At 59.8% G+C, this 55,815-nt stretch carries 55 protein-coding genes, 2 tRNA genes and 1 pseudogene (1 of these 58 only partly in view); 36 read left to right on the top strand and 22 right to left on the bottom strand.

The features are described from left to right. Window positions 1-999, top strand: the 3' portion of a protein-coding gene (locus HU765_RS21775) for a uracil-xanthine permease family protein (RefSeq protein WP_186551183.1). The gene continues 276 nt to the left of window position 1, outside the view; only the last 999 of its 1,275 coding nucleotides appear in the window; the start codon falls outside the window, past its left edge; the stop codon is at window positions 997-999. Window positions 1,000-1,102: 103 nt separating this feature from the next. On the opposite strand, the gene hemH is transcribed toward HU765_RS21775, so the two are convergent. Both hemH and HU765_RS21765 read right to left on the bottom strand, forming a co-directional pair. Next, window positions 1,103-2,128, bottom strand: a complete 1,026-nt coding sequence (gene hemH, locus HU765_RS21770; RefSeq protein WP_186622871.1) for a ferrochelatase — start codon at window positions 2,126-2,128, stop codon at window positions 1,103-1,105. Between the two features lie 13 nt (window positions 2,129-2,141). Continuing rightward, on the bottom strand, window positions 2,142-3,044 hold the full coding sequence (locus HU765_RS21765; protein WP_186622870.1) for a TIGR01777 family oxidoreductase: 903 nt from the start codon (window positions 3,042-3,044) through the stop codon (window positions 2,142-2,144). A gap of 197 nt (window positions 3,045-3,241) precedes the next feature. Here HU765_RS21765 and HU765_RS21760 point away from each other — a divergent pair, with 197 nt between their 5' ends. From HU765_RS21760 to HU765_RS21705, 12 genes are all read left to right on the top strand, one after another. Beyond that, complete coding sequence (locus HU765_RS21760; RefSeq protein ID WP_186551180.1) at window positions 3,242-4,228, top strand: FAD-dependent oxidoreductase; 987 nt, start codon at window positions 3,242-3,244, stop codon at window positions 4,226-4,228. Then, on the top strand, window positions 4,225-4,440 hold the full coding sequence (locus HU765_RS21755) for a TIGR02450 family Trp-rich protein (RefSeq protein ID WP_186622868.1): 216 nt from the start codon (window positions 4,225-4,227) through the stop codon (window positions 4,438-4,440). The genes HU765_RS21760 and HU765_RS21755 overlap by 4 nt, the downstream gene beginning before the upstream one ends. 198 nt (window positions 4,441-4,638) lie before the next feature. Next, window positions 4,639-5,601 carry a DUF523 and DUF1722 domain-containing protein gene (locus HU765_RS21750; protein ID WP_186551178.1) on the top strand — a complete coding sequence of 321 codons (963 nt, stop codon included), beginning with the start codon at window positions 4,639-4,641 and terminating at the stop codon, window positions 5,599-5,601. Beyond that, window positions 5,601-6,542 (top strand): MerR family transcriptional regulator, encoded by a 942-nt coding sequence (locus tag HU765_RS21745; protein WP_186551177.1) that lies wholly within the window; start codon window positions 5,601-5,603, stop codon window positions 6,540-6,542. Before HU765_RS21750 ends, HU765_RS21745 begins: the two co-directional genes overlap by 1 nt. A 16-nt stretch (window positions 6,543-6,558) precedes the next feature. Then, window positions 6,559-8,004: a deoxyribodipyrimidine photo-lyase gene (gene phrB, locus HU765_RS21740; RefSeq protein ID WP_186622866.1), complete on the top strand. Its 1,446-nt coding sequence runs from the start codon at window positions 6,559-6,561 to the stop codon at window positions 8,002-8,004. Beyond that, entirely contained in the window at window positions 7,997-8,419 is a 423-nt protein-coding gene (locus tag HU765_RS21735; protein WP_186622864.1) for a nuclear transport factor 2 family protein, read from the top strand. Before phrB ends, HU765_RS21735 begins: the two co-directional genes overlap by 8 nt. Then, window positions 8,416-9,198: an SDR family NAD(P)-dependent oxidoreductase gene (locus HU765_RS21730; protein ID WP_186551174.1), complete on the top strand. Its 783-nt coding sequence runs from the start codon at window positions 8,416-8,418 to the stop codon at window positions 9,196-9,198. Before HU765_RS21735 ends, HU765_RS21730 begins: the two co-directional genes overlap by 4 nt. Continuing rightward, on the top strand, window positions 9,195-10,442 hold the full coding sequence (locus HU765_RS21725; protein ID WP_186622863.1) for an FAD-dependent oxidoreductase: 1,248 nt from the start codon (window positions 9,195-9,197) through the stop codon (window positions 10,440-10,442). The genes HU765_RS21730 and HU765_RS21725 overlap by 4 nt, the downstream gene beginning before the upstream one ends. Continuing rightward, window positions 10,439-11,254, top strand: coding sequence for a DUF1365 domain-containing protein (locus HU765_RS21720; RefSeq protein WP_186622862.1), 816 nt, complete (start codon window positions 10,439-10,441; stop codon window positions 11,252-11,254). Before HU765_RS21725 ends, HU765_RS21720 begins: the two co-directional genes overlap by 4 nt. After that, a complete protein-coding gene (locus HU765_RS21715) occupies window positions 11,241-12,506 on the top strand; it encodes a cyclopropane-fatty-acyl-phospholipid synthase family protein (protein ID WP_186622861.1) in 1,266 nt (421 codons plus the stop codon). Before HU765_RS21720 ends, HU765_RS21715 begins: the two co-directional genes overlap by 14 nt. Beyond that, window positions 12,499-12,990, top strand: coding sequence for a DUF2878 domain-containing protein (locus HU765_RS21710; protein ID WP_186622860.1), 492 nt, complete (start codon window positions 12,499-12,501; stop codon window positions 12,988-12,990). The genes HU765_RS21715 and HU765_RS21710 overlap by 8 nt, the downstream gene beginning before the upstream one ends. A gap of 52 nt (window positions 12,991-13,042) precedes the next feature. Further along, on the top strand, window positions 13,043-13,348 hold the full coding sequence (locus tag HU765_RS21705) for a YkgJ family cysteine cluster protein (RefSeq protein WP_186622859.1): 306 nt from the start codon (window positions 13,043-13,045) through the stop codon (window positions 13,346-13,348). A gap of 135 nt (window positions 13,349-13,483) precedes the next feature. On the opposite strand, the gene HU765_RS21700 is transcribed toward HU765_RS21705, so the two are convergent. The 6 genes from HU765_RS21700 to hemA form a co-directional block, all read right to left on the bottom strand. After that, window positions 13,484-14,002, bottom strand: a complete 519-nt coding sequence (locus HU765_RS21700) for an acyloxyacyl hydrolase (protein ID WP_186622858.1) — start codon at window positions 14,000-14,002, stop codon at window positions 13,484-13,486. Window positions 14,003-14,111: 109 nt separating this feature from the next. Next, entirely contained in the window at window positions 14,112-14,903 is a 792-nt protein-coding gene (gene murI / locus HU765_RS21695) for a glutamate racemase (RefSeq protein WP_186622856.1), read from the bottom strand. Beyond that, complete coding sequence (locus HU765_RS21690) at window positions 14,896-15,651, bottom strand: molybdopterin-synthase adenylyltransferase MoeB (protein ID WP_186622854.1); 756 nt, start codon at window positions 15,649-15,651, stop codon at window positions 14,896-14,898. Before HU765_RS21690 ends, murI begins: the two co-directional genes overlap by 8 nt. After that, on the bottom strand, window positions 15,645-16,475 hold the full coding sequence (gene prmC / locus HU765_RS21685) for a peptide chain release factor N(5)-glutamine methyltransferase (RefSeq protein ID WP_186622852.1): 831 nt from the start codon (window positions 16,473-16,475) through the stop codon (window positions 15,645-15,647). The genes HU765_RS21690 and prmC overlap by 7 nt, the downstream gene beginning before the upstream one ends. Further along, window positions 16,476-17,558, bottom strand: a complete 1,083-nt coding sequence (gene prfA / locus HU765_RS21680; protein WP_186551164.1) for a peptide chain release factor 1 — start codon at window positions 17,556-17,558, stop codon at window positions 16,476-16,478. It lies immediately after the preceding gene. Beyond that, window positions 17,555-18,841 (bottom strand): glutamyl-tRNA reductase, encoded by a 1,287-nt coding sequence (gene hemA / locus HU765_RS21675; protein ID WP_186622849.1) that lies wholly within the window; start codon window positions 18,839-18,841, stop codon window positions 17,555-17,557. The genes prfA and hemA overlap by 4 nt, the downstream gene beginning before the upstream one ends. Before the next feature lie 182 nt (window positions 18,842-19,023). On the opposite strand from hemA, the gene HU765_RS21670 reads away from it, so the two are divergent. The 8 genes from HU765_RS21670 to ychF all read left to right on the top strand — a co-directional run bounded on the left by HU765_RS21670 (window position 19,024) and on the right by ychF (window position 25,945). Further along, on the top strand, window positions 19,024-20,748 hold the full coding sequence (locus HU765_RS21670; RefSeq protein ID WP_186551162.1) for a tetratricopeptide repeat protein: 1,725 nt from the start codon (window positions 19,024-19,026) through the stop codon (window positions 20,746-20,748). 3 nt (window positions 20,749-20,751) lie between these two features. Next, the gene (gene lolB, locus HU765_RS21665; protein WP_186551161.1) at window positions 20,752-21,369 is read left to right on the top strand and encodes a lipoprotein insertase outer membrane protein LolB; all 618 of its coding nucleotides are present in this window, start codon (window positions 20,752-20,754) and stop codon (window positions 21,367-21,369) included. A gap of 3 nt (window positions 21,370-21,372) precedes the next feature. After that, window positions 21,373-22,224, top strand: coding sequence for a 4-(cytidine 5'-diphospho)-2-C-methyl-D-erythritol kinase (gene ispE, locus HU765_RS21660; RefSeq protein ID WP_186622847.1), 852 nt, complete (start codon window positions 21,373-21,375; stop codon window positions 22,222-22,224). A gap of 36 nt (window positions 22,225-22,260) precedes the next feature. After that, window positions 22,261-22,335: transfer RNA gene (locus HU765_RS21655), tRNA-Gln, on the top strand. 45 nt (window positions 22,336-22,380) lie between these two features. Further along, entirely contained in the window at window positions 22,381-23,322 is a 942-nt protein-coding gene (locus HU765_RS21650) for a ribose-phosphate pyrophosphokinase (protein ID WP_003171603.1), read from the top strand. 141 nt (window positions 23,323-23,463) lie between these two features. Then, a complete protein-coding gene (locus HU765_RS21645; protein WP_186551159.1) occupies window positions 23,464-24,066 on the top strand; it encodes a 50S ribosomal protein L25/general stress protein Ctc in 603 nt (200 codons plus the stop codon). 171 nt (window positions 24,067-24,237) lie between these two features. After that, the gene (gene pth, locus HU765_RS21640) at window positions 24,238-24,822 is read left to right on the top strand and encodes an aminoacyl-tRNA hydrolase (RefSeq protein ID WP_186530541.1); all 585 of its coding nucleotides are present in this window, start codon (window positions 24,238-24,240) and stop codon (window positions 24,820-24,822) included. Window positions 24,823-24,844: 22 nt separating this feature from the next. Then, window positions 24,845-25,945 (top strand): redox-regulated ATPase YchF, encoded by a 1,101-nt coding sequence (ychF, locus tag HU765_RS21635; RefSeq protein WP_186551158.1) that lies wholly within the window; start codon window positions 24,845-24,847, stop codon window positions 25,943-25,945. A 187-nt stretch (window positions 25,946-26,132) separates the two neighbouring features. Here ychF and HU765_RS21630 read toward each other — a convergent pair whose 3' ends face one another. Continuing rightward, entirely contained in the window at window positions 26,133-27,350 is a 1,218-nt protein-coding gene (locus tag HU765_RS21630; protein ID WP_186551157.1) for an MFS transporter, read from the bottom strand. A gap of 330 nt (window positions 27,351-27,680) precedes the next feature. Between HU765_RS21630 and HU765_RS21625 the strand changes: the two genes are divergently transcribed. The 5 genes from HU765_RS21625 to HU765_RS21610 all read left to right on the top strand — a co-directional run bounded on the left by HU765_RS21625 (window position 27,681) and on the right by HU765_RS21610 (window position 31,903). Further along, window positions 27,681-29,738 carry a methyl-accepting chemotaxis protein gene (locus HU765_RS21625; RefSeq protein WP_186622846.1) on the top strand — a complete coding sequence of 686 codons (2,058 nt, stop codon included), beginning with the start codon at window positions 27,681-27,683 and terminating at the stop codon, window positions 29,736-29,738. A gap of 115 nt (window positions 29,739-29,853) precedes the next feature. Further along, window positions 29,854-29,930 (top strand) — tRNA-Met (locus HU765_RS21620). A 484-nt stretch (window positions 29,931-30,414) separates the two neighbouring features. Beyond that, window positions 30,415-30,936: a hypothetical protein gene (locus tag HU765_RS26925; RefSeq protein WP_238344749.1), complete on the top strand. Its 522-nt coding sequence runs from the start codon at window positions 30,415-30,417 to the stop codon at window positions 30,934-30,936. A gap of 38 nt (window positions 30,937-30,974) precedes the next feature. After that, a complete protein-coding gene (locus tag HU765_RS26920) occupies window positions 30,975-31,535 on the top strand; it encodes a hypothetical protein (protein WP_238344748.1) in 561 nt (186 codons plus the stop codon). Next, the gene (locus HU765_RS21610) at window positions 31,535-31,903 is read left to right on the top strand and encodes a hypothetical protein (RefSeq protein WP_126366361.1); all 369 of its coding nucleotides are present in this window, start codon (window positions 31,535-31,537) and stop codon (window positions 31,901-31,903) included. Before HU765_RS26920 ends, HU765_RS21610 begins: the two co-directional genes overlap by 1 nt. A gap of 467 nt (window positions 31,904-32,370) precedes the next feature. Here the strand turns inward: HU765_RS21610 and HU765_RS21605 are convergent, their stop codons facing one another. Both HU765_RS21605 and HU765_RS21600 read right to left on the bottom strand, forming a co-directional pair. Next, window positions 32,371-32,595, bottom strand: coding sequence for a SymE family type I addiction module toxin (locus HU765_RS21605; protein WP_186622844.1), 225 nt, complete (start codon window positions 32,593-32,595; stop codon window positions 32,371-32,373). A 79-nt stretch (window positions 32,596-32,674) separates the two neighbouring features. After that, window positions 32,675-33,067, bottom strand: a complete 393-nt coding sequence (locus tag HU765_RS21600; protein WP_238344747.1) for a helix-turn-helix transcriptional regulator — start codon at window positions 33,065-33,067, stop codon at window positions 32,675-32,677. 336 nt (window positions 33,068-33,403) lie between these two features. Here HU765_RS21600 and ggt point away from each other — a divergent pair, with 336 nt between their 5' ends. The 3 genes and pseudogenes from ggt (at window position 33,404) to HU765_RS21585 (ending at window position 35,897) form a co-directional block, all read left to right on the top strand. Continuing rightward, window positions 33,404-35,233 carry a gamma-glutamyltransferase gene (gene ggt, locus HU765_RS21595; RefSeq protein ID WP_186622840.1) on the top strand — a complete coding sequence of 610 codons (1,830 nt, stop codon included), beginning with the start codon at window positions 33,404-33,406 and terminating at the stop codon, window positions 35,231-35,233. Between the two features lie 136 nt (window positions 35,234-35,369). After that, window positions 35,370-35,522, top strand: a pseudogene (locus HU765_RS21590) (type II toxin-antitoxin system HigB family toxin); the annotation flags it as partial. Between the two features lie 3 nt (window positions 35,523-35,525). Continuing rightward, on the top strand, window positions 35,526-35,897 hold the full coding sequence (locus HU765_RS21585; protein WP_186622836.1) for a helix-turn-helix domain-containing protein: 372 nt from the start codon (window positions 35,526-35,528) through the stop codon (window positions 35,895-35,897). A gap of 10 nt (window positions 35,898-35,907) precedes the next feature. On the opposite strand, the gene HU765_RS21580 is transcribed toward HU765_RS21585, so the two are convergent. The 4 genes from HU765_RS21580 to HU765_RS21565 all read right to left on the bottom strand — a co-directional run bounded on the left by HU765_RS21580 (window position 35,908) and on the right by HU765_RS21565 (window position 40,130). Further along, the gene (locus tag HU765_RS21580) at window positions 35,908-36,540 is read right to left on the bottom strand and encodes a LysE family transporter (RefSeq protein WP_186622834.1); all 633 of its coding nucleotides are present in this window, start codon (window positions 36,538-36,540) and stop codon (window positions 35,908-35,910) included. Window positions 36,541-36,613: 73 nt separating this feature from the next. Further along, on the bottom strand, window positions 36,614-37,213 hold the full coding sequence (locus HU765_RS21575) for a flavin reductase family protein (RefSeq protein WP_186622832.1): 600 nt from the start codon (window positions 37,211-37,213) through the stop codon (window positions 36,614-36,616). A 171-nt stretch (window positions 37,214-37,384) separates the two neighbouring features. Next, window positions 37,385-38,701, bottom strand: a complete 1,317-nt coding sequence (locus HU765_RS21570) for a PAS domain-containing methyl-accepting chemotaxis protein (RefSeq protein WP_186622830.1) — start codon at window positions 38,699-38,701, stop codon at window positions 37,385-37,387. A 115-nt stretch (window positions 38,702-38,816) separates the two neighbouring features. Continuing rightward, a complete protein-coding gene (locus HU765_RS21565) occupies window positions 38,817-40,130 on the bottom strand; it encodes an MFS transporter (protein WP_186622828.1) in 1,314 nt (437 codons plus the stop codon). Between the two features lie 340 nt (window positions 40,131-40,470). Between HU765_RS21565 and HU765_RS21560 the strand changes: the two genes are divergently transcribed. Then, window positions 40,471-41,889: a TIGR00366 family protein gene (locus HU765_RS21560; protein WP_159245687.1), complete on the top strand. Its 1,419-nt coding sequence runs from the start codon at window positions 40,471-40,473 to the stop codon at window positions 41,887-41,889. 67 nt (window positions 41,890-41,956) lie between these two features. On the opposite strand, the gene HU765_RS21555 is transcribed toward HU765_RS21560, so the two are convergent. Further along, on the bottom strand, window positions 41,957-42,247 hold the full coding sequence (locus HU765_RS21555; protein ID WP_186551147.1) for a nucleotidyltransferase domain-containing protein: 291 nt from the start codon (window positions 42,245-42,247) through the stop codon (window positions 41,957-41,959). Window positions 42,248-42,466: 219 nt separating this feature from the next. Here HU765_RS21555 and HU765_RS21550 point away from each other — a divergent pair, with 219 nt between their 5' ends. Next, complete coding sequence (locus tag HU765_RS21550) at window positions 42,467-43,654, top strand: hypothetical protein (RefSeq protein WP_186622826.1); 1,188 nt, start codon at window positions 42,467-42,469, stop codon at window positions 43,652-43,654. Between the two features lie 176 nt (window positions 43,655-43,830). Next, window positions 43,831-44,346 carry an SET domain-containing protein-lysine N-methyltransferase gene (locus HU765_RS21545; RefSeq protein WP_186622824.1) on the top strand — a complete coding sequence of 172 codons (516 nt, stop codon included), beginning with the start codon at window positions 43,831-43,833 and terminating at the stop codon, window positions 44,344-44,346. Between the two features lie 18 nt (window positions 44,347-44,364). Here the strand turns inward: HU765_RS21545 and can are convergent, their stop codons facing one another. After that, complete coding sequence (can, locus tag HU765_RS21540; RefSeq protein WP_053123831.1) at window positions 44,365-45,009, bottom strand: carbonate dehydratase; 645 nt, start codon at window positions 45,007-45,009, stop codon at window positions 44,365-44,367. A gap of 141 nt (window positions 45,010-45,150) precedes the next feature. Between can and HU765_RS21535 the strand changes: the two genes are divergently transcribed. Beyond that, window positions 45,151-45,552 (top strand): serine kinase/phosphatase, encoded by a 402-nt coding sequence (locus tag HU765_RS21535; RefSeq protein ID WP_186622822.1) that lies wholly within the window; start codon window positions 45,151-45,153, stop codon window positions 45,550-45,552. 100 nt (window positions 45,553-45,652) lie between these two features. Here the strand turns inward: HU765_RS21535 and rimI are convergent, their stop codons facing one another. After that, window positions 45,653-46,105, bottom strand: a complete 453-nt coding sequence (gene rimI, locus HU765_RS21530; protein WP_186622820.1) for a ribosomal protein S18-alanine N-acetyltransferase — start codon at window positions 46,103-46,105, stop codon at window positions 45,653-45,655. Next, window positions 46,098-46,844 carry an energy transducer TonB gene (locus tag HU765_RS21525; protein WP_186622872.1) on the bottom strand — a complete coding sequence of 249 codons (747 nt, stop codon included), beginning with the start codon at window positions 46,842-46,844 and terminating at the stop codon, window positions 46,098-46,100. Before HU765_RS21525 ends, rimI begins: the two co-directional genes overlap by 8 nt. A gap of 232 nt (window positions 46,845-47,076) precedes the next feature. Between HU765_RS21525 and mksB the strand changes: the two genes are divergently transcribed. From mksB to mksF, 3 genes are read left to right on the top strand one after another with little or no spacing between them, the layout of a single operon-like run. Beyond that, window positions 47,077-48,357 (top strand): Mks condensin complex protein MksB, encoded by a 1,281-nt coding sequence (mksB, locus tag HU765_RS21520; protein WP_161806067.1) that lies wholly within the window; start codon window positions 47,077-47,079, stop codon window positions 48,355-48,357. Beyond that, window positions 48,347-49,048, top strand: coding sequence for an Mks condensin complex protein MksE (mksE, locus tag HU765_RS21515; RefSeq protein ID WP_186622818.1), 702 nt, complete (start codon window positions 48,347-48,349; stop codon window positions 49,046-49,048). Before mksB ends, mksE begins: the two co-directional genes overlap by 11 nt. Next, entirely contained in the window at window positions 49,045-51,885 is a 2,841-nt protein-coding gene (gene mksF / locus HU765_RS21510; protein ID WP_186622817.1) for an Mks condensin complex protein MksF, read from the top strand. Before mksE ends, mksF begins: the two co-directional genes overlap by 4 nt. A 191-nt stretch (window positions 51,886-52,076) precedes the next feature. On the opposite strand, the gene HU765_RS21505 is transcribed toward mksF, so the two are convergent. Genes HU765_RS21505 through HU765_RS21495 form a run of 3 tightly spaced genes read right to left on the bottom strand, consistent with a single transcriptional unit; the run spans window position 52,077 to window position 55,642 of the window. Beyond that, complete coding sequence (locus HU765_RS21505) at window positions 52,077-54,380, bottom strand: MlaD family protein (protein ID WP_186622815.1); 2,304 nt, start codon at window positions 54,378-54,380, stop codon at window positions 52,077-52,079. Beyond that, entirely contained in the window at window positions 54,373-54,996 is a 624-nt protein-coding gene (locus HU765_RS21500) for a paraquat-inducible protein A (protein ID WP_186551139.1), read from the bottom strand. Before HU765_RS21500 ends, HU765_RS21505 begins: the two co-directional genes overlap by 8 nt. Continuing rightward, window positions 54,983-55,642: a paraquat-inducible protein A gene (locus HU765_RS21495; protein ID WP_186551138.1), complete on the bottom strand. Its 660-nt coding sequence runs from the start codon at window positions 55,640-55,642 to the stop codon at window positions 54,983-54,985. The genes HU765_RS21500 and HU765_RS21495 overlap by 14 nt, the downstream gene beginning before the upstream one ends. Between the last annotated feature and the right edge of the window lie 173 nt (window positions 55,643-55,815).

Here is a 55,815-nt window from a genome sequence, read left to right as displayed (position 1 = left end):
GCCGGTTTCGTCTACACCTTCCTCGGCCTTGCCGTGAAGATCAAAGGCACCGGTTTTATCGACCGTTTACTGCCTCCGGTGGTGATTGGCCCGGTGATCATTTCCATCGGCCTGGCCATGGCGCCGATCGCCGCGAACATGGCGATGGGCAAGGCTGGCGACGGCACCGAGCTGATCCACTACCAGACCGCCATGTTGATCTCGATGCCGGCACTGCTGACCACGCTGATCGTGGCGGTGTTCGGCAAAGGCATCTTTCGTCTGGTGCCGATCATCTCCGGTGTGCTCGTCGGTTTCGCCATGTCGTTTTATTTCGGCGTGGTCGATACCGCGAAGATTGCCGCGGCGCCCTGGTTCGCCCTGCCGCACTTCACCGCGCCGGAGTTCAACTGGCAGGCGATTCTGTTCATCGTTCCGGTAGCGCTGGCCCCGGCGATCGAGCACATCGGCGGCGTGATTGCCGTTGGCAGTGTGACGGGTCGCGATTACCTGAAGAAGCCGGGCCTGCATCGCACCCTGCTCGGTGACGGCATCGCCACCACCGCGGCCGGGCTGTTCGGCGGCCCGCCCAACACCACCTACGCTGAGGTAACCGGCGCGGTGATGCTGACCAAAAACTACAACCCGAAAATCATGACCTGGGCGGCAATCTTCGCCATCACCCTGGCGTTCATCGGCAAGTTCGGCGCGCTCCTGCAAAGCATTCCGGTGCCGGTGATGGGCGGGATTCTGTGCCTGTTGTTCGGTTCGATCGCGGCGGTGGGCATGAATACCCTGATCCGCCACAAGATCGACCTGGGCGAAGCGCGCAATCTGGTGATCGTCTCGGTGACGCTGGTGTTCGGCATTGGTGGTGTGCTGGTCGGCACCGGCACTGGCCCGGATGACTTCGGCCTCAAAGGCATCGCACTGTGCGCAGTGGTGGCGATTGCGCTGAACCTGATCCTGCCGGGCAATGACGGCTGGAAGCAGAAGAAGGCGGATGAGCCGCTGATTTAAGTCTTTAGATCTTCATCGTCTGAGACATCGCTATCGCGAGCAGGCTCACTCCTACAGGGGTACGCATTCCAAATTGTAGGAGTGAGCCTGCTCGCGATTTGCTTTAGAGGGCCAGCGGCGCTCTTTCGCAGAGAGTCGCCAACGCCCTGGCCCATTGCGGGTCGTCGTTCAGGCAGGGCACCAGCACCAACTCCTCGCCCCCCGCTTCGCGGAATTGTTCCTTGCCGCGATCACCAATTTCTTCCAGCGTCTCGATGCAGTCAGCGACGAACGCCGGGCACATCACCAGAATCTTTTTCACCCCGCTTTTGGCCAGCTCATCCAGCCGCGCTTCGGTGTAAGGCTCGATCCACTTCGCTCGCCCCAGGCGCGACTGAAACGATACCGACCATTTGCCGTCCGCCAGGCCCATGGTTTTGGCGAAGGCGGCGGCGGTGCGGAAACATTGCGCGCGGTAGCAGGTCGCCAATACCGCCGGCGAGGCGGTCTGGCAGCAATCTGCGCCCTTGAGGCAATGTTTGCCGGTCGGATCGAGTTTGGTCAGATGCCGCTCCGGCAAGCCATGAAAGCTCAGCAGCAAATGATCGTAATCCTGCTGCAGATGTGGGCGAGCGCTGGCGGCCAGTGCTTCGATATATTCCGGCTGATCGTAGAACGGTTGCAGGATCGATAACTTCACGTCGAGCTTGTTCTCGCGCAGCACGCGCCGCGCTTCTTCGATCACGGTCGTCGTGGTGCTGTCGGCGAACTGCGGATACAGCGGCGCCAAGGTGATTTTCCTGTGCCCTGCTTTCACCAGCCGCAACAGACAGGTTTTGATCGACGGCTCGCCGTAACGCATCGCCAGATCGACCGGGCCGTGTTTCCACGTCTCGGTCATTTGCGCTTGCAAGCGGCGGCTGAGCACCACCAACGGTGAGCCCTCCTCCCACCAGATCGACGCGTAGGCATGCGCCGATTGCTCTGGGCGCTTGATCAGGATCAGCGACACCAGCAGCCGCCGCAGCGGCCATGGCAGGTCGATCACGTACGGGTCCATCAGAAATTGATTGAGGTAGCTGCGCACATCGGCCACCGAGGTGGAGGCCGGAGAGCCCAGGTTGACCAGAAGCAAAGCGTGATCGGTCATGCAACGTCCTATTTCAGAGGCGGCTGGAGAGATCATCCAGGGCCGCGCGTAAATCCGTAAAGCGGAAGGTAAAGCCCGCTTCGAGCAAACGTGCCGGCGTGGCGCGCTGGCCGCCGAGCAATAACAGTGACAGCTCGCCGAGCATGACCTTCAGCGCCAGGGTCGGCATCGGCATGAACGCCGGGCGGTGCAAGACACTGCCCAGAGTCTTGGCAAATTCGCGGTTGCGCACAGGTTTCGGCGCGCAGGCATTATAAGGACCGCTCGCCTGATGATGGTGCAGAAGAAAATCAATCAGGGCGATTTGATCGTCGATGTGAATCCACGGCATCCACTGCCGACCATTGCCCAAAGGCCCGCCCAGCCCGAGCTTGAACGGCAGCAACAGCCGCGACAAAAAGCCGCCCTCGGCCGACAGCACCAGACCGGTTCGCAGCAGCACCACGCGGATGCCGAGGTTCTCGGCGCGCAGGGCGGTCTCTTCCCAGGCGATGCACAGCTGGCTGGCGAAATCGTCGATGCCGGGCGGCGATTCTTCTGTCAGCTCGCGTTCGCCACCGTCGCCGTACCAGCCGATCGCCGAGCCGGATATCAGCAACGCCGGTTTCTGTACGCGAGTTTCCAGCCACGCCAGCAAGGTCTCGGTCAGGGTGATACGGCTGCTCCACAACAACGCCTTGCGTCGATGGGTCCATGGCCGGTCGGCAATCGGCGCGCCGGCGAGATTGACGATTGCGTCCAGCGACTCCTCGCCGAGGTCCTCCAGACGTGCAATTGCGCGAACGTCTGGCCCGCAAATCTGCGCGACCTTGTGCGCGCGTCGACTCCACACGGTCAGGCGATGCCCCTGCTCCAGCCAGTGCCGGCAGAGCTGACGTCCTATCAAACCAGTACCGCCGGTCAGCAATATGTGCATGACATCTTCCTCGCGTGGCGTTTAACCCGGATCACTAGTCTATTTTTATAGGCAGGGATCTTTTCGATCGAGCAGGCTCTATGGTTTAACAATAGGCCAAGCTGTCAGAACGAGAATGCTAGAAGTTATACCAAAAAACATAATTGTACAGGTTTCATCGACGGCGTAGTCTGTACAGAAAGGTAAACGAGGCCCCTATGACTGTACCTATCGCAATCATCGGCACCGGCATCGCCGGACTCTCCGCCGCCCAGGCTCTGACAGAGACCGGGCATACCGTTCAACTGTTCGATAAAAGCCGCGGCAGCGGCGGGCGCATGTCCAGCAAGCGCAGCGATGCAGGTTCGCTGGATCTGGGTGCGCAATATTTCACCGCGCGCGACCGGCGTTTTGTCACGGAAGTGCAACGCTGGCAAAGCAAGGGCTGGGCCGCCGAATGGGCGCCGCAGCTGTACACCTTTCAGGGCGGGCAGTTGAACCTGTCCCCGGACGAGCAGACCCGCTGGGTCGGCACGCCGCGCATGAGCGCCATTACCCGTGGCCTGCTCGACGGTCTGGACGTGCAGTTTGCCTGCCGGATCACCGAGGTTTATCGCGGTGAAGAGCACTGGCACCTGCAAGACGCCGAAGGCTTCACCCACGGGCCGTTCAGCCATGTGGTCATCGCCACGCCAGCACCACAAGCGACAGCGCTGCTGGCGGCCGCACCGAAACTCGCCGGGGCCGCCGCCGGGGTAAAAATGGACCCGACCTGGGCCGTCGCCCTCGCCTTCGAGACACCGCTGGATACACCGATCGAAGGCTGCTTCGTGCAGGACAGCCCCCTCGACTGGCTGGCGCGCAATCGCAGTAAACCCGGACGCGACACCACCCTCGACACCTGGGTGCTGCACGCCACCAGCGCATGGAGCCGACAGCATATCGACTTGCCCAAGGAAGCCGTGATCGAGCAACTGCACGGTGCGTTCGCCGAATTACTGCACAGCGCCATGCCCGCGCCAACCTTCAGCCTCGCCCATCGCTGGCTCTACGCGCGCCCCGCCACCGGCCATGAATGGACGACGCTGGCCGACGCCGATCTGGGCCTGTACGCCTGCGGTGACTGGTGCCTGTCCGGACGGGTCGAAGGGGCTTGGCTCAGCGGCCAGGAGGCTGCACGTCGCTTGCACGAACACCTGCAATGAATCGCATCAACCCGCGCAAATTGCTGCTGTCGAAATGGACAGCAGCCCACCCGCAGAATCGCGAGAAACATTTTCTGGTCACCGAACTGATCCGTGATGAAGACGGCACGGTGCTGGAGGTTGAATTGCAGGCGGTGCTGACCCAGCGCAGCGAGCGCCTGGATTGGCGAACGCTGCAGAACAATGAACACTGGCTACCAGGCTGGAAATAAATTCCCCCCTGTAGGAGTGAGCCTGCTCGCGATGGCGGTGTCTCAGTCAAAACAATCCGTCTGACACACCGCCATCGCGAGCAGGCTCACTCCTACAAAAAAACTTATACAAACCATTTGACTTGTACATCCACGGATCTATGCTGAGCAAAGTTGTACAGAGACAACCCTCTGTACAGGTATAGATTCGAGGTGCTCATGTCTACTGCTTCCCTGTCCAAGCCGAAGATCGCCATCAGCGCCTGCCTGTTGGGCGAAGAAGTGCGCTTCAACGGTGGGCACAAGGAATCACGGCTGTGCAGCCGAACCCTGGCGGAATACTTCGACTTCGTGCCGCTGTGCCCGGAAGTCGCCATCGGCATGGGCATTCCTCGCGAGCCGATTCGGCTGGTCGGCGACCCGCAACAGCCCGAGGCGGTCGGCACCGTAAATCCGAGCATTAACGTCACCCGGCCACTGGCCGAATACGGCGAAAAAATGGCCGGTGAGCTGCAAGATCTCTGCGGCTATATCTTCATGCAGCAATCGCCGTCCTGCGGGCTGGAGCGGGTCAAGGTCTATCACGCCAACGGCGCTCCGGTGAATGGCGGCGGCCGTGGTATTTACGCTCAGGCGTTCTGTGCACAGCATCCGGATTTGCCGGTGGAAGAAGCCGGACGCCTCAACGATCCGGTGCTGCGGGAAAACTTCATCACCCGCGTGCTTGCCTACAGCGCCTGGCAGCAAGTGCTCGCCCAGGGCCTGAGCCGCCGCGCCCTCACTGAATTCCACTCGCGCTACAAATACCTGCTGATGGCGCACAACCCGCTGCAATACAAAGCCTTGGGTAAATTGCTCGGCAACATGGCCGACAGCGACCCAGCGGAGCTCGGCCCGCGCTATTTCAGCGAACTGATGGCCGCACTGAAAAAATGCGCGACCCGCGGTACCCATTGCAACGTGCTGCTGCACATCAGCGGATATTTGAAACAATCGCTGAGCGCCGAAGACAAACAGGAAATGCAGCAGGTCATCGGCCAGTACCGTCAGGGCATCGTGCCGCTGGTGGTGCCGTTGACCCTGCTCAAGCATCATTTTCGCCTCCATCCGGATCCCTACATTGCGCAGCAGGTGTACCTGCAGCCGCATCCGGAAAACCTCAGTCTGCGAAACGCTATCTAATGAACGAAAAAACCGACAGCAGCGCCCAGGAAGACCTCGGCGCCGACTTCAAGAAAGCCCTCGACGAGGGCTGGCTGCCAATCCGCGAAGTCGCGCGGCAGACCGGGGTCAACGCCATTACCTTGCGTGCGTGGGAACGCCGCTACGGGCTGGTCGTGCCACAGCGCACGCCCAAGGGCCACCGTTTGTATTCAGCCGAACATGTGCAGCGGATTCTGGCCATTCTCACCTGGCTCAACCGTGGCGTTGCCGTCAGCCAGGTCAAGCCTCTGCTCGACACGCCGCAAGCGTTCAGCGAAACCGTGGAAAACGACTGGCAACGCTTGCAGCAGACGCTGCTCGCCGCGGTTACCGCACTCAATGAACGCACGCTGGATGACAGCGTCAACCAAGCCATGGCGCTGTACCCGCCGCGCACGCTGTGCGAACAACTGCTGATGCCGTTGCTGAGCGAACTCGAACAGCGCTGGCAGGGCCAGTTCGGCGCGCAGATGGAGCGGGTGTTTTTCCTGTCCTGGCTGCGCAGTAAATTCGGCGCACGCATCTACCACAACAACCGCCAACTGCATGCCGCACCGCTGCTGCTGATCAATCATTCCGACCTGCCACTGGAACCCCAACTGTGGCTGTGCGCGTGGCTGATCAGCAGCGCTGATTGCCCGGTGCAGGTGTTCGACTGGCCGCTGCCGGCCGGTGAACTTGCGTTGACCGTCGAACAGCTCCAGGCCCGTGGCGTTCTGCTGTATTCCAGCAAAGCCCTGCAACTGGCGCAGTTGCCAAAGCTGTTGGCAAACGTCGGTTGCCCGACGTTGATCGCCGGACCGGCGGTGCATATCCACCACGCCGAGTTGTCCGCCAGAACTGCCGAATCCGCCGATTTATTCCTGGCTGAAGATCCGCTTGCTGCGCACCAGGCACTGCTCGAGCGCGGCCTGATTTGATGATGAGTCCAACGACATGCAACTGATCTGGCTGCGCAGCGACTTGCGCCAACACGACAACACTGCCCTGGCGGCCGCCGCAGCGCGCGGCCCGACCGTGGCCGTGTACCTGTTGAGCCCGCAGCAATGGCTGGAACATGACGATGCGCCGTGCAAGGTGGATTTCTGGCTGCGCAACCTGCGCCAGCTGAGCCACAGTCTCGGCGCGCTGAACATCCCGCTGTTGATTCGCAGCGCAGCGCACTGGGACCAGGCGCCGGCAGAACTGCTCAAGCTCTGCCGGCAATTGGAGATCGAAGCGGTTCACGTCAATGAGGAATACGGCGTTCATGAAAGCCGTCGCGATGAAGCCGTGGCCGAAACGTTGCGGGCCGAGGGCATCGAATTCCACAGTTATCTGGATCAGTTGCTGTTCAAACCCGGCACCGTACTGACCAAGACCGGCACTTACTTTCAGGTCTTCAGCCAGTTCCGCAAAGTCTGCTACGAACGCCTGCACCGTTCGCTGCCGTCACGGGTCAAGGCACCGGGCAAACAGGCTGCGCTGAACATCGCCAGCGATGCGATTCCCGACGCCGTCAAAGGCTTCGCCACGCCGAGCGAATCGCTGCGCGCATTGTGGCCGGCCGGCGAAGAAGAAGCGCGACGCCGTCTCGATACGTTCACCGATGCGCAGATCGACTATTACCAGAGCGAACGCGACTTCCCGGCCAAGCCCGGCACCAGCCAGCTCTCGCCTTATCTCGCCGCCGGGGTGATCTCGCCACGCCAGTGCCTGCACGCCGCGCTGCACAGCAATCAGGGCGAGTTTGAAAGCGGCAAGGTCGGCGCGGTCACCTGGATCAATGAACTGCTGTGGCGCGAGTTCTACAAACACATCCTGGTCGGCTATCCGCGAGTTTCGCGGCACCGCGCCTTCCGCCCGGAAACCGAAGCCCTGGCCTGGCGTAACGCGCCGGAAGATTTAAAGGCCTGGCAAGAGGCGCGCACCGGTCTGCCAATCATTGACGCAGCGATGCGCCAATTGCTCGAAACCGGCTGGATGCACAACCGCCTGCGCATGGTGGTGGCGATGTTTCTGACCAAAAACCTGCTGATCGACTGGCGCGAAGGCGAACGCTTTTTCATGCGCCACCTGATCGACGGCGATCTGGCGGCGAACAACGGCGGCTGGCAATGGAGCTCGTCGACCGGCACCGACTCAGCGCCGTACTTCCGCATTTTCAACCCGGTCAGCCAGTCGGAAAAGTTCGACGCCGAAGGCGTGTTCATCAAGCACTGGCTGCCGGAACTGGCTGGGCTCAACAAGAAGCAAGTACACAACCCGGCCAGCGCTGGAGGGCTGTTCGGCGTAGCGGATTATCCGGCGCCGATCGTCAACCTCGGCGCTTCACGCGACCGCGCGCTGACGGCGTTCAAGAATCTGCCGTCGCGCCAGCCTGCCGGAGCCGTCAATGAGTGAATTCCTGCGCAGCTTCGCCCGGCAATTTTCCGGGTTGAACAAAGACAACCTGCATCGCCTAGGCGAGCTGTACAGCAGCGACATTCATTTCACCGATCCACTGCATGAAGTGCAGGGTCTGGCGCAACTGCAAGATTACTTCACCGAGTTGTACGCCAACGTCAGCGATCTGCGTTTCGATTTTCACGGTTTCGACCAAATTGCCGACGGTGAGGGTTACCTGCGCTGGGTCATGAGTTACCGCCACCCGCGTCTGGCCGGCGGCCGCGAGATTCGCGTCAACGGCTGTTCGCACCTGCTCTGGCGGGACAAGGTTTATCGCCACCGGGATTATTTCGATGCCGGGGCGCTGCTATATGAACACTTGCCAATATTGGGCCGGGTGATTGCCTGGCTGAAAAGGAGAATGGGATGAGTCGTACACCTCCACGGCGTTATTGGCTGACAGGGGCCAGCAGTGGCATCGGCGCTGCATTGTGTGAGTACATCCTCAAAAGCGGCGCGCATCTGGCCGTCAGCTCACGCAACGTTGCGCCACTTAAAGTCCTGTCCCAACGCTATCCGGGACAGGTGCTGGTGGTGCCGGGAGACCTGACCGACAGTCAGACCGTGCGCGAAATCGGTGAGCAGATCACCGAGGCCTGGGGTTCGCTGGACAGCGTGATTCTCAACGCCGGCACCTGTGAATATGTCGACGCCCGCCAGTTCGATGCCTCGATCATCGAACACGTGGTGCGCACCAATCTGCTTGCCAGCAGTTACTGCATCGAAGCCGCCCTGCCCCTGCTGCGCAAAGGCACCGCGCCGCACCTGGTCGGCATGGCCAGCTCGGTGACTTACCTGCCCCTGCCACGGGCTGAAGCCTACGGCGCATCGAAGGCCGGGCTGCGTTATCTGTTCGAATCACTGCGTATCGATCTGGCGGATGAAGGCATTGAAGTCACGGTGATCAGTCCCGGTTTCGTCGAAACGCCGCTGACCGAGAAGAACGATTTCCCGATGCCGCTGAGCTGGCCTGTGGATAAAGCGGCTCGTCACATCTACGCCAAACTCAAGGACCGTCCGCTGGAAATTGCCTTTCCGGCGCTGTTCATGGCGGCGCTGTGGCCGCTGTCGAAACTGCCCGCCCGCGCTCAGCTCGCCATCGGCAAACGCATGGTGCGCAAAAACCCACCGCAGCGAGACCCGATATGAAAATCGCCGTGATTGGCAGCGGTATCGCCGGGCTCACCTGCGCCTACCTGCTCAAGCGCCGTCATGACATTACAGTGTTCGAAGCTGGCGACTGGGTCGGCGGTCATACGCACACCGTGCCGGTCAAGCACCGAGGCCAGGAGTTCGCCGTGGACACCGGGTTCATTGTTTTCAATGACTGGACCTATCCGAACTTCATCCGCTTGCTCAACCAGCTCGGCGTGGCTTTCAAACCGACCGAGATGAGTTTCTCGGTGACCGACCCGGACACCGGTGTGGAATACAACGGCAACAACCTCAACAGCCTGTTCGCCCAGCGCAGCAACCTCTTGTCGCCGGGTTTCTGGGGCATGCTGAAAGACATTCTGCGGTTCAACAAACAAGCCCAGCGTGATCTCGCCGAGTTGCGCATTGGCGCCGATACCACACTCGATGAATACCTGAAGGCTGGCGGTTACGGGGAGCGCTTCGTCCTGCATTACATCGTGCCGATGGGCGCGGCCATCTGGTCGATGCCCATGGCGCAAATGCTCAATTTCCCGCTGCAGTTTTTTCTGCGTTTCTTCAAGAATCACGGCCTGCTGTCCGTCAGCGATCGGCCGCAGTGGCAAGTCATTGTCGGCGGTTCGAGTGCTTACATCGCGCCGCTGACGGCGTCGTTCAAGGGCAATATTCGCCTCAATTGCGCGGTGACTCGCGTCGAACGCAACCAACACGGCGTGGTTATCCACAGCCCGGCCGGCATCGAACATTTCGACAAAGTGGTGTTCGCCTGCCACAGCGACCAGGCCCTGCAACTGCTGGCCATCCCGAGCGATGCCGAACGGGCGATCCTCGGTGCCCTGCCCTATGCCGATAACGAAGTGGTGCTGCACACCGACACCGGCCTGCTGCCGACGCGCAAACGGGCCTGGGCCAGCTGGAACTATCGCCTTGGCGGGCCCGGCCATACCCGCGCGGCGGTGACGTACAACATGAACATCCTGCAGGGCATCGAGACCGACACGACGTTTTGCGTCAGCCTCAACCAAAGCGCGGGCATCGCCCCCGATAAGATCCTCGCTCGCTACACCTACGCCCACCCGCAATACAGCCTCGCGGCGATGGCCGCGCAAAATCGCTGGGCCGAACTCGATGGTGCGCAACACACGCATTACTGCGGCGCGTACTGGGCCAATGGTTTTCATGAGGATGGTGTGGTCAGCGCCTTGCGCGTGGCGGCTTCGTTTGGTGAGACCTTATGAACAGCGCCCTGTATTCGGGCTGGATCGGCCACCGACGCTTCTCGCCCCGTCGCCACCAATTCCGTTACCGGATCGGCCTGCTCTATCTCGACCTGAGCGAGCAGGAGGCCGTGTTGGCCCTGTCGCCCCTGGCCGGTCGCGGTCGCTTTGCGCCGTTTTCGTTCCGCGAAAGCGATTATCTAAAAGCATTTACCGCTCACGGCATGCGCCTGATCGACGCCGTACGCCAGCAGGTCGGCGCGGCCATCGGTCATGAGCCGCAAGGCGCGGTGTGCCTGCTGACCCAGCCACGCAGTTGGGGGCTGGCGTTCAATCCGGTGAGTTTCTTCTACTGCCACGAAGCCGACGGGCAACTGGCGGCGATTGTCTGCGAAGTGACCAATACGCCGTGGCGCGAGCGTTATCACTACGTGCTGCCAGCGCAGACGCCGACCAGCCTGGTGGATTTTCATCAGCATTTCGCTGTGGCCAAGGCGTTTCACGTTTCGCCGTTTTTGCCTCGGGATCTGGAGTACCGCATGAGTTTCAGCCCGGCCGCGCAAACCCTCGGCGTGCACATGGCCGACTGGCAGGGCGACCACAAACTGTTCGACGCCACGCTCAATCTGCGCCGCGAACCGCTCGATCGTCGCAGCCTGCACGGCTATCTGCGGCGCTTTCCGTGGATGACAGCGAAAACCGCCCTGGCGATTTACTGGCAAGCGCTGCGACTGCTGCTCAAGCGCGCGCCGATCTTCGCTCATCAGGCTGCCGACGGCAGCTTCCAAACCGCCTCTGTGCCTCCGAAGGAGCCGCACCATGAAATCCTCTAGCCTGCCGCTCAGTCGCTTGAGCACCAACGGTCTGACCGGCTCGCTGCTGCGCCGTGGCGTGCTGCGCCAGTTGGCGCAGCTCAAACACGGGCAATTGATGGTCGTCGAGGATGGCGAGCAAATGCTCTTCGGCATGCCCGGCAGCGCTCTGCTCGGCGAAGTCCATGTGCTCGATCCGGCGCTGTGGGGCCTGATTGCCAGCAGCGGTTCCATCGGTGCCGGCGAAGCGTTTATCCACGGTTATTGGAGTTCACCGGACCTGACTGCCGTCGTCCGCGTCTTCGTCAGTAATCTCGATGTGCTCGATGCCATGGAAGGGGGGCTGGCGCGCCTTGGTCGGCCATTGGTGCAAGGCTTGCACTGGCTCAACCGCAACACGCGCAAGGGCTCGCAGAAAAACATCGCGGCGCATTACGACCTCGGCAATGAACTGTTTGAGCAGTTTCTCGACCCGACCATGATGTATTCCGCCGGGCAATTCCTCACGCCCACCGACACGCTGGAACAGGCGCAGTTGAACAAACTGGAACGGATCTGCCAGAAACTTGCCCTCCAGCCCAGCGACCACCTGCTGGAAATCGGCACGGGCTGGGGCAGCATGGCGCTCTACGCAGCGCAGCATTATGGCTGCCGCGTGACCACTACCACCCTGTCGAAAGAGCAGTACGCGTTCACCGCCAACCGCATCGAACAACTGGGCTTGCAGGATCGCGTCACCCTGCTGCTCAAGGATTACCGCGACCTCAGCGGCGAGTACGACAAGCTGGTCTCGATCGAGATGATCGAAGCGGTCGGCCATCGCTTCCTGCCGACCTATTTCAAGCAATGCGCGCGCCTGCTCAAGAGCAACGGCTTGATGCTGTTGCAGGCAATCACCATTCGCGAACAGCGCTATGAACAGGCCCGGCGCAGCGTCGACTTTATCCAGCGCTATATCTTCCCTGGCGGCGCCTTGCCCTCGGTGCAGAAAATGCTCGACGTGGTCAGCCGCGACACCGACATGAACCTGCTGCACATGGAAGATTTCGGCCTGCACTACGCCAGGACCCTGCGCCTGTGGCACGAGAACTTTCGCCTGGCCCATGGCCGTTTGAATGAATTGGGCTACGACGATTATTTCCTGCGGCTGTGGGAGTTTTACCTGTGCTACTGCGAGGGTGGCTTTCTCGAACGCACCATCGGCACCGCGCAACTGTTACTGGCCAAACCGGCGGCGATGCCGATGCCTCTGCTCGGCCGCTTCGATGCTTGAGCGTGCGGCCAATGCCGTGCTGTTTCAGCTCGGCTGGCTGGCCTGCGTGCTGGGCGGCAACAGCTTGTGGCTACTGCTGGCCTTGGCGGTGTTGGTGATCCATCTGCGCTGGATCGGCAGTTGGGCGGCGGAGGGCCGTCTGATTCTTTGCGTGGTCATTGTCGGCACGGCGGTGGACGGGGTTTTGCGTTACCTCGGGGTGTTTCGGTTCGAGGATGCTGCGCCACTGATTCCGCTCTGGCTGATGCTGCTCTGGGCGCTGCTGGCCACGACTTTGCGTCATTGCCTTGAATGGAGCGCCCGGCCATGGTGGCTGGCCAGCGGGCTCGGTGCGGTGGGCGGAGCGATGTCCTACTACGGCGGCGGGCGCCTGGCCGGGGTGCAATTCCCCTACGGCGAGGTCGCCACGCTGATCGTCATCGGCCTGCTCTGGGCTCTGCTGTTTCCACTGCTACACGTAATGGCTCGACGCTTGGCGCCTTGAGCGTCCGTCTGCGCGTTCACACCCACAGCGATCACTGCCTTACACTGGCGCCATGAAAACCATTCCTCATACGCAAATCGCCGAACCGGCAGTCACCTGTTCGACCTGCGCCGCGTGCTGTTGCCAGCTCGAAGTGCTGCTGATCACCGACACTGGCGTGCCGGATCGCTTTATCGATACCGATGAGTGGGGCGGCGAAGTCATGCTGCGCCTGGACGACGGCTGGTGCGCGGCGCTGGACCGCGACAGCATGATGTGCACGATCTACGAGAAACGCCCACTGATCTGCCGCGAGTTTGAAATGGGCGCACCGGAGTGCATCGAAGAGCGCCGAGGCATATCTACCGCCTACCGCTGATTTTCGAACACCACAGAAACAACTGTGGGAGCGGCCTTGCTCGCGAATGCGGTGGGTCAGCGCCCTCTGTGCTGACTGACACACCGCATTCGCGAGCAAGGCCGCTCCCACAATGGGATTGCGCGTAGCGACTGATTACAGCGGCATCGAGTAATGCAGTGAATAGCTTTCTACACCATCGTTGTCGCTGGACAGACCGGCGTTGGAATAGTGCGTGGCACGGATTCCGACTTCGTGGCCGCCATTGAAGCGCAGGCCGAAACCGAGACGGTCTTCGAACTGGAAGGAGCCGCCCAGTTTGTTGTCTTCGTATTCGGTGTTGGAGAACAACGCCACGCCGATACCGGCTTCCACGTAAGGTTTAACCGACTGACCGGCAAATTCGTAAACAAACACTGGCGAGAACGACAGGCTGTTGTTGTTGGAAGTCTTGTCACCTTCCCAGTAGGTGTAGGCGCCACTCCAGTAACCGGTCAGGCGGCCGACATCGCTCTGCAGCCAGCTCTTGTCCCAATCGAAATTCATGCCCAGACGATAAGTCATGGTCGAATCGCTGGTCCCGCCCACCGCAAACTCTACGTCCGCAGCCTGTGCAGAAAGACTTTGCCCCATCAGTGCGGCCGCAATCGCGGCCAAGCAGAATAGTCGCTTCACTTTGAAACTTCCTTTTCCGGAACGATCGTTTGGTTTTTAGTGCTTCTGTCACTATAGAAATCTGCGCTTGGTCAGAAGTTCAGCGTTTTTTAGTTATTTCACATTTTTTTTACAAGTCGAAGTTTTGCACATTCGACGCAGTTTGGCCCAGCAACGGTAGGATTTTTCTGAGAGATTGCGGATCAGCGCTGGTCCAGAACTTCACGGGCAGGCTCGGACCGTCCGCGAGCAGATTGCGCTCGGCAAGCAAACGCTGAAGCTGCCGGGCCACGGCGGCTCCGGTGTCGATCAGGCTTATATCGTCGCCGATCATCGACCTGAGCAGCGGCCTGAGGAACGGATAGTGCGTGCAGCCAAGAATGATCGTGTCGCAGCCTTGAGCCAATAATGGCGTGACATAACCTTGCAACAACGTGCGCAGGTCGGCGCTGTGCAAATCGCCGTTTTCAATCCGTTCGACCAGCCCCGGACACGGCTGGGTGATGACTCTGACATCAGCCGCGAAGCGATCAAGCAACGCGGCAAACTTGGCGCTTTGCAAAGTCCCCGTCGTCGCCAGCACGCCGACTACGCCACTGCGCGTGGCCGCTGCGGCGGGTTTGACCGCCGGTTCCATGCCGACAATCGGCCAGTCGGGATAGTCGCGACGAAGATCGGCGACGCCCGCCACTGTCGCGGTGTTACACGCCAGCACCAGCGCCTTGGCGCCCTGCTCGCGGAAAAAAGCAGCCATCACGCTGCAACGCTGACGGATGAACTCCGGGGTTTTTTCACCGTAAGGAATGTGCCCGCAATCGCCGAGATAAAGCAGCGATTCATTGGGCAGCAAACGCTGGATCTCTGCCAATACCGACAAGCCGCCGACGCCGGAGTCGAACACGCCGATCGGCGCTTCACGCATGGCGCGAACCACAGACGCTGCAGCCTGGATCGCGCTTGACCCGCAACTCACGGAAACGCGAACCCAGCGCATCGATCAGCAGCAAGCGGCCAACCAGCGGTTCGCCGAAGCCGACCAGAATTTTCAAGGCTTCCAGCGCCTGGAGGCTGCCGACCAGACCGACCAGCGGCCCGACCACGCCGGCTTCGCTGCAGGTCAGTTCGGCCTCGCTGCCGTGACCATACAGGCAGTGATAACAAGGGCTTTCGGCACGCCGTGGGTCGAACACCGACAACTGCCCTTCCAGGCGAATCGCCGCGCCGCTGACCAAAGGTTTGCGTGCGACAACACACGCGGCGTTGACCGCTTCGCGGGTGGCAAAATTATCCGAACAGTCCAGTACCAGATCCACCGCCGCTACGGCAGCGGCCAGTGAGTCCTCGTCCAGCGCCTGACGATGGGCGATCAGTTGAATCTCGGGATTGATCGCGCCCAGGCGTTTGAGCGCCGAGTCGACTTTGCTCAGACCGACGCTGTCGGTGTCATGAATAACCTGGCGCTGCAGGTTGGTCAGGTCGACCGTATCGAAATCCGCCAGATGCAACTCGCCCACGCCCGCCGCCGCCAGATACAGGGCCACCGGCGCGCCAAGTCCGCCGAGGCCGACAATCAACACCCGACTGGCCTTGAGCTTCAACTGGCCGTCAATGTCGATGTGTTGCAGCAGAATCTGCCGGCTGTAGCGCAGCAACTCCTGATCATTCAGCACGGCAGGCGCCCCAGACTGATGCGCTGATGGCCGCCCAGATCGGTACGGCTGTGAACCTCTTCAAAGCCACGGCTCAGCAACAGATCCCGCACAGCCTGGGCCTGATCATAGCCGTGCTCGAGCATCAGCCAGCCGCCGGCCTGCAGATAATCCGGCGCCTGGGCGACGATCAGGCGCAAATCGTCGAGGCCGTCCTCCCCTGCGATCAGTGCGCTGGCCGGTTCGAAGCGCACGTCACCTTCGATCAGATGCGGATCGGCCGCGGCGATGTAGGGCGGGTTGCTGATGATCAAGCCAAAGCGTTGGCCTTCAAGTGCACTGAACCAATGGCTGCTGAGCACCGTGACGTTATCCAATTGCAGGCGCTGGCGATTGCGTTCGGCCAGGGCCACGGCTTCGAGCACACGATCCACGGCGGTGACTTTCCACGCCGGACGCTCACTGGCCAGGGCCAGAGCGATGGCGCCGCTGCCGGTGCCGAGGTCAAGCACCGTTGCCGGGGTTGCTGGCAACAGTTCCAGCGCCGCCTCCACCAGCAACTCGGTGTCCGGGCGCGGAATCAGCGTATGCGGCGCGACTTCCAGGTCGAGTTTCCAGAAACCTTGCTGGCCGAGGATATACGCCACCGGCTCACCACTGCGGCGCCGTTGCAGGTACTCGGCAAAGGTCAGCGCCGCTTCGCTCGGCACAATGCGCTCGGGCCACGTATGCAGAAAACTGCGCGACTTGCCCAAAGCGGCGGCAAGGAGCAGTTCAGCGTCCAGGCGCGCAGTGGGCGAGTCCGGCAGCTCGGCGGCGCGCAACAGGCTGGCAATGATGGTCATTTATTCACCTATCGCGGCGAGTTGGTCAGCCTGGTATTCGGCCAGCAACGGCTCGATTACGGCCTCCACGCCGCCGGCGAGAATTTCATCAAGCGAATACAGCGTCAGGTTGACCCGATGGTCGGTGACCCGGCCCTGAGCGAAGTTGTAGGTGCGAATCCGCTCGGAGCGATCGCCGGAGCCGACCAGCAACTTGCGCTCGCTGGCGATGGCGTTGGCCGCCGCAGCAGTCTGCTGATCGTTGAGCTTGGCCGACAGCCACGCCATCGCCCGGGCACGGTTCTTGTGCTGGGAACGTTCTTCCTGGCACTCGACGACGGTGCCGGTCGGGATGTGGGTGATGCGGATCGCCGAATCGGTCGTGTTGACGTGCTGACCACCGGCCCCGGAGGAGCGGAAAGTGTCGACGCGCAAATCCGCCGGGTTGATCTCGATGGCTTCCCGTTCGTCCGGCTCGGGCAACACCGCCACGGTGCAGGCCGAGGTGTGGATACGGCCCTGGGATTCGGTGGCGGGTACACGCTGTACGCGGTGCGCGCCGGATTCGAATTTGAGCTTGCCGTAAACGTTGTCGCCTTCAATGCGGGCGATGACTTCTTTATAGCCACCGTGCTCGCCTTCGTTTTCCGAGAGGATCTCCACCCGCCAGCCTCGGCGCTCGGCGTAGCGTGAGTACATGCGGAACAGGTCCCCGGAAAAGATCGCCGCCTCGTCGCCACCGGTGCCGGCGCGGATCTCGAGAAACACGTTGCGGCCGTCGTTGGGATCCTTGGGCAGCAGCATGCGTTGCAGATCAGACTCCAGCGTGACCAGCAACTCCTTGGCTTCGCGGACTTCTTCCACAGCCATTTCACGCATGTCGGGGTCGTTGTCCTTGAGCAGCGCCTGCGCGCCTTCAAGATCGCTTTGTACGCCGAGCAGCTTTTTATAGCCGGCCACTACAGGCTCCAGTTCGGCATACTCCTTGGAATACGCGCGGAATTTGGCCTGATCGGAAATGACTTCGGCGTCGCCGAGCAGCGCGGTCAGTTCCTCGAAACGGTCCTGGAGAATGTCCAGCTTGTTGAGCAGTGACGCTTTCATTGCGGTTTTTTATCCGAAAAACTATCCGGTGAGCCCTCAAGGGCAAAGAGTTCCTGGGCCATGGCCAGCGCATCGAGGCGGCCTTCGGCAGACAGCTTTTTCAGTTGCACGCTGGGCGCATGCAAGAGTTTGTTGGTCAGGCCACGGGCCAATTGGCCCAGCACGTCTTCGGCGTTGCCGCCGTTGGCCAGCAGGCGCAGGGCCTTCTGCAATTCTTCGTCGCGCAGCCGTTCGCTCTGTTGACGATAGGCCTTGAGCACGTCAACCGCCGCCAGCTCGCGCAGGCGCACCATGAAATCGTCGGCGCCGACCGAGACCATCTCCTCCGCCGCCTGGGCTGCGCCCTGACGACTCTTGAGGTTTTCGGCGACCACTTCGTGCAGATCGTCGACGCTGTAGAGGTAAACGTCGTCGAGTTCGCCGACTTCCGGCTCGATGTCCCGGGGCACGGCAATGTCGACCATGAAGATCGGCTTGTGCTTGCGCAGCTTCAACGCGCTTTCCACCGCGCCTTTGCCGAGAATCGGCAACTGACTGGCGGTCGAACTGATGACGATGTCGCTGCGCACCAGTTCCGCGGGGATGTCCGACAGCAGCACCGCGTGGGCACCAAACTGTTCGGCCAACTGACTGGCGCGCTCCAGCGTACGGTTGGCGACGACGATGCGCTTGACCCCCAGTTCATGCAAATGGCGGGCGACCAGCGTAATGGTCTCGCCAGCGCCGATCAGCAGGGCCTGGCTGCGCTGCAAGTCGCTGAAAATCTGTTTCGCCAGGCTGACCGCGGCGAACGCCACGGAGACCGGGTTTTCGCCGATGGCCGTGTCGGTGCGCACCTGCTTGGCCGCATTGAACGTCGCCTGAAACAGCCGTCCCAGCAGCGGGCCGATGGTGCCGGCCTCGCGGGCCACGGCGTAGGCCGACTTCATCTGGCCGAGAATCTGCGGTTCGCCCAACACCAGCGAGTCGAGTCCTGCGGCGACGCGCATCATGTGACGAACGGCCGCATCGTCTTCATGCACATAAGCACTGGCCCGCAGCTCTTCGAGGCTCAAATGGTGATAATCGGCCAGCCAGCGCAGCACGGTATCGGCCGACAGCTGATCCTGTTCTATATAAAGCTCACTGCGATTGCAGGTGGAGAGGATCGCAGCTTCGCGGCTGTCGGTCAGTCGGCAGAGCTGTTGCAGAGCCTCCACCAGTTGCTCAGGCGTAAAGGCCACGCGCTCGCGCACGTCTACTGATGCAGTCTTGTGGTTGATACCGAGTGCAAGGAAGGCCATTCAAGGTCGCTGATGGTGACGTGAAGCCGGCAATTGTCCTACTTCGAAAGATTCAGAACAACTACCGCTGACTATTGTCCCAATCGTCAGCCCCTATAATGGCCACAATTGAGTCTCGGTTATGTTTGGCCGAAGGCTTGTGTCATGATGATCCGACCGCAGGTTAGTCGTCCTCTTCCTATATGAATAGATCTTCCGCGTTGCTCCTCGCTTTTGTCTTCCTCAGCGGCTGCCAAGCCTTGGCCCCCGTTGCGCCGGACGGTACTCCGCCGACCGAAGACACCACGCCCGCGCCTGAAAAACCCAAGGTCTACAGCTCTTTCAGCGAGGAAACCGTGTTCAGCCTGCTGAGCGCCGAACTCGCCGGTCAGCGCAATCGTTTCGACATTGCCCTGGACAACTACGTGACCCAGGCCATCAACACGCAGGACCCGGGTGTTTCCGAGCGCGCCTTTCGCATCGCCGAATACCTGGGCGCCGATCAACCGGCCCTCGACACCGCTCTGATCTGGGCGAAAAACGCTCCGGACGACCTCGAAGCGCAACGCGCCGCCGCCGTGCAACTGGCCCGCGCCGGGCGTTACGACGACTCCATGGTCTACATGGAAAAAGTCCTGCAGGGCAAGGGCGACACCCATTTCGATTTCCTCGCGCTGTCGGCCGCCGACACCGATCAGGAAACCCGCAACGGCCTGATGAAAAGCTTCGACCGTTTGCTGCAACGGCACCCGAACAACAATCAACTGATTTTTGGCAAGGCTTTGCTCTTGCAGCAGGACGGCGACAATCAAGGCGCCCTGACGCTGCTCGAAGACAACCCGCCGGAAGACGGCGAAGTTGCCCCGATTTTGCTGCGCGCGCGTCTGCTGCAAGTGTTGAACCGTGGCGACGAAGCGCTGCCGCTGTTGCAGAAAAGCATCAAAAAATACCCGGACGACAAGCGCCTGCGCCTGACCTATGCGCGCATGCTGGTCGAGCAGGACCGGATGGATGACGCCAAGACCGAGTTCTCCAGCCTGGTTCAGCAGTACCCGGAAGACGACGAATTGCGCTACTCCCTCGCGCTGGTGTGCCTGGAAGCCAAGGCCTGGGAAGAAGCCAAAGGCTATCTGGAAGACCTGATCGCGCGCGAAAGCCATGTCGATTCGGCGCACCTGAACCTGGGGCGCATTGCCGAAGAGCGTAACGACCCGCAAGGCGCGTTGATCGAATACGCGCAGGTCGGTCCGGGCAACGACTATCTGCCGGCGCAACTGCGTCAGGCCGATATCCTGATGAACAACGGCAAAACCGCTGAAGCACAAAGCAAACTGGCCGCCGAACGTGACGAGCAGCCTGATTATGCGATCCAGCTGTACCTGATCGAGGCGGAAACCCTGTCGGCCAACAAGCAAGAAGCCAAAGCCTGGCAAGTTTTGCAGCAGGCCCTGCAGAAATACCCGGACGATCTCAATCTGCTGTACACCCGGGCGATGCTCGCAGAAAAACGCAATGACCTGGCGCAGATGGAAAAAGACCTGCGCCTGATCATCAAGCGCGACCCGGACAACGCCATGGCACTCAACGCGCTGGGCTACACCCTGTCCGACCGCACCACCCGCTACGCTGAAGCGAAAACGCTGATCGAGCAGGCCCACCAGATCAACCCGGAAGACCCGGCCGTACTCGACAGCCTCGGCTGGGTGAATTACCGCTTGGGCAATCTGGACGACGCGGAGAAATACCTGCGCCAGGCGCTCGAGCGTTTTCCTGATCACGAAGTGGCCGCGCATCTGGGCGAAGTGTTGTGGGCCAAGGGCAATCAACGCGAAGCCAGACAAGTGTGGGGCAAGTTCCTCAAGGATCAGCCCGACAGCACCATCCTGCGCAGCACCATCAAGCGCCTGACCGGATCCGAGACTCTTTAACTCATGTTTTTGCGCCACGTTATTGTTTTCAGCTTTATCGCCCTGCTCGCCGGTTGCGCGGGTTTCGGCGCCCGTGAATCTGTCGAAGGCCACGGCAGCCCGGCCCAGTGGGCGGCGAACAAACAACAACTGACCGGCCTCGATGGCTGGCAGATCGACGGCAAGATCGGCATCCGCGCGCCAAAGGATTCCGGCAGCGGCACACTGTTCTGGCTGCAACGCCAGGATTACTACGACATTCGTTTGTCCGGCCCATTGGGTCGCGGCGCGGCACGCCTGACCGGTCGTCCGGGCAAGGTATCGCTGGAAGTCGCCAACCAGGGCCGCTACGAATCGCAGTCCCCGGAAGCCCTGCTGGAGGAGCAACTGGGCTGGAAACTGCCAGTGTCGAATCTGGCCTGGTGGGTCCGTGGCCTGCCAGCGCCGGAAAGCAAAAGTCGCCTGAATCTGGACGCCGACAGCCGCCTGGCCAGCCTCGAACAGGATGGCTGGAAAGTCGAGTACACCGCCTACACCCAGCAGAACGGCTACTGGCTACCCGAGCGTATAAAGCTGCACGGCACTGATCTTGACGTCACGCTGGTGATCAAGACCTGGCAACCGCGCAAGCTGGGGCAATAACCCATGGCCGCTGCACGACTGACCCTGCCTTCGCCGGCCAAACTCAATTTGATGCTGCACATTCTGGGTCGCCGCGAAGACGGTTATCACGAGTTGCAGACGTTGTTTCAGTTCCTCGATTACGGCGATGACATCACCTTTGCCGTGCGCGATGACGGGGTGATCCAGCTGCACACCGAATTCGCCGGCGTGCCCCACGACAGCAACCTGATCGTGCGCGCAGCGAAAATGTTGCAGCAACAGTCCGGCTGCGCGCTGGGCATCGATATCTGGATTAACAAAGTGCTGCCCATGGGCGGCGGTATCGGCGGCGGCAGTTCGAACGCGGCCACGACCTTGCTCGGCCTCAACCATCTCTGGCAACTGGGTTGGGATGAAGATCGCCTGGCCGCTCTGGGCTTGTCACTGGGCGCTGACGTACCGGTTTTCGTCCGTGGCCATGCGGCGTTTGCCGAGGGCGTGGGCGAGAAACTGACCCCGGTCGATCCCGAAGAACCGTGGTATCTGGTGCTCGTGCCGCAAGTCTCTGTAAGTACGGCAGAAATTTTTTCCGATCCTTTGTTGACACGTAACACGCCGCCCATTAAAGTGCGCCCCGTTCCCGAGGGAAACAGTCGAAATGACTGCTTGCCGGTGGTTGCAAGGCGTTATCCAGAAGTACGTAACGCATTGGATTTGTTAGGTAAATTTACCGAAGCAAAGCTCACCGGAACTGGAAGTTGTGTGTTTGGGGGCTTCCCAAGCAAAGCTGAAGCTGATAAAGTCTCGGCCCTTCTGACAGAGACCCTTTCAGGGTTTGTAGCAAAAGGAAGCAACGTTTCGATGTTGCATCGCAAGCTGCAAAGTCTGCTCTAAAGGAATCAAGTGCCAGGCACTTGAAGCAACAGATACAGGGGCGTCGCCAAGCGGTAAGGCAGCAGGTTTTGATCCTGCCATGCGTTGGTTCGAATCCAGCCGCCCCTGCCATTTTCTCTACTCATCCAGGTTACCCTCAGCCTCTAGGTACTGCGCGTGTCCAAGATGATGGTCTTTACGGGGAACGCTAACCCCGATCTGGCTCGGCGTGTTGTACGTCAGCTGCATATCCCTCTCGGTGACATCTCTGTCGGCAAGTTTTCCGACGGCGAAATTACAGCCGAGATCAATGAAAACGTTCGCGGTAAAGACGTTTTCATTATTCAGCCGACCTGCGCTCCGACAAACGATAACCTGATGGAACTGGTAGTGATGGCTGACGCCTTCCGCCGCTCCTCGGCTACTCGTATCACTGCTGTTATTCCTTATTTTGGTTATGCCCGTCAGGATCGCCGTCCGCGTTCCGCACGTGTGGCCATCAGCGCGAAAGTCGTCGCTGACATGCTTACCGTAGTCGGCATCGACCGTGTTCTCACGGTTGATCTGCATGCTGACCAGATTCAGGGCTTCTTCGATATTCCGGTAGATAACATCTACGGCTCCCCGGTTCTGGTGGATGACATTGAAGATCAGCGCTTCGAAAACCTGATGATCGTATCCCCGGACATTGGTGGCGTCGTGCGTGCACGTGCCGTGGCCAAGTCGCTGGGCGTTGATCTCGGGATCATCGACAAACGCCGTGAGAAAGCCAATCACTCTGAAGTGATGCATATCATCGGTGATGTCGAAGGGCGTACCTGTATTCTCGTCGATGACATGGTCGATACCGCCGGCACTCTGTGCCACGCGGCCAAGGCCCTGAAAGAGCATGGCGCAGCCAAGGTCTTTGCCTACTGCACACACCCTGTGCTGTCGGGCCGGGCCATCGAGAATATCGAAAATTCCGTGCTGGACGAGCTGGTGGTCACTAACACCATCCCGCTGTCCGCAGCAGCACAAGCCTGTGCACGTATCCGTCAACTGGATATCGCACCGGTTGTTGCCGAAGCGGTTCGCCGCATCAGCAATGAAGAATCGATCAGCGCGATGTTCCGTTAAGGGCCCTGCCCTTCACGAAATGTCTCGTTGACGAAAAGCGCCCCGCCCCGGCATACCTGTCGGGGCGGGGCTTTTTTGCCCATACCGTGTTCGGCGCTGGTCGCAAACGCCACTCGGTCATGGCTATTTTGGAGATACACAATGAACGATTTTACTCTGAATGCTGAAGTGCGTTCCGACCTGGGGAAAGGTGCGAGCCGCCGCCTGCGTCGTCTCGCAAGCCTGGTTCCAGCTGTAGTTTACGGTGGCGAAAAAGCCCCTGAATCCATCAGCATGCTGGCCAAAGAAGTTGCCAAACTGCTCGAAAACGAAGCGGCTTACAGCCACATCATCGAGCTGAACGTTGGTGGCACCAAGCAAAACGTCATCATCAAGGCACTGCAGCGTCACCCGTCCAAAGGCCACGTGCTGCACGCTGACTTCGTACGCGTTGTTGCCGGCCAGAAACTGACCGCCATCGTTCCTGTGCACTTCATCAACGAAGCTGCTCCAGTGAAGAAAGGCGGCGAGATTTCGCACGTTATCGCTGAAATCGAAGTGTCCTGCCTGCCGAAAGATCTGCCTGAATTCATCGAAGTCGACCTGGCTGACGCTGAAATCGGCTCGATCATTCACCTGTCGGACCTCAAAGCTCCTAAAGGCGTTGAGTTCGTTGCTCTGGCACACGGCGATGACAAGGCTGTTGCCAACGTCCACGCTCCCCGTGTTGCTCCAGAAGCTACCGAAGAAGGCGCAGCAGAGTAATTCACTCTGTATAGCCTGAGTGAGCAAGTAACATCGCGGACTGGAACGTAGCGAGAAAGCGGGCGAGAACGCGAAGTTTACATCCATGGTAAATGAGCATTTTTCGTCCACTTTCGCCGCTTTCCCTGATCGCGGCGATGTTATCCACCACTCCAAGGAAGGGCCCCTATCGTGACTGCCATCAAACTGATCGTTGGCCTGGGTAATCCAGGCGCTGAATACGAACAGACCCGGCATAACGCAGGGGCCCTTTTTGTTGAGCGCATCGCCCACGCACAGAATGTGAATCTGGTGGCCGATCGCAAATATTTCGGCCTGACCGGGCGCTATTCGCATCAGGGTCAGGATGTTCGTCTGCTGATTCCCACCACCTACATGAACCGCAGCGGCCAGGCCGTGGCGGCACTCGCCGGTTTCTTCCGCATCCAGCCTGAAGAAATCCTCGTGGCGCACGACGAACTCGATCTGCCTCCGGGCGTTGCCAAGCTCAAGCAAGGCGGCGGCCATGGCGGTCATAACGGGTTGCGCGACATCATTGCGCAACTGGGCAATCAGAACACGTTCTACCGCCTGCGGCTTGGCATTGGCCACCCGGGCGTCGCCAGTATGGTTTCAAATTTTGTCCTGGGTCGTGCGCCACGCGCCGAACAGGAAAAACTCGATGCCAGCATCGATTTTGCCCTCGGCGTGCTGCCGGATATCCTCGCCGGTGAATGGAACCGCGCGATGAAAAACCTGCACAGCCAGAAGGCCTGACTCTACTCCGAGGGGAAACACCATGGGATTCAATTGCGGCATCGTCGGCCTGCCTAACGTCGGCAAGTCCACCCTGTTCAACGCCCTGACCAAGTCCGGTATCGCGGCCGAGAACTTCCCCTTCTGCACCATCGAGCCGAACAGCGGCATCGTGCCGATGCCGGATCCGCGTCTGGAAGCACTGGCGGCCATCGTCAATCCGAAGCGCATCCTGCCGACCACCATGGAATTCGTCGACATCGCAGGCCTCGTCGCTGGCGCCTCGAAAGGCGAAGGCCTGGGCAACAAGTTCCTCGCCAACATCCGCGAAACCGATGCCATCGCTCACGTCGTGCGCTGCTTCGAAGACGACAACGTGATCCACGTCTCCAACAGCGTCGACCCGAAACGCGACATTGAAATCATCGATCTGGAACTGATTTTCGCCGACCTCGACAGCTGCGAAAAACAACTGCAGAAAGTCGCGCGCAACGCCAAGGGCGGTGACAAGGATGCAGTGGTTCAGAAAGCGCTGCTGGAGCAACTGATCGCGCATTTCACCGAAGCCAAGCCGGCACGCAGCCTGATGAAGAACATGAGCGCGGATGAGAAAGCCGTGATCAAGGGCTTCCACCTGCTGACCACCAAACCGGTCATGTACATCGCCAACGTCGCTGAAGACGGTTTCGAGAACAACCCGCACCTGGACGTGGTTCGTGCCATCGCCGAAGAAGAAGGCGCCATGGTCGTTCCGGTCTGCAACAAGATCGAAGCGGAAATCGCCGAGCTCGATGACGGCGAAGAAAAAGACATGTTCCTCGAGGCCCTGGGCCTGGAAGAGCCTGGCCTGAATCGTGTGATCCGCGCCGGCTACGAAATGCTGCACCTGCAGACCTACTTCACCGCCGGTGTCGAAGAAGTCCGCGCCTGGACCGTCAAAGTCGGTGCCACCGCGCCACAAGCCGCTGGCGTGATCCACACCGACTTCGAAAAAGGCTTTATCCGCGCTGAAGTCATCGCCTACAACGACTTCATCCAGTACAAAGGCGAAGCCGGTGCGAAAGAGGCCGGCAAATGGCGCCTGGAAGGCAAGGATTACATCGTCAAGGACGGCGACGTGATGCACTTCCGCTTTAACGTCTAAGCGACAGCCGCCCAAGAAAAAGCCGCGTTTGATACGCGGCTTTTTTGTGCCTGAAACATTCTCCGCCACACCGCATTCCCACTGTAGGAGTGAGCCTGCTCGCGATAGCGGTGTATCAGATATATATTTGTTAACTGACACACCGCTATCGCGAGCAGGCTCACTCCTACAATTGGTCTGTGTGGGGTCAGGCCTTTTTGGTACGCGGCAAGAAGATCGCCAACACGCCAAACAGCGGCAGAAACGAACACAGGAAATACACGTACTCAATCCCGTGCACATCCGCCAGATGCCCGAGCAGCGCCGCGCCAATCCCGCCAAAACCAAACATCAGTCCGAAGAAAATCCCGGCGATCATCCCGACATTCCCCGGCACCAGTTCCTGCGCATACACCACGATGGCGGAGAACGCCGAGGCCAGGATGAAGCCGATCACCACGCTGAGAATGCTGGTCCAGAACAGATCGACGTGCGGCAGGATCAGCGTAAACGGCGCCACGCCGAGGATGGAAAACCAGATCACGGCCTTGCGCCCGATCTTGTCGCCAATCGGCCCGCCGAAAAACGTGCCCGCAGCCACCGCGCCCAGGAACAGGAACAGGTGCAGCTGCGAACTGGCCACCGACAGGTCGAACTTCTCGATCAGGTAGAAGGTGAAGTAACTGGTGAAACTGGCCATGTAGAAGTACTTGGAGAACACCAGCAAGCCCAGCACCACCAGCGCACTGGTCACCCTGCCCTTCGACAATCCGTGCGTCGCCGCCTGTCCGGCCTTGAGCTTGAACAGGTTCAGGTGATTGGCATACCAGCGGCTGATGCGGTACAGCACGAACAATGCAAACACGGCGAATAGACCAAACCACGCCACATTGCCTTGGCCGAAGGGAATGATGATCGCCGCCGCCAGCAACGGGCCGAACGCGGAACCGGCATTACCGCCGACCTGAAACGTCGACTGCGCCAGGCCATAGCGCCCGCCCGATGCCAGCCGCGCGACCCGCGACGCTTCCGGGTGAAAGGTCGATGAGCCGATACCAATCAACGCCGCTGCCAGCAGAATCAACGGGAAGCTGCCAACTACCGACATCATCAGAATGCCGATCAAGGTACACACCGTACCCGCTGGCAGCAGCCAGGGTTTCGGATGCCGATCGGTGTGATAACCGACCCACGGCTGTAACAGCGACGCGGTCAACTGGAAGGTCAAGGTGATCAGGCCGACCTGGGTGAACGTCAAGCCATAGTTAGCCTTGAGCATCGGGTAGATCGACGGCAGCACCGACTGGATCAGGTCGTTGATCAAATGCGCCAGCGCCACCGCGCCGATGATGCGCATTACCAGTGGACTGCTTTGGGGAGCAGCGGTCGCCGAGGCAGCGGCGGTCTGAACGTTGCTGATAGCCATGGAAATTTCCGGACAGCAGAGAATTGCCCGCAGGCAGGTACGTCAATGTGCCATTTTTCGGTGCGTGAGCGCCATCCCCTTAGGCAGCTAACTAACTGGCTGGCCGCCGACAAAAAATGATAGCGCAACGCCATGGTCTGAATCTTGCCTTGCTTCTGCCCTTGAACACGATCGCCTTACAAAGGCGCTCGACAATGGGAAGTTTCGCTACAGAGCCGGCCTACAGAGCGGGCACAGGTGAACTTTCGAGGCCTTTTAGAGGGCACGGTCGTGGGCGAGAAGCTCGCGATGCACGCCAATGGTGCGTGGTGTCCAGAGGAGTCATGAGGCATGCAGGCTTTCCTTTCACCGGGGATCAAATTGCTGGGGCGGTTTGGCTTCGCGCGTAAATTCCAGATGTTGTTTCTGCTGTTCATTCTGCCGTTGGCCGGCAGCCTGTTGATGATCGGCCAGGACTATAAAGAGAAGCTCAACCTGATTTCTGGCGAGCGCGCCGGGGTGCGTCAATTGCTGGCGCTGGATGCGCTGGACAACCTGCTCGCCGCTCAACGTGACCGCGCCGCCCGCTGGCGCGCCACGGAAACCAATCGCCAGCCGACACCGGCCACTCTTGCCGCCATGGCCGCGTTCGACGGCGTGCAACCGGCGGTGCTGCAAGCCACCACCGACCTGGGTAACGCGCTGAACCAGGAAGGCGCCGAGGGCGAAACCCTCGCGCGCTTTCAAGCGCTGCAATCGGCGCTCAAGAGTCTGGATTCGAAAAGCCTCAGCGGTGTTGGCTGGTGGCCGGACGGTTACGACCGTTTCACCAATGCCCTGGGCGCACTGCAAGCCTTGCGCGAGCAGATTGTCATGGACAATCGCCTGACGCTGGCGCCGTGGCTGGAAACCTACCTGCTGACGCAAATCTCCACGCAACACGCGCCGGACCTGATCGAGCGGGTCGGTCGCCTCGCGGCAGTCGGTCAGGCCTCGGTCGTCTCCGGCCAGTTCACCTTGCAGAGCCGCTTGCAACTGCGCGACCTGCGCAGCCGCATCGGCGACGCCCGCGAGCAACTGGTGAAAACGGCGGGGCTGCTGGAAGCGCGTCTGCCAGCCGATCTGCAAGCCTGGGCCAGCCAATACCACGACAGCCTCAAACACCTCGACAGCGGCCTGAAGGTACTCGACGACGGCGTGTTCGGCGGCAGCATTAACCTGAAACCGGAAGACTTCGAACGTAGCCTCGATGCGTTGCTCACTGATCTGGCATCCCTGCGCCAGCAATCGCTGGTAGCGCTGGATCAGCGGCTTGATGCCTATCACGGCACGGCGATCCGCCAGTTCATCCTTGTTGCCGTGATCTTCGGCTGTTTGCTGCTGGCCGCGCTGTACCTGTTCGTCTGCCTGCAGGCATCAATCCGCCGCAGCGCCAGCGGCATCACCCTGCTCGCCGAAGCCTTGCGCGACGGCAACCTGAGCCTGCAAGTGCCGGTGATGGGTCGCGATGAATTGGCGGCGATCAGCACAGCGCTCAACGTTGCCGTGGTGCAACTGCGCAGCAGCATGCTTGGCGTCGATCACGAGACTTCGCAGTTGAGCAATGCTGTGCGCAGCCTCAACCAACACTCCAGCGGCGCCCTCGGCGAAGTCGAGGCGCAGCAGTTGCAGATCAGCCAGATCGCCGCTGCCGCCACGCAATTGGCCGCCACCTCGCAAGGCGTGGCGCAAAGCTGCGAACAGGCGTCCGGCAGCGCCCAGCACACCCGGCGTATCGCCGCAGACAGCAGCCGCGACAGCCAACGCACAACGGCGAGCATTCAGCAACTCAATCAGCGCCTCAACGACACTGCCGCAGCGCTGGGCCGGGTCAGCGAGCAAGGCCAGCAGATTCAACTGGTCGTGGACACCATTCGCGGCGTCGCCGAGCAGACCAACCTGCTCGCACTCAACGCTGCCATCGAGGCCGCACGCGCCGGTGAACAGGGACGCGGTTTTGCCGTGGTCGCCGACGAAGTGCGCAGCCTCTCGCAACGCACTCAATCGTCTACCGCTCAGATTGCGGGCACCGTCGACAGCCTGCGCGCCACGGTCAACGAAGCCGTGAGCCTGATGGAAGCCGCTTGCGGCCAAGCGCAATCCGATGCCGAAGCGGTCACCGGTCTCGGCGAACGCCTGGGGGAAATCGCCAGCGCGGTACAGAGCGTCACCGACACCCTGGCGCAGATCGCCACGGCCGTTGAAGAGCAGGCGAGCACCGCTGATGAGGTCAGCGGCAATATCCAGCAGGTCGATCAAGCGGCGGTGCGTTTGCTCGAAGGCGCGCGCGCCGTGAACCTCGCGGCGGACACCTTGAGCCAGGGCAGCCAGGCCCTGAGCGCCAATACCGCCAGATTCCAGCTGCGCTGACGCCCTCCCCGGCCCCGATTTTCGGGGCTTGAGGATAAGCGGTTGAAAACAGGAAGAAATATTTTTGATTTACGCTTGACGCTTTATCATTTCAGGGGAATAATGCGCGCCACTTGGCTACATAGCTCAGTTGGTTAGAGCATAGCATTCATAATGCTGGGGTCCGGGGTTCAAGTCCCTGTGTAGCCACCAAGTACTAAAAAACGGCTTACCGAAAGGTAGGCCGTTTTTTTATGCCTTGAGAAAAATCTTTCCCGAGCTTACTCCTACAGCTCAGATCGGCCGCTTCACGTCAGCAGACCGAATTGACGCATTTCTCAAGAAGAAAATTATAGGAAAAATATCCGATCAGCGTACGAAACGGATATTTCGTAAATTACACCACCTGCGACGCTGTGCTTTGATTCCCCATATGACCGACAATCCACCATGGTTCGATTCAACGCCGTCAAAGGAAGAATCGGATGCCTTTGCACGAATACATTCTTAACGATGGCAGCTTTCTAGGGAGCTGCGACTGTGATGCTTGGTTAAGGCTATGCTGGGATGGAACAAGGCGGAGCGTGCGCCTTTCGTCATCAAACGGCGCCCACTTGCGACATTTCTCCCCACCAGAAATGGGCAGGGAATTGCAGAAATTCATGCGACAACAGAAATCAAGGGATAGGGATCGCTCATGAAAAAACCATTGATTGAACCGCGGTTTGTCGGCGCTCGATTTGATGGGCACACTATCCCGCTTGAGCTTCTTAAGGACATATCTGTTCTGGAGGAATTCGTAATAGCGGTTGCCAAGTGGATATTCGTGCAAAACAACGTTCGCATTAGGGCGCCAAAAGGATTTACAGACCCGCTTTCCATTGGTCTCTCTGAAGTCAAGGACGGTAGCGCGATACCTGGCATTACTATTGATTACATTGACGACTCAGCCGGCCTATTTCCCGCAGCAAATGAGGATTACTTTTTCCGCGCTGTTCAAGCCATCGGGGGAGCGATCAATGCCGCCGAGCATAACGAACCTATCACTGATCACCTTCCTGCAAATCTGCTTGGCTATTTTGACAGATTTGGAAGGGGGCTTAGGGAGGGAGAGGTTCTGGAGTTTTTCCCGGGAAAAGATCGCCCTGCACGGCTCACAAAGCTAACTCGCCGACGTCTGTTACTCGCATCGCAGAACGAGGTACTCACGGACGAATAACAGTTCGCGGCCTCGTGTCTGAGCTTGATCAAAGCAAGATGAGTTTCGAACTGCAGTTGCCAGGCGGCAGAAAAATTGCCGCCAAGGTTGACGCTATTCACTTGGATACCATCCTTGAGGCGATGAGCGGCTACCGAACCGGGCTCAAGGTTTCAGTCTCGGGCGTTGGTCGATTTGACCGCTATGAACGGCTACACTCATTTGATGTTATTGAGGACGCCGCCATTATCGATACCAACGATCCACTGGCTAGAATCGACGAGCTGAGACTTCTTAAAGTCGGTTGGCTGGATGGTCGCGGGCTCGTTCCAGCGTCGTCCGACTTTGACTGGCTTGAGAGCTTTTTCGTCGACACCTATCCACCTACGCTGCCTAGCCCTTATATCTACCCTACAGAAGAGGGTGGGGTTCAGCTTGAATGGCGAACCGGAAATCAGGACGTCAGCTTAGAAATTGATCTCGCCAGCCTATCTGGCGACCTTCATTGCCTCAACACCGAGACAATGCAAGAGATATCCAAAGTGCTTTCCTTGGACGATCCTACCCACAAACAGGCGCTCGTCGATTTAATTTCCAAAGCCGCAAAGGGAGAGATTTGATGAAGGAGAGTACGCATCTGCTGCGACAAATTAATCCAAGCTTCATTCAGGATGGAAAGATCACATCGCAAGCTTTTAGTCCCACGCCGAAAGATGATAAGAAACTTTCTTGCTACGATGGTGACCAAATCGACCCACCGAATGCTCACGATCATTTCGTTCAGTCACTGGGCCTTAGGTCTGTCGGGGTGGTAGCTGTCACGGTTGCCGAGTGTGGAGCGCTGGAGCTTCCAGCTTTCCCCGATCCTGAGCCGTTCAAAGAGCACGCCATTATTGACTTTGATGGGAACGAGAAAAACGATATCAAACGAAAATCAAAAATCCTTCGGACCATTGCAGAAGAAAGAGATTGGCTCTATAAGCCGTAAGACAAGCCCGGCCCAGCGCCGGGTTTTCTGTATATGCTCCTAGCGTCTAACTTTCAATACTTACTTCGTCTGATCTCACATACGCAAATCTGGAATTCAAGATAATGCCACGTCACTATTCGGGTGTAATCCTGGTGTAACGGGCCTATACCGCTAGTAATTTCCAGATAAATCAAAACACTTTTTGAAATAGCCATCTTTAAAAAGAGAGCTTTTCCCCCATGGCCTAGCGCTGCTCGACATAATTCCTTAGGATTTGGCCTGTTTAATACTTCGGGAGATATGGAGCACCTGCACCGGGTTGTCTTTGAAGAGCTGATCCTCGCACGATCAAACTATGGACTCAGATAACCATAAAAAGGTAACCGGCGAAATGCTCAGCTAAAACGCCACTATCCTTAAGGGATAGCAGCGTTTCTCTTAATGCGCCAGTGTTGCCTATTTACCTAAGCCCCCCATCTACTGCTCTACTCCGCCGTAATCACCAGACACCCCTTCATCACGCGCACTTTGACGTTCTCGTTTACCTCGAATCCCGCTTGCCGCAACCACAACCCGCGCAGCCTGATCCAAGGCACAGGCTTGCCGGGGCTGTAGGGTGTGTCCTTTGTGTGGGCCGGGTAAAAATCAGCGGCGATTTTCAACCGGCGTTCAGTGATGGGGGTTGATGACGTATGATTGGTTTTAGCCATGATTAGCTCCTGTTTAGCTGCTTGTGGTTAGCGGGGCCAGGGTGTTGGCGCACCTTGGCTCCGCGTTCTTAGGGTTACTTCAAATTTCTCTTTCTTCGTTGCTTGTTTTGGTCGCTGCCTGAGCGATCAGTGCGTCGAGCATCTGCGCAATAACCTTCTGTTGAACCTTCGAAAGCTCATTGATGGACTGCAGCCGTCGATACCACGTCGAGGTCAAGCTGCGTCTGGGCGTCTCCGTGTACGAGGGAACCCCGAGCAGGTCTTCAACAGGCACGCGCAGCGCAAATGCCATCTTCACCAGTGTCGTGACCGGCATGCTGCGCGTGCCCTCCTCGTAACCCTGAAAGGTCTGCCGGGAAAGACCTAAAGCCCGTGCAAACCGCGTCTGTGTTATCTCGTGCACTGTGCGTAAGTGAGCAATGCGACTGCCCATCGCCACCAGAAAATCGCGATCCTCATTGGAAATGCTCATGACAATGGCCGACCGAAAATAAAATCGAATGGCAACGGACTCATCCTCTTCATCTGATATCCATCCTGGAAAAACTACAGAAAACATCCTCAGGCTGCGGCGCGTAGGTTGTCGACCTGAAAGTTCTGTAGGAGAAATGCACAAAAGGTACTCCAGCCGGGGCGAAGAGCTACAACCACAGACGCCATTGATTTGATTGAATCCATCACCACCAACCGGGTTTAGAACGCACCGTCGAGGACGATTGACCAAGCATCAAATCCCCACCCGGTTTGCACCCCGCCCGCCCGCTCGATAAAGTCCCCCAAGACTTCTACCCACGGACGGAGAGCCCGCGTGTTTCCAGCCCAGCCCTTGAAGCGCTTTCGCCTGCCAGCCCTGACACTGCTTGTCAGCGCTCTGACCCTCACCGCATGCAACGCCCCGCCCTCTTCTTCCTTGCCGCTGGCACCGGAAGCCGCTTCCGGTTACCGCGCTGGTCTGCAAACCCGCCACGCCAGCAAACACATGGCTGCCGCTGCCAATCCGCTGGCGGCCGAAGCCGGGCGGGAGATGTTGCGCCAGGGTGGTTCGGCGATTGATGCGGCGATTGCGATGCAGGCGGTGTTGACGCTGGTTGAACCGCAGTCTTCCGGGATCGGTGGCGGTGCGATGATTGTGTTGTGGGACGGCAAGCAGGTGCGCACTTATGACGGCCGTGAAACGGCGCCGGCCGGGGCCACCGAGAAGCTGTTCCTGACTGCTGATGGTAAACCGATGGCCTTCACGCAAGCGCAGATTGGCGGGCGCTCGGTCGGTACGCCCGGGGTGTTGCGCGCACTGGAGTTGGCGCATCGGCAACACGGTCGCTTGCCGTGGGCGAAGCTGTTTGAGCCGGCGATCAAACTGGCCGAGCAAGGCTTTGCGATTTCCCCGCGCCTGCATTCGCTGCTGACTGCCGATCCACTGATACGCCAGTCGCCAGACATGGCCGCGTACTTCCTCAATGCCGATGGCAGCATCAAAGCCGTCGGCACGCGCCTGCAAAACCCGAAACTGGCCGCCGTGTTCAAGCGCATCGCCAGCGAAGGTGCCGATGCGCTGTACAAAGGTCCGATCGCCGAAGAGATCGTCGCCAAGGTTCAACAACACGCCAATCCAGGCAGCCTGTCGCTTAGCGATTTGCAGCGCTATCAGGCCAAGGAGCGCGCGCCGCTGTGTACCGACTACAAGCGTTGGCAGGTCTGCGGCATGCCGCCACCGTCGTCAGGCGGGATTGCCGTGGCGCAGATTCTCGGCACGTTGCAGGCGCTGGCCCGCGACCCGCGTTTGTCCCTGACCCCGCTCAAACCAGTCAAAACCAATAAGCCGGCCGGCATCGAACCGGATCCGCAAGCCGTGCATCTGATCGCCGAGGCCGAACGCCTGGCCTACGCCGACCGCGCGCAATACGTGGCCGACACCGACTTCGTCCCGGTGCCGGTCAAAGGTCTGCTTGATCCGGCCTATCTGGCCAGCCGCGCCAGCCTGATCGGCGAGCGCAGCATGGGCAGCGCCAAACCGGGCACACCGCCAGGCGTGCAAGTGGCCTACGCGCCGGATCGTTCGCCGTTGCGCATCTCAACCTCGCAAGTGGTGGCGGTGGATGACCTCGGCGGCGCCGTGTCGATGACCACCACCATCGAAGCCGCGTTCGGCTCGCACCTGATGGTTCAGGGTTTTCTGCTGAATAACCAGATGACCGACTTCTCTTTCATCCCCGAAGAGAACGGCCAGAAAGTTGCCAACCGCGTCGAACCGGGCAAACGCCCACGCTCGTCCATGGCGCCAACATTGATCTTTGATCGCAACACTGGTGACTTCCTCGCCACGGTTGGCTCGCCTGGCGGCTCGCAAATTATCGAATACGTAGCCAAAACCACCATTGGCCTGCTCGACTGGAACCTCGACGCGCAAAGCGCAATCAGCCTGCCCAACTTCGGCAGCCGCAACGGCCCGACCGAACTGGAACAAGGCCAGTTCAGCCCGGCGCTGATTCAGGCATTGAAGGACAAGGGCCACACAATCAGCGAAATCGACATGACCAGCGGCACGCAGGCAATCGTGCGGGTCAAGGATGCGCAGGGAAAAGCAACGTTGACGGGGGGTGCCGATCCTCGACGTGAGGGAGAAGCGCTGGGGGATTAGTATTACGAAGTGGACAGAAAAGGCTTACCGGGAGGTAGGCTTTTTTTGTCGGCGATAGGCTCTGTTCATATGCACCTCGTCGCCTTTTCCTACCCCGAAAATTAGCTGGGGCAGATAGAGTAAGGAACCTTTCAGGAAATAAAGCCGGAGAGTTGTGTTCAACATCAAGGGCAACGACTTTCTCCTGATCGTAGCTGTGGCCTATCGCTACGGCGCGATTTATATAAAATTCGTCGGTACTCACAAGCAGTACGATGCGATCGACGCTGATACCGTCGAAATGGAGTAACCCATGAACATACGCCCGATTCATAACGAGGAAGACTACCGAGCGGCGCTTAAAAATATATCTGCGCTCTTCGACAACGAGCCAGAACCGGGGACCCCTGAAGGTGACTACTTCGAAATCATGATCACCCTCATTGAGGCCTACGAAGCCAAGAGCTTTCCGCTGGATCTGCCGAATCCGATCGATGCCATCAAATTCCGGATGGAACAATCAGGCCTGTCGGCTGCTGATCTGGCTCCGGCTATCGGTCGAACGAACCGGGTCTATGAGGTATTGAACGGCAAGCGAGCACTGACCTTGCCAATGATCTGGAAGCTTCATGAGTTATTCGGGATTCCTGCGGAAAGCCTGATCAAACCTATGAAACACTGTTGAGGCTGGAGACTCAGCGATTCGCCACCAAATGCACCCCAAACAACAGATAGCACCCACCCGCCAACCGATCCAGCCACTGGCGTAACCGCTCGTAAACGCCGGCAACCCGGCGGCTGGCGAAGAACAGCGCGACGCTGCAATACCAACTGAACGACAGCGTCGCCATGGTCAGCACGGCCAGCGCCAGCAGGACTGGCGGTACGTGAGTCGGCATGGCCGTAGCGAAGATGGTGGCGACGAACAACGCCGATTTCGGGTTGGTCATGTTGCCGAGGAAACCGCGAGCGTAGACGCCGAAATAAGTCTGCCGGGGCGCAGCCGGTGCACCGGGGGCAACCTTAGCCTTGCGCTTGAATTGCTTCAGGCCCAGATAAATCAGATAGCAGCCACCGGCAATCTTGAAGCCCAGATAAAGGGCCGGCGCGGCGCTGAACAAAGTCTTGATCCCAAGGCCGCCGGCCAGCCCCCACAGCACTGTGCCGGTGGCCACGCCCAGCGCAGCCACCACGCCATGCCGACGGGATTGACTGGCCGCCAGTTGCGCGATGTTGAAGAAATTCGGCCCGGGCGTGACTACGGCCAGCGTCCACAACAGCGCCAGCGACAGCAACGGGGCGAGATAACCGGCAACAGATAAGTCCATGTGCGTTGCGCCTGATAGATGGAATTTGGCCTCTACCTTGCTACATCCGCTGAAGGTTTTCCATCAACGCCATTTAAACCGTCAGCGTCTTGCCGTCCACCCCATCGCCAATCGTCAGGAAATGCCCGCCCGCAACATGGTGCAGCGTGCGCAAGCCATCATGCCCTTCGAAATGCCAGCGGCCGTCGCTGAACACGCGCTCGTCGGATTGCGCGGCGATGACTTCGGCGAGGAACAGGTCGTATTGTTCGTGGTTGCGCGGCTCCGGCAGCAGGCGACATTCGAGCCAGGCGACGCAGCCCTCCAGCAGCGGCGCTTCAACCTGTTCGCCAGCGAAGATCTGCAGGCCGTACGCCTGAAATTTGTCCTGACCCTGGGTTCGGGTGATGTCCAGACCGGAGGTGTTGCCCACGGTTTGCACGATATCGGCCTGATTGACGCACGGCACGTTCAGCACGAAGGTGCCGGAGGCTTCGAGCAACTGGCGGGTCCAGGTGGATTTATCGAGGACGACGGCGACCTTCGGCGGTTCGAAATCCAGCGGCATGGCCCAGGCGGCGGCCATGATGTTGCGCTGGCCGTCATGGGCGGCGCTGACCAGTACGGTCGGTCCGTGGTTGAGCAGGCGATAGGCTTTGTTCAAGGGCACCGGACGGCGGTGGGAGTCGCTCATGGGATCTGCTCCGGGAGAAAAGGAGCCGATTGTAGCGCTGCCACTGAAGAAACACAGAACCTGTAGGAGTGAGCCTGCTCGCGATTGCGGTATGTCAGTCGACGTTAATATTGAATGTCATACCGCAATCGCGAGCAGGCTCACTCCTACAAGGGAACGATCAGTGCGGTGTCAGTGGGAGAGCTGATTGGCAAACTGCCCCACCGCATCCACCACCTTCTGCGCACCGTCCTGAATCTCGACAATCACCGTCCCAGCCTCCGCCGCCAACGCCAGGCCCTGTTCAGCCTGAAGCTTGCCGTCGGTCATCAGCGCCACGGCGTTACGCGCCATTTCCTGGTTCTGCCGCACCACGCCGATGATTTCATCGGTCGCCTGGCTGGTGCGCGAGGCCAGTTGCCGCACCTCGTCCGCGACCACGGCAAAACCACGGCCCTGTTCGCCGGCACGGGCGGCTTCGATCGCGGCGTTAAGCGCCAGCAGGTTGGTCTGTTCGGCAATGCCGCTGATGGTTTTGACGATCGTGCCGATTACCAGCGATTGTTCGTTCAGCGCTTCGATGCCCTCACCGGCGGCTTGCATGTGGCGTGACAAATCACGCATCACGTTCACCGCTTCGGTGACTACCGTGGTGCCGCGCTGCGCGGTACTGTCAGTTTGTTGCGAGGTGCTGTAAGCAATGCTGGCCGCGTCGGCAACCGCCTGCTCGCGGTTGACCTGATCGGTGATCACCGTGGCGAACTTCACCACTTTGTACAGTTTGTCGTTGGCATCGACCACCGGGTTGTAAGACGCCTCCAGCCACACCGTACGACCATGGCTGTCGATACGCTTGAAGCGGCCTGCGACGAACTCACCGCTGTTCAAGCGCCGCCAGAAGTTCTGGTACTCGGCGCTGGTGTATTCTTCCGGAGCGCAGAACGTGCGGTGATGTTTGCCTTTGATCTGCGCCAGGCTGTAACCCATGCCGTTGAGGAAGCGGTCATTGGCGCTAAGCACATTACCGTTGAGGTCGAACTCGATCACAGCAGTGGAACGTACCAGTGCACCGATCAGGTTTTCATGCTCGCGGGAGGCCTCGATGGTGCGGGTCAGGTCACTGGCGTAGAACGATATGTGTCTGATCCGCCCATCCGAGGCGCGCACCGGTTGCACGATCGAGCGCAGCCACGCTTCGGCGCCGTTGCCGCGCAACAGGCGCACGGCGCCGGCGAAATGCTCGCCGCGGGTCATGGCGTTCTTGAAGCGCTGATGGAATTCGTCGGTTTTGACGTGGGCCGGCACGATGTCTTCAATCGCCCGGCCGATCAGGTCCTGGCTTTTGTAGAACATCTCGCTGAGGAAGTTCTGATTGACCGAGCGAATCCGCCCGTCGGGTTCGAGGGTCAGCGCGAGCATTTCGCTTTCCAGGCTTTCCTTCACTTGTACAAGGCTGGAGAGTTCTTCACGGAGAGCGGCCAGCTCTTGCTTCAAGCGTTTATTGAACATGGGAAAGCACCGATGGCAGGGTTGGAAGCGGCGTACTACCTAGCCATCGGCCTTGAAAGGCTTTTCTGAAGCGACTTTGCGACCCGTCAGTCGAAAATAGTTCGGCGCTTTCGGCTCAGACGGCGCCGGCAGCCTGACACGGTCCTGTGCGCGGCATGCGCGCACCGAAATAAGCCGCCGTCAGCATCCCCACCGCGCCCATCACTGCACAGAACATCACGCAGATCCATGGGCTCCACGGCATCAGACCAATCAGCAATAGCGGTGTGATACTTGCCCACGCGGCGTAGGCAATGTTGTAGGTGAAGGAAATGCCCGACACGCGAATACGCGCCGGGAACAGCCCCACCATCACTGACGGCACCGCACCGACAACACCGCAGGCAAGACCGGCCACGGCATAAGCCAGGCCAAGCCAATGGCCGCCCATGATCAGGCAACCATACAACACGCCAATGCCCAGCGGCAGCAACAGGCTGTACAGCATGACCGTGCGCCACGCGCCAATGCGATCGACCAACAGCCCGGCGACCACGCAGCCGATATTGAGGAAGACAATGCCCAAAGCGCTGAGGCCGAAGGTGTGACTGGCAGTCATGCCGAAGGTTTTCTGCATCATTGTCGGCGTGATCACGACAAACACCACCACCGCCGAAGTCAGCACACAGGTCAGCAACATCGCCGGCAGCATGGCCAGACGGTGTTCACGCAGCACCGTGCGCAGCGGCAGTTCGATCCGCGCCTCACGCTGCGCTTCCATGGCCATGAACACCGGGGTTTCGCTGAGCCAGCGACGCAGATAAACGCCGATCACACCGAACACGCCGCCGATCAGAAAGGGGTAACGCCAGGCGTAGTCGAGGATTTCTGCGGGCGTGAAAACTTGCGCGAGGAAGGTCGCGGTCAGTGCGCCGATCAAGTAACCGAAGGTCAGGCCTGCCTGAAGAAATCCCAGCGCGTAGCCGCGATGGCCGGTCGGCGCATGCTCGGCAACGAACACCCAGGCGCTTGGTACTTCGCCGCCCACCGCCGCGCCCTGGAGGATGCGCAGCGCCAGCAACAGCAGCGGTGCGAAATAGCCGATCTGGGCGTAGGTCGGCATGATCCCGATCAGCAGGCACGGCAGCGCCATCATCAGGATGCTCAGGCTGAAAACCTTTTTTCGGCCCAGGCGGTCGGCGAAATGCGCCATCAGTATCCCGCCCAATGGCCGCGCCAGGTAACCGGTGACGAAGATGCCGAAGCTCTGCAGCAGACGCAGCCACTCGGGCATTTCCGGCGGGAAGAACAGTTGACTCAGGGTCAGCGCGAAGAATACGAAAATGATGAAATCGTAGATTTCCAGCGCGCCGCCGAGCGCCGCAAGGCCGAGGGTCTTGTAGTCGGAACGGCTGAAGGGCGCCGGTCGGGCTGGGGAATTGGCAGTCATGACAAAAAACTCAGGCATCGGCAAAAACCAAGGCGCCCATGGTCTACGCAAAAGCACTGATCGACAACCCGTCAGACCATAGTCTCGGTTTGCGAAAAACCTGCTCAACAAAAGGGCGGCGCTTGATTTACTGTTAGTGCCTGTCTACCGGGTCACAATTTACCAACCACCATGAATCCCTGTGGGAGCGAGCTTGCTCGCGAAGAGGCCGGTACATTCAGCATCACTGTTGACTGACCTGACGCCTTCGCGAGCAAGCTCGCTCCCACAAGGGGCGGTGACATTGCTGAAATTGTGGCCCGCCAGGCCAAAATAACCATAAAAATCCGAGGTACATCCCGTGGCCGTTGATATCGAAGATAGCCGCTCCGCGCGCTTTGCCCTGCGCTGTTCAAGTTTTGCCGAACGCTGGTTTCCCGACTCCTGGGTGTTCGCCGCGTTGGCCGTGATCATCGTTGCCCTGGCCACGCTGGCCATGGGCGCTAAACCCACCGCTGCAGCCATGGCCTTCGGTGACGGCTTCTGGAGCTTGATCCCCTTCACCATGCAGATGGCGTTCGTGGTGATCGGCGGCTACGTTGTCGCCAGCTCACCGCCCGCGGTCAAACTGATCGACAAGCTGGCGCGCATCCCGAAGAACGGTCGCTCCGCCGTAGCCTGGGTAGCGCTGATCTCGATGGTCGCGTCTCTGCTCAACTGGGGCCTGTCGCTGGTGTTCGGCGGGCTGCTGGTACGCGCCCTCGCCCGCCGCACCGATCTGAAAATGGATTATCGCGCCGCCGGTGCCGCCGCCTATCTGGGCCTCGGCGCGGTGTGGGCGCTGGGCTTGTCGTCATCGGCCGCGCAGTTGCAGGCCAACCCTGGCAGCCTGCCGCCGTCGATTCTATCGATCACCGGGGTGATTCCGTTCACCGAAACCATTTTCCTCTGGCAGTCCGGCGTCATGCTGCTGGCGCTGATCGTTATCTCGATCATCATCGCCTACGCCACCGCCCCCGGGCCGAACTCGGCACGCGACGCCGAGGCCTGCGGCATCGACCCGGCCTTCAACCTGCCGCCGCTGCAACCGCGCACCCGCCCGGGCGAATGGCTGGAACACAGCCCGTTGTTGATCATTGTGCTGGTGCTGCTGGCGGCCGGATGGCTGTTTCATGAGTTCTCGACGAAACCGGCGATTACGGCGATTTCCGGGCTGAACACCTACAACTTCCTGTTCATCATGCTCGGCGCACTGCTGCACTGGCGCCCGCGCAGCTTTCTCGATGCCGTGGCCCGCGCGGTACCGACCACCACCGGCGTGCTGATCCAGTTCCCGCTGTATGGCTCGATTGCCGCGCTGATGACCACGGTCAAAGGCGCAGACGCACAGACCCTGGCCCATCACATTTCAACGTTTTTCGTCAGCATCGCCTCCCACGACACCTACGCGTTGCTGATGGGCGTGTACTCGGCGATTCTCGGCTTCTTCATTCCGTCGGGCGGCGGCAAGTGGATCATCGAAGCGCCGTACGTGATGCAAGTCGCCAACGACCTGCAATACCACCTCGGCTGGGCGGTGCAGATCTACAACGCCGCCGAAGCATTGCCGAACCTGATCAACCCGTTCTACATGCTGCCGCTGCTCGGCGTGCTCGGTTTGAAAGCGCGGGACCTGATCGGCTTCTCGTTCGTGCAATTGCTGGTGCACACGCCGCTGGTGCTCCTGTTGCTGTGGGCACTGGGGACGACATTGGCGTATACGCCGCCGGTGATGCCGTAGGTTGATGTAAATGCACTTGCTCAAGGGCAGGTGCATTCAAATACTTCGCAAGGACTTGCTCGCTGTTTTAGACGGGGCGCGCCTGATCAAGCACCTGCTGACGAAATTTCACTGGCAGGTCTCCCGGCGTCAATACTTCGACCGCAACGCCTAGCAGGTCTTCAAGTTCAACCTGAAGTCCGCCCAGATCAAAAAGCGTGGTGCCGGGCAGCGGATCAACCAGCAGATCCAGATCGCTACCGTCCAGATCCGTTCCCGACAATGCCGAACCAAATACACGCGGGTTGGCCACGCGAAAGCGCCCGATCACTTCGCGGACGGCGGACCTTTGCATATCAAGAGCAGTAGAAGGTTTCATGACTCACCCGTGAAAAATTCAATGTCGCTGCAGTCTAGCAGTGCGCACGCGTGCCCGGCAGCGCGCTTGCTGGCCCAGCCGTAACATTGCATGTGCACTGCCTGAGCAAACAGCATTCCGGCAAGAATCCACAACCAACCGCTTTCCTGTCAAACACAGCTGATCCACTATGAAGCGCCCCCACGTTCGCGGGGAACCCACGCTGAAAAGGATCTGAGCATGTTCAAATTCGCAGGACTTACCCCCGCCGCACTGGCCCTCGCCGCGCTCACGTTGAGCGCCGCCGCCCACGCCGATGTCGACCTGAAGCTGGGCAGTACCGAGCGCGTCACCCGCCTCTTCGCCTACCCCAACAACTGCAGCGTGATCTGCTTCCGCAACTGGACGCTGGAGCAGACCGTCGCCCATTACCTGAGCCAGAGCGTACAGCGCGACGGTTATCCCGATGCAAAAGTGCGGGTGAAAACCGATAACGATCAGCTCTACGCCGAAATCACCGGCGTCCCTGCGGGCTACGACAAGCCGCTGTCCGCGCTGCTCGATGCCGGCGACCTGGCCTATAGCGGTGCAAGCAAGCTCAACGCCGACGGCAAGTGGGCTTACAGCTGGTACCTGTTCCTGCCGCTGGGCATGGCCCTGGAAAACCGCAAAAGCGTCGAGTTGCTGCACTTCCCGCCGGATTACTCCCTGACCCAGGCGCAAGATTACCTGCGCTCCAACACCACCGATCGCTGGGCAACGCTGCTCACCGACAACGGCATCCCGGCGGATCAGACGCCGGCGTTCCAGACCATCATCGACATCGCCCCGATTGCCGCGCCGTCCAACGCCGGCAGTGATCTGGAAGGCGTTTATGCTTACTTCACGGATTACCAGACCACGCTGGTCAAACAGTTCAGCCAGACCGCCAGCGGCACAACGCTGCCGATGGTCGCGTTCGGCGCACCGGTGCGTAACTGGATCAAGCAGCAATACGGGCCGACGGTGGCTGTACTGGGGCTGGCGACCATCAGCCCGAGCGAAGGGGTGAACGTGCCGGTGCTGGGTTCCAACCACCCGAGCTATATCTGGTACGCCGCCGACCCGAAGAGCTACACCGGCGACGATGCCCAGGCCAAGGCTGACGCGGCGGGCCTGCGCGTCATGGGACAGGATTTGAGTGCGGCTTGCTGGCAGGCGGGGATGGGCAGCAAACCGGGCAGCGACCCTTCCGCTCTGCTCAATAGCTGCACGCAGACCTGGCAAGTCACTCAGAAGGTCAAAACCTGCGAATTGTTCTACACCTCGATCCGCAACCTGACCCCGGAGCAGGCCGCCACCCAGTGCGCGAGCACGCCGGTCAAAGCGCAACTCCAGCAACTCAGAGCGCCTCTGCCAAAACCGGCCGTTGCAGCGCCGCACCTGTAACCGCTTCGGTGTGGTTCCCGTGTCGGCAAAGGCTGACGCGGGAATACGCCTAAATCGCCTGTCAGATCTGACAGTAGACCGGCTATACCTAATGCGACAAGATTGGATCCAAGTGATACGCAAGTTGACAGGACGTCAACCGAGGAAGTCGCAATGGCATTGCGACAAGGATCGTGATGAATACCCACGCCATGGCTTCAACCGCACCACCGGATACCAAAGGTATCTATCCGTTCGCCGGCCTGCCCGTGCGTCTCGGTTTTCCTTCCAGCAGCGATTTTGAAATCGTCCACGACGGCGGCGGCCACGGGATAGCGGTGGCAACGCGCCGCGAATTCCTGCAAGCGCGGCGAATGTGCAGGGTTTCCGGTCAATTATTGCCCTACCGCTGCCGACACACGCGGCAATTGCTGACCGGCATTCATGTCTACGATCCGCGCTTCTGCGGATTGCTCCAGCATGCCTGCGACCCCAACGTCTTTCTCGACGTGAGCGAGTTATGGCTATGGGCGCTGAAAGATATCCACAGCGGCGAACGCTTGACCATGGATTACGCCACCACCGAAGACAAACTGCTGCGCCAGTTCGCTTGCCAGTGCGGTTCGCCACGTTGCCGCGGGTGGATCACCGGTTACGACGAACCACCCACGATCGAGGGCCTGCACTTTCTGCAACGCTGGCGCTGCCGATGATCACACTGAAAGGTGCGATCAAGGCGCGCCGACCGGACGCAAGCGATACTGCGGCGGCAACTGCTCGAAACCGCTGATGGTCGTATTCAGGCTTTTCCAGCGGCCGTCCTTGATGCCATAGATGCAGCCGTGGATCGACAGGCTTTGCCCGCGATGCCAGGCGTTCTGGATGATGCTGGTGTGCGCGACATTCGCCACCTGCTGGATCACGTTGAGTTCGCACATCCGGTCGACCTGCTCTTCTTCAGTCGGCAACTTGGCCAGCTCTTCGCGTTTTTCGTAATACAGGTCGCGGATCGAACGCAGCCAGCCGTCGATCAGGCCGAACTGGCGATCCTGCATCGATGCGCGCACGCCGCCGCAGCCGTAGTGACCGGTGACGAGGATGTGTTTGACCTTGAGCACATCGACCGCGTACTGGATCACCGACAGGCAGTTGAGATCGGTGTGCAGCACCACATTGGCAACGTTACGGTGAACGAATAGATCACCCGGCAGCATGCCAACGATTTCGTTGGCTGGCACGCGTGCGTCGGAGCAACCGATCCACAGGTATTCCGGGGTCTGCTGGCGCGCCAGTTTGGCGAAGAAATCCGGGTCTTCCTTGGTAATCGCGTCAGCCCAACGCTCGTTGTTATCAATCAGGTCTTGTAAATCGTGCATGTGTAAGGCCTCAAGAAAGATGCGCTGGTATGACAGACAACCGCCCGTCGGGGTCACGCCATCATCGCAAAGTGTTTCCGTTGGAATTCTTGCGCGCCCGGTGAGTCCACCTCAGTAAGGCCCACAGTACGAGGAATTGCCATGACTGATTCACGACGCCCTTATGATGCGGTGCAACCGGAGCCCATCGATGATAACGAAGACCGCATGGGTTCGGTGCGTGAGCTGGATTTTGACGACGAGGAGACCGCGAAGATTGGTGATGAGCTGCCCGAGCGTGAACGCGACCAACTGATGCCCCGTGAGCGCGTGCGTGAGGCGGGTATGACGGGCGCGTCGATGGATGATCGTCAGCCCACCGACGATGATATGAGCCCGGAAACCCTGATTCGCGACGATGGCGCCCGGGATGCCGAGGAAATCGGCGAGGGTGAGCAGGCGGATTGGGATTTGAGTGTGGTCGATGAGAATGACATCGGCGGGGGTGACGGGCTGGATGAAGCTGAGATGGCGGATCTGGATCCGCTGGATGGCAAGCGCTGATTTTCACTGCCTGACAGGACGCCTTCGCGAGCAGGCTCGCTCCCACAGGGGAACGCATTCCAAATTGTAGGAGTGAGCCTGCTCGCGATGCTTTTAAGGCCTAATCCACCAGGGTGCAGGCCATGACCACTGCATCCTCGCGCCCACCCACCGCCGGATAGTAATCCCGACGCCGTCCAATCTCGTTGAAGCCATACCGTTCATACAACTTGAACGCCGCGGTATTGCTGTCACGCACCTCAAGAAAACACTCCCGAGCCTCGGCCGCATACGCACGCGACATCAAATGCTCAAGCAACGTCAGCCCTAGTCCACGCCCCTGATTTTCCGGCTTCACGGTGATATTGAGCAGGTGTGCCTCATCGAGAATGATCTGCACCACACCGTGTCCAACCTGCTGCTGCCCTTCGAACATCAGCCAGATCTGGTATTTGCCCAGTCCATCAAGAAAAATCCCCCGAGTCCACGGATGACTGTACGCGGCATATTCGATTTTCAGCACTGCCTCGAGATCCGCCTCGGTCATCGAACGGAAGGTTACCGCGTCACTCATTCGATTCTTTCCAGCGCGCCATCAGCCGACGCATGGCTTGCCACACAGCGGCCTTGCGCTGGGGCTCTTCCATTAACAATTCCAGACCGGGAATGGCCCAGGCCGAACCGAGACCTTCGATCTGCAATTCACGATTGAATGCTTCCGCGTCCGCTTCACCGGCAAACCGCACCGCCGGCAGACCGATCAACCAGAGGCAGGCGCATGGCGCCGTTTCCATTTGCACGGACAGGAAGCCCTGAACGAAGTCACGCGCCGCTTCCGGGCCTTGATCCAGCGTGCCGCGGTTAAGCCATGGCCAGCGCACCGGCTCGCCGACGATCTGCGGCGCATCCGGCAGACCGGCGGCGCGCAACATGTCCTTGAGCAGCAAATACGCCGGATCGCGGCTCTGGAACGCGTCGCCTGTGGGTAACTCGACCAGCAGCAGACAGCGTCCGGCGCGCAGCAGTTGCAGGGCAAAACGCGGCGGCGGCACTGGCGCAGGCTTGACGACCACAGGCGTGTCGTCGACCACCTCCACCGGTTTGGCGCCGTTTCGGGTACTGGCCAACGACGGACGCGGCACTTCGATTTTCGGCCGCTCGGGCGTACGCGCGGCAGGGGCTACCGGCGCTTCGGCCTGAGGCGCCGGCACAACCGCAACCTCGACCTCAGGCTCGGGCATCTGCAGCAGCTCGGGCCGCGACGGTGCGGCGAAAGGCAGTTCGGTGCGCGGCAGCCAGTTGACCACCTGCATGGCGTTCAAATAGGCGCGGCGGCGGGACTCGATAAGCAAGGGTCGGCCACTTGTGGATAACGGAAAGTGTGCTGATTCTACCGCCCTTCGTTCAAGATCGCCCGTTGTTGATCGACACTCTTTGTCGACGCGCTTTAAGCAAAGAATGCGACAGCCCGTCCCGAGAGTGAATCGACACGCCTGCGATGCAGTACAATCGCCGCTTTTAATCGCCAACCAGCCGGCCATTCCGATGATCGAACCCAAGCGCGTCTTGCGCGCCCTCGCTGAACACTGGGCACTTCTGGAGCCACTGTGCGAGCACTTCGACCAAGGCACCCTGAGCCTCAACGAACTGCGCACGCAACTGGCCGCCCAACAACTCGACAGCACGCCGCAGGACATCACCAGCCTGCTCGACGTGTGGATCCGCCTCGATATTCTGGTTCCGGTGGCGAAAAGCCCGAACCGCTTCGAGCTGAACGCGCAAATTCATGACTTCCTTGCCTATCTGCGCCGCGAACACCGTCTGGGGCTGTGCCTGGAGATCGAAGCCTACCTGCGCCACCTCGAACGTCTGGCCGGTTATATCCAGGACGCGTTCGACGTTCGCGACGGCAACGACCTGGCCCGCCAATTGCGTCTGCTCGACATGCGCGTGCGCGACGTACTGAAGAAACTCGACAACGACGAACAGGCGCTGGTGGCGGTCGCCGAACGGGCCAAGACCAGCGACCGGCAGATTCCGCTGCGTCAGCGTTATGCCGAAGTGCTGGCGACGTGGGACGAATACGTCGAACCGATGATCGATCTGGTCAACGCCGACGGCGCCTTCGAACAAGGCGTGCGCAAGGTCGAAACGGTATTGCTGAAGATGCTCAGCGAACAGCAGCGCCTCGGCCATCTGGTCGATGACGACATGCTCCTGCGCACCCACGCACGCATCCTCGAAATGCAGACCAGCGCGCAACTGACCCTACGCCATGCCCGCGAACTGCTGCTGCCGTTGCGTGAAGAAGCGCGCCGGCACAACGCCGTGACCCGTGGCGCCGCACTGGCGCTGGCGGCGATTCGCCGTAAAGGCATCGACGCCGTACCGCAGGCGGCGATGCCCCTGTTCACCCGCCCGCAAAGCACTTTCCTCGGCAGCGCCAGTCAGGTCGAAGCTTACGTTTACGCCTTGGCGCGTTTCGAGCCGAAACCGGCGCGTTTCCCCAAGGCGCACAAGACACAAAAGACCGGCGATGCTCCACGCGCGCCACGCACCGTGCGCGAGATGGTCGACCGTTGTGAAGAATCGCTGCCGATGCCGGATCTGATGACCTGGCTGCTGGAGCAGGAACCTGACGGCGCCACCGACGAATTGCTTTACTGGTTCTCGCGCCTGTCGCGGGAAAAACGCTTCAAGCGCGAGCGTCTGGAACGCCGCGAATACCACACTCACGAGCACCAGGTCAGCCTGCGCTCCTTCGCCCTGCTCTCGGCCAGCGACACTGCCGCCGAGGATTCTGCGAGCATCCCCCATGCATCTTGATCTTTCCGAACTGTCGCAACTGGCGCCGATCTTCCGCGAGTTGTTCAAGGGTTACCACGTCAGCCGCCGTGATCCTGAGCTGTACGCACAACTGTCGAATTTCCAGGACCAGTACCGCACGCTGTTCAAGGCGCTAGGCTTTGAACTGGTCTGCGATACCCGTGGCTTTTATTACTTCGTGCCGGACATGGCCGCCGCTGCAGTGAACAAGACCGCACAGCGTCTGGCGCTGTTCACCTTTATCCTCGTCGAGCACCTGGCCGATCAGGGCCGCGACCCGATCGCCGTGCTCGACGGCGGCAGCCTCGGCCGCGAAGAGTTGCCATCGCTGCTGGAAAAATACCGCGACCTGTTCATTCAGGCCGAGGTGCAGACCGTTGAAGAGCTCGAAGAGAAAATCATGCGCCGCATGACTCAGCTCGGTTTCGCCGGCGAAGAGAACGGCGTGTACCGCTTCCTGCCGCCGATGCACCGCTTCCTCGATGTGTGCCTGTCGGTGCAGCAGGACCGCGATTTGGCGGCCAGCGTACACAGCGTCCTGCCGCTGCCGGCGCCGGTGTTGATCGACGAAGAAGCCGAGGCGAAATTCCTCGCCACCGACGATCCGCTCGACCTGAGCGAATTTGAAGAAGAAAGCGAAGAAGACGCACTGGCCCGCGCCATTGCCGAAGAACAGGAGTCCGACGCATGAGCCAGGAACGCTACGGCATCCGCCGCTTTGCCCTTTTGAACACCGCCGGTTACAGCCTCGGCCTGTTCCCGCTGGAAGAACCGCTGTCGGTCTACGGCGCGAACAACCTCGGTAAATCGGCGTCGATCAACGCGTTGCAATTCCCGATTCTGGCGCGCATGTCAGACATGAGTTTCGGCAAGTACAGCCTCGAACAATCGCGGCGTTTCTACTTTGCTTCCGACACCAGTTACATCCTCGTCGAAGTCAATCTGCCCCACGGCCCGCACGTGATCGGTGTGGTCGGTCGCGGCCCGGGCGGTGGTTTCGGTCACCAGTTCTTCGCCTATGCCGGCAAGCTCGATCTGGCCCATTACCAGAAAAACGACACCTGCCTGCGCCAGAAAGAACTGTTCAGCAATCTCGAGAAAGAAGGCCTCAAGGCCTACGAACTCAAGCCGGACGAACTGCGCCGTTTGCTGGTCGGCGGTCACACTTCGATCCCGCTCGACCTGACGCTGATCCCGCTGCGTTCGACCAGCGAGCAGAGCCTGAAGACTTTCCGTGCGCTGTTCATCAACTTGCTGCACATGCGCGAAATCACCGCGGCCAAGCTCAAGCAGTTGTTCCTCGATGCTTTCGAGCACAGCTTGCGTTCCGGCAGCGTCGATTACATCGCCGCGTGCGAAGAAGCCTTCCGCGATGTGCGGCGCATGGAGCAGGATTACAACTCGCTGGTGGCTGCCGGCCCGTTGGTCGAAGCGTTGGCCAACGGCGTGAAGCAGCGCGACGTGCTGCGCGGCAAATTGCATCGCCTGTCGCCGCTGCTCGATTCCTTGCTCGGCACCTGGTCGGACTACGCGACTGCGCGCAAGGAAGAGCTGACCATTCAGGCCGAACATTACCGCCGCGAGCAAGACGATCTGCAAAACGATCAGCGCGGCGGCACACAGGAACTGATGCGCCTGGAGCGCGAGATCTCCGGTATTCAGCGCTGGCTCGGCGAGCTGTCGGTATTGAAAAACCGCTTCGCCCTGGTCGATGACGTCAAAGTGCTCGAGCAGCAATTACTCGCCGCGAAAGATGCCCACGACGAACTGGCCGGTGCCTTGGCGCAGTCGCGTCAGTTCAGCGCCGAAGATCTCGAAGAGCGCCTGCGCGATCTGGAAAAACGCCTGAAGTCGGTGAAGCAGCAACTCGATCACGCCGACAACAACAGCTACGCGCGCCTGCGCGAAGAGTTTTCGCAACAGGACGTCGAGCGTCTGATGCGCCTGTTCAACAGCGCTCTGTTCAGCCTGCCGCTGGGCGAACACGGCATTACCCTCGATGAGAACGGCGAGTGGGTCAAATCGGTCGAGCTGATTCTTGATGGCTTCAAAGGCGAGCGTTTCGAAGTGCCGGGTCTGTCCATCGACATCTCGCACATCGAGCCGCCAGCTCTGCAAGCGCTGGCCGACCGCGCCGCGCTGCGTGATCAGAAAGAGCGTCTGGAAAAAGAGCTCAAGCAGCTGAAGACCCAGCAAGCCGTGGCCGCCGACCGCGCCGCGAGCAAGACCCAGACCGAGGCGCTGTATCAACAAGTGCTGGACGCGCAGAAAGCTCTGGAAGATTTCCGTCGCACCCAGACCCTGAGCGCCGAAGAAGGCGACAAGCTCGAACAACTGGCGCAGATGGAAGCCGCGCAGGACGAACTCAAGCGCTCCAGCGACGCCTTCACCGAGCGCGTCCAGCAACTGTCGGCCAAGCTGCAACTGGTCGGCCGGCAGATCGCTGACATGGAAGCCAAGCAACGCACTCTCGACGATGCATTGCGCCGTCGTCAGTTGCTGCCGGCGGATCTGCCGTTCGGCACGCCGTTCATGGATCCGGTCGATGATTCGATGGACAACCTGCTGCCGCTGCTCAACGACTATCAAGACAGCTGGCAGGGCCTGCTGCGTGCCGATGGCCAGATCGAAGCGCTGTATGCGCAGGTCCGTCTGAAAGGTGTGGCCAAGTTCGACAGCGAAGACGATATGGAGCGGCGCCTGTCGCTGCTGATCAACGCTTACGCGCATCGCACCGATGAAGCGCTGACGCTGGGCAAAGCGCGGCGCGCGGCAGTCACCGACATCGCCCGCACCCTGCGCAACATCCGCAGCGACTACGACAGCCTCGAGCATCAACTGGCGCTGTTCAACCGCGAGATCAACAAGCGTCAGGTCTCCAACCTGCAGAGCTTCCGCATCGTCCTTGCGCCGAACAAGGAAGCGCTCAAGCACATCGACCAGATCATCCACAGCGCCGGCCAGTACGAAGAAGGCGAAACGCTGTCGGTATTCGACCTGAGCCAGAGCGCCGAGCAGGACAACAAGAACGAAGAGGCCAAGGAATACCTGGCGCGGCTGGTGGCGGCAAACCACAACCAGCTCGGTCTCAAGGACTTGTTCGAACTGGCCTTCGAGATCACCAAGGTCAATGGTCAGCCAGTGATCCACACCGACATCGACGGCGCGGCATCCAACGGTACGACCATGACCATCAAGGCGCTGACCAACATGTACTTGTTGCTGCACTTGATGGACCGCGATCTGGCCGGCCGCGTGCGTCTGCCGTACTACCTCGACGAGGCGGCGGACATCGACGAGAAAAACCAGGCGGCCTTGCTGGAAACCAGTCTGCAACTGGGCTTCGTGCCGATTCTGGCGAGCGTGAAGCCGCAGGTCTGCGCCAGTGTGGCGATTGACCTGGAAGGTGGCAGCGGCCCGACGGGGATCTACATCGATGAGGCGGACTGGAAGTACATCCGCCGGCATGATGCGGTCAAGGCCACGTTGAATGTTCAAGCGGATGAGCCGGAGCTGGATGCGGTTTGATCGGCTTTAGTTGAAGGTAATAAAAAGGGCCGCGATCTGTTGGGATCGCGGCCCTTTTTTATGGCTTGGATTTTGTGTTGATTGGAAGTGCGCTATCGCGAGCAGGCTCACTCCTACAGTTGGAATGCGTTCCCCTGTGGGAGCGGGCTTGCTCGCGAAGGCGTCTTGATAGACGCCACATAAACTTCAGATTACTTACCGAGCTGAATCTTCGGCGCCCAAGTCAGCCACTCATCCTCAAACTTGTCGAACAACGGGAATGTCTGCTCGGCCCGCGCCGGATTGCCCATGCGCTCGCCGTCCGGGGTGGCGAAAGCGATACCGCCCTGAATCAGCGTCTCCAGCGACTCGGTTCGCACCGTCACACCTTTGAACAAACCGTAATCGAAACCTACGCCACTGGTGTTCCAGAACCGACTGCCGCTGCGCACCAGCGGCGCGTACTTCGGCTCGATCAGAATGTGTACCAGCACGCGATCCGCAGTCTGCCCCAGTTCATATCCGGTCACCTTGCCGACCGTGATTTCACGGTAAGTCACCGGCACGCCTGGCTTCAGCGAGCCACGACGGGCAGCGCTCAATACCAGGCTCAGGCCGGCTTCCTGTCGAGTGACTTCCGGTGCTTGCGCCAAGGCGACAAAGTTTTTCTGCGGCCCGAGATTTTTCGGCGCGGGCTGTACCTCGATGTATTTACCGGTGACGAGGGTTTCCAGATTTTCAGTCTTGATCAGCCCCAATTCCGGCTTGACCACCCAGAACTGGCTGCCCGCGCGGGCGATCTTGTCCGGCACCTCGGTGATCCGCGCAGTGAGGATGACCGACTGCAGGTCGTCGGTCAGATCGACGCTTTCGATCTTGCCGACATCCAGCCCCTTGAAGCGGACCGGCGTGCCGCTGCGCAGGCCATCGGCGCGGTCGACCTTGATGGTGACCACCGCACCCTTCTGATTGGCATCGTCATGGCTGGCGAACAGACGGAAGCGCGGGATACGTTTTTGCAGCGGCGCCTTGGCCTGCGGTGTTTCAAAAGCGATGCCGCCGGCCATCAGGGTTTGCAGTGACTCACTTTTCACCTGGATGCCACCGGTCAGGCCGCCTGTCAGCGTAATGCCACTGACGTTCCAGAAGCGGGTCGACGCGTTAACCAGGTTTTCGTATTCCTTCTCGATGTGCACGCCGATGACCACTTGCTGACGGGTCCTGGAGAACTGATAGCTCTGCACCGAACCGACCTTGACCTGCTTGTACAGAATCGGGCTGCCGACCTCGATCGAGCCGAGGGCATCGGTGAACAGCACCAGATGCAGGCCCGGGGAGCGTAGATCCAGCGGCGGGGCCTTGGGTCGTGCCTCGAACTCGCGTTTCGGCGCAGCGCCTTTATCGCCGGGGCGCACAGCGATGTAGTTGCCCTTCACCAGCGCTTCCAGGCCAGTGATGCCGGCCAGGGAAATCGACGGTTTGACCACCCAGAACTGCGTGCCATCGACCAGATAGTCTTCGGCCAACGGATCGAGGGTCAGCTCGGCGGTGGCGCTGTTCAGGTCCGGATCGACCTTGAGCGCCTTCAGATTGCCGACCTGAATGCCTTTGTACATCACCGGCGTGCGGCCGGCCTGCAGACCTTCGAAGTCACTGAGTTTGACCTTGACGCGAATGCCGGCAGCGGCGGCGTCAAAGTCCTCATACAGGCGGAACGGCAGGCTTGGATCAGTCGGTGGACTGTCCTTGCGATTCTCTGGGGTCGCGAACGCGATACCGCCAGCGACGATGCTCGCCAGCGATTCGCTACGCACTTTCACCCCGGACAGGTTGGCGTCGATACTGATGCCGCTGGCGTTCCAGAAGCGCGTGTGTTTGCGCACCAGTTTGGCGTAAGTCGGCTCGATGAAGACTTTGAGTTCTACCGTGCTCTGATCTTCCGAGAGCAGGTAACTTTTGATCTGACCCACTTTGATCTGCTTGTAGAACACCGGACTTCCACGGCTCAGCGAACCGAGGCGATCTGCCTTGATGGTCAGGTGCAAGCCTGGCTGGGCGTCAGACAGCGGCGGCTCTTCGGCGAGCGCCTTGAACTTGCGCACGGGTTCGCCTTCCCCGGGGCTGATCGCCACGTAGTTACCGGAGACCAGCGTTTCAAGCCCGGTGATACCGGCCAGGGTCACGCTCGGTTTGACCAGCCAGAAACGCGTGCTGGTCTTGAGGTATTGCCCGACATCCTTGTTCATCTCGATAGTGGCGATCACCCCTTTGGAGTTGCCTTCATCGTCGAGTTTGAGGGTCTTGACCTTACCGACCGACATGCCTTTGTACATGACCTCGGTCTTGTTGGCCTGGATGCCTTCACCGCTTTCGAAACGCACCTGGATCTCGATACCGGTCTCGGACCAGGCACGCCAGCCAAGCCAGCCGCCGATGATCAGCGCAATCAGAGGCAGTACCCAAATCGCAGACCAGTTGGAAGCCGGTCGGGTTTTCGCTACAGGCAAATCAGTCATGGTCGTCGTCCGACTCCGTGTTATCCCAAATCAGTCGGGGATCGAAAGTTACTGCGGCGAGCATCGTCAGGATCACCACACTGGCGAAGGCGATGGCGCCAAGGTTGGCTTCGACACTGGCTAGCCGGCCGAAGTTGACGACCGCCACGAGAATGGCGATCACAAAAATATCGAGCATCGACCAGCGGCCAATGAACTCAATGAAGCGGTACATCCAGATGCGCTGACGGGCCGACAACGGCTGACGTCGCTGCACCGAAAACAACAACAGCGCGATACCGACCAGCTTGAAAGTCGGCACGAGAATACTGGCGATGAACACCACGGCGGCGATCGGAATCATGCCGTGCTGCACCAGTTGAATCACCCCGGACATGATCGTGCTCGGATCCCCCTGGCCCAGCGAACTGACCGTCATGATCGGCAGCACATTGGCCGGGATATAGATAATCGCTGCGGTGATCAGCAAGGCCCAGGTTCGCGCCAGGCTGTTCGGCCGGCGCGCGTGGACCAATGCACCGCAGCGGGTGCAGGTTTGCTCATCGGTGTCCGCGGCCTGTCTGTTCAATTCGTGACATTCGATGCAAATCAGAATGCCCGCATCAATCGCCCGCATGAGCATCTTCTCCTGATAACGCCTGCCAGATCTGATGCGGTGACATCACCACTTCCAGCCAGACCTGGACCAACAACAAACCAATGAAACACACCAGGCCCAGGCCAACAGTGATCGCTGCCATGTCCGCCAACTTGACGATCGCCACCAGCACACCCATGAGGTATACCTCGAGCATCCCCCAATCTTTGAGGTGGTGATAAATGCGATACAGCAGCAAGCCGTAGCTGCGGCCGACGTTAAAACGAATGGTCAGCAAAACGAACAACTGACACAACAACTTCACCAGCGGTATGGCCATGCTGCACAGAAAGACAACAATCGACACACCCTTCATGTCCGTGTTGAACAGGCCGAGTACGCCACTCCAGACCGTATCCTGGGAAGATTGTCCAAGGATGTTGAGCTGCATGATGGGTAAAAAATTCGCCGGGATGTACAACAGCAATGCTGCGATCACCAAGGCAAGGCTGCGCTGCACCACGTTATGGCGGTGGGCATATAACTCATAACCGCAGCGTGGGCAGAGCGCTTTTTCGCCGTGGGCAAGTTGTGGCTTGCGCATCAGCAGGTCGCACTCATGACAGGCCACCAAGTCCTCCAGCGGTAAATCTGACAGCCCGGGGGCGTCAACCGACTCTGACATACAGGCTCTGGCTCCGAATAAGGTGGGGCTATTCTAGTGTTCTGCTTCAAAAATAACTGTGCAATTTTGTTCGTCATTACGAGCAAAACTTTTCCACAGGCAAAACAAAACCCCAACTGCTTTCGCAATTGGGGTTTCGGAATTTAATCTTGACGATGACCTACTCTCACATG

Source organism: Pseudomonas sp. SWRI81 (genome assembly GCF_014268545.1).
GTDB classification, from domain to species: domain Bacteria; phylum Pseudomonadota; class Gammaproteobacteria; order Pseudomonadales; family Pseudomonadaceae; genus Aquipseudomonas; species Aquipseudomonas hamedanensis.
The sequence above is the reverse complement of the archived record's forward strand: the minus strand, read 5'-3'. Positions and strand labels throughout refer to the sequence as shown.

Excerpts from the sequence above, each read along its gene's own strand:
- hemA (WP_186622849.1), bottom strand. The coding sequence starts at position 18,841 with ATGGCCTTCCTTGCACTCGGTATCAACCACAAGACTGCATCAGTAGAC.
- HU765_RS21495 (WP_186551138.1), bottom strand. The coding sequence starts at position 55,642 with ATGTCAGAGTCGGTTGACGCCCCCGGGCTGTCAGATTTACCGCTGGAG.
- HU765_RS21565 (WP_186622828.1), bottom strand. The coding sequence starts at position 40,130 with ATGACTGCCAATTCCCCAGCCCGACCGGCGCCCTTCAGCCGTTCCGAC.
- HU765_RS26920 (WP_238344748.1), top strand. The coding sequence starts at position 30,975 with ATGAGTTTCGAACTGCAGTTGCCAGGCGGCAGAAAAATTGCCGCCAAG.
- murI (WP_186622856.1), bottom strand. The coding sequence starts at position 14,903 with ATGCGTGAAGCGCCGATCGGCGTGTTCGACTCCGGCGTCGGCGGCTTG.
- HU765_RS21600 (WP_238344747.1), bottom strand. The coding sequence starts at position 33,067 with ATGAGCATTTCCAATGAGGATCGCGATTTTCTGGTGGCGATGGGCAGT.
- HU765_RS21525 (WP_186622872.1), bottom strand. The coding sequence starts at position 46,844 with ATGCAGGTGGTCAACTGGCTGCCGCGCACCGAACTGCCTTTCGCCGCA.
- HU765_RS21545 (WP_186622824.1), top strand. The coding sequence starts at position 43,831 with ATGAATACCCACGCCATGGCTTCAACCGCACCACCGGATACCAAAGGT.
- HU765_RS21585 (WP_186622836.1), top strand. The coding sequence starts at position 35,526 with ATGAACATACGCCCGATTCATAACGAGGAAGACTACCGAGCGGCGCTT.
- lolB (WP_186551161.1), top strand. The coding sequence starts at position 20,752 with ATGTTTTTGCGCCACGTTATTGTTTTCAGCTTTATCGCCCTGCTCGCC.
- HU765_RS21610 (WP_126366361.1), top strand. The coding sequence starts at position 31,535 with ATGAAGGAGAGTACGCATCTGCTGCGACAAATTAATCCAAGCTTCATT.
- HU765_RS21550 (WP_186622826.1), top strand. The coding sequence starts at position 42,467 with ATGTTCAAATTCGCAGGACTTACCCCCGCCGCACTGGCCCTCGCCGCG.
- HU765_RS21505 (WP_186622815.1), bottom strand. The coding sequence starts at position 54,380 with ATGACTGATTTGCCTGTAGCGAAAACCCGACCGGCTTCCAACTGGTCT.
- prmC (WP_186622852.1), bottom strand. The coding sequence starts at position 16,475 with ATGACCATCATTGCCAGCCTGTTGCGCGCCGCCGAGCTGCCGGACTCG.
- HU765_RS21745 (WP_186551177.1), top strand. The coding sequence starts at position 5,601 with ATGAACGAAAAAACCGACAGCAGCGCCCAGGAAGACCTCGGCGCCGAC.
- prfA (WP_186551164.1), bottom strand. The coding sequence starts at position 17,558 with ATGAAAGCGTCACTGCTCAACAAGCTGGACATTCTCCAGGACCGTTTC.
- mksB (WP_161806067.1), top strand. The coding sequence starts at position 47,077 with ATGATCGAACCCAAGCGCGTCTTGCGCGCCCTCGCTGAACACTGGGCA.
- phrB (WP_186622866.1), top strand. The coding sequence starts at position 6,559 with ATGCAACTGATCTGGCTGCGCAGCGACTTGCGCCAACACGACAACACT.
- HU765_RS21720 (WP_186622862.1), top strand. The coding sequence starts at position 10,439 with ATGAACAGCGCCCTGTATTCGGGCTGGATCGGCCACCGACGCTTCTCG.
- HU765_RS21500 (WP_186551139.1), bottom strand. The coding sequence starts at position 54,996 with ATGCGGGCGATTGATGCGGGCATTCTGATTTGCATCGAATGTCACGAA.
- HU765_RS21735 (WP_186622864.1), top strand. The coding sequence starts at position 7,997 with ATGAGTGAATTCCTGCGCAGCTTCGCCCGGCAATTTTCCGGGTTGAAC.
- HU765_RS26925 (WP_238344749.1), top strand. The coding sequence starts at position 30,415 with ATGAAAAAACCATTGATTGAACCGCGGTTTGTCGGCGCTCGATTTGAT.
- HU765_RS21765 (WP_186622870.1), bottom strand. The coding sequence starts at position 3,044 with ATGCACATATTGCTGACCGGCGGTACTGGTTTGATAGGACGTCAGCTC.
- HU765_RS21710 (WP_186622860.1), top strand. The coding sequence starts at position 12,499 with ATGCTTGAGCGTGCGGCCAATGCCGTGCTGTTTCAGCTCGGCTGGCTG.
- ychF (WP_186551158.1), top strand. The coding sequence starts at position 24,845 with ATGGGATTCAATTGCGGCATCGTCGGCCTGCCTAACGTCGGCAAGTCC.
- rimI (WP_186622820.1), bottom strand. The coding sequence starts at position 46,105 with ATGAGTGACGCGGTAACCTTCCGTTCGATGACCGAGGCGGATCTCGAG.
- hemH (WP_186622871.1), bottom strand. The coding sequence starts at position 2,128 with ATGACCGATCACGCTTTGCTTCTGGTCAACCTGGGCTCTCCGGCCTCC.
- HU765_RS21570 (WP_186622830.1), bottom strand. The coding sequence starts at position 38,701 with ATGTTCAATAAACGCTTGAAGCAAGAGCTGGCCGCTCTCCGTGAAGAA.
- HU765_RS21750 (WP_186551178.1), top strand. The coding sequence starts at position 4,639 with ATGTCTACTGCTTCCCTGTCCAAGCCGAAGATCGCCATCAGCGCCTGC.
- mksF (WP_186622817.1), top strand. The coding sequence starts at position 49,045 with ATGAGCCAGGAACGCTACGGCATCCGCCGCTTTGCCCTTTTGAACACC.
- HU765_RS21535 (WP_186622822.1), top strand. The coding sequence starts at position 45,151 with ATGACTGATTCACGACGCCCTTATGATGCGGTGCAACCGGAGCCCATC.
- HU765_RS21730 (WP_186551174.1), top strand. The coding sequence starts at position 8,416 with ATGAGTCGTACACCTCCACGGCGTTATTGGCTGACAGGGGCCAGCAGT.
- HU765_RS21555 (WP_186551147.1), bottom strand. The coding sequence starts at position 42,247 with ATGAAACCTTCTACTGCTCTTGATATGCAAAGGTCCGCCGTCCGCGAA.
- HU765_RS21645 (WP_186551159.1), top strand. The coding sequence starts at position 23,464 with ATGAACGATTTTACTCTGAATGCTGAAGTGCGTTCCGACCTGGGGAAA.
- HU765_RS21630 (WP_186551157.1), bottom strand. The coding sequence starts at position 27,350 with ATGGCTATCAGCAACGTTCAGACCGCCGCTGCCTCGGCGACCGCTGCT.
- HU765_RS21625 (WP_186622846.1), top strand. The coding sequence starts at position 27,681 with ATGCAGGCTTTCCTTTCACCGGGGATCAAATTGCTGGGGCGGTTTGGC.
- HU765_RS21725 (WP_186622863.1), top strand. The coding sequence starts at position 9,195 with ATGAAAATCGCCGTGATTGGCAGCGGTATCGCCGGGCTCACCTGCGCC.
- HU765_RS21755 (WP_186622868.1), top strand. The coding sequence starts at position 4,225 with ATGAATCGCATCAACCCGCGCAAATTGCTGCTGTCGAAATGGACAGCA.
- HU765_RS21705 (WP_186622859.1), top strand. The coding sequence starts at position 13,043 with ATGAAAACCATTCCTCATACGCAAATCGCCGAACCGGCAGTCACCTGT.
- HU765_RS21760 (WP_186551180.1), top strand. The coding sequence starts at position 3,242 with ATGACTGTACCTATCGCAATCATCGGCACCGGCATCGCCGGACTCTCC.
- HU765_RS21580 (WP_186622834.1), bottom strand. The coding sequence starts at position 36,540 with ATGGACTTATCTGTTGCCGGTTATCTCGCCCCGTTGCTGTCGCTGGCG.
- HU765_RS21715 (WP_186622861.1), top strand. The coding sequence starts at position 11,241 with ATGAAATCCTCTAGCCTGCCGCTCAGTCGCTTGAGCACCAACGGTCTG.
- can (WP_053123831.1), bottom strand. The coding sequence starts at position 45,009 with ATGCACGATTTACAAGACCTGATTGATAACAACGAGCGTTGGGCTGAC.
- HU765_RS21575 (WP_186622832.1), bottom strand. The coding sequence starts at position 37,213 with ATGAGCGACTCCCACCGCCGTCCGGTGCCCTTGAACAAAGCCTATCGC.
- ispE (WP_186622847.1), top strand. The coding sequence starts at position 21,373 with ATGGCCGCTGCACGACTGACCCTGCCTTCGCCGGCCAAACTCAATTTG.
- HU765_RS21605 (WP_186622844.1), bottom strand. The coding sequence starts at position 32,595 with ATGGCTAAAACCAATCATACGTCATCAACCCCCATCACTGAACGCCGG.
- mksE (WP_186622818.1), top strand. The coding sequence starts at position 48,347 with ATGCATCTTGATCTTTCCGAACTGTCGCAACTGGCGCCGATCTTCCGC.
- HU765_RS21670 (WP_186551162.1), top strand. The coding sequence starts at position 19,024 with ATGAATAGATCTTCCGCGTTGCTCCTCGCTTTTGTCTTCCTCAGCGGC.